Origin of the sequence: Vibrio sp. Vb0598, assembly GCF_033338935.1 — a bacterium.
In the GTDB taxonomy this organism is placed as follows: domain Bacteria; phylum Pseudomonadota; class Gammaproteobacteria; order Enterobacterales; family Vibrionaceae; genus Vibrio; species Vibrio alginolyticus.
The window spans coordinates 1-57,671 of the sequence record NZ_JAWOTP010000022.1; the positions used below are offsets into that span (position 1 = coordinate 1).

A 57,671-nucleotide genomic window follows, 5' to 3' on the forward strand; every position below is an offset into this window, starting at 1 on the left:
AAGACCAACTTGCCGTCAACAATTTCAACTGTACCTTGGTCACTCGGCACAGATGCCGAGTCAATCGACAGCTTATCGCCATCAATATCGGTGTCGTTTGGCAGGACATCAATCGTGACAGCGGTATCTTCTTGTGTTGTGGCCGTGTCATCGTTTGCCACTGGCGCGTCATTCACTGGCGTCACATCGACGTTCACTGTGGTGGACTCCGATACCCCACCCGATGTAACGATGTAGGTAAAACTGTCTGCCCCGTGATAGTTGTCGTTTGGCGTGTAAGTGACACTGCCGTCCGGGTTGACCGAGACCGTGCCGTTGGCTGGGCCGTTATTGCTATCCAGCGACACCAATTTGTCGTCGCCTTCGAACGTGTCGTTACCTAAAACCTTGATGATGGTTGGTGTGTCTTCCACAACCGTCGCGTTGTCTGCCACGATGTCCGCCACAGGCGCTACTGTGAAGTTCACCGTTTGGCTAACGCTTTCGCCGCTTGGATCGGTGGCCGTAAAGGTCAGCGCTTCTGAGCCGTTCCAGTCTGCCGTTGGGCTAATGGTCGCAATGCCATTTTCAATCGAAACCAACACGTTGCTGTTGCCGGACACTGAAAAGTTCAGTGCGGAGTCGCTGTCTTTAAATGCGTCGTTTAAATCAATCGTGTAGATCGTAAAATCTTCTGCTAACACTTGATCTGAAATGACATTATCGACTGTTGGTGCATCGTTAACGCGATTCACAATCAAACTATCACTGTCGCTAACCGTTGGATTAACACCATCCGATACTGATGCGCTGATCGTTAGGTCTTTAAGGTTGAGTTCGTCGTTGTTAACCGCGTCAACACCCGCTTGAGTCAGTTTGACTTCATCGCCAACTAGCGCAAAGTAGCCGTTTGAGTTGTTTTCTAAAGAAACGGTTAATTGCTCTTCTGGCGTATCGGTATCAGCGACTTCCAACGTTGCCACTACCGTATCGGTACTCACTGCGTCTTCAGTGATACTTTCTACAGCATCGACCTTGATGGTTGGCGCATCGTTTACTGGGTTAACGGTAACGGCCACCTTCGCTTGGTCTGTCAGTGCACCATCGGTAACGGTGTAAGTGATTTCAGCATCACCATGGAAGTTCTCAGCCGGTGTGAACACCAGTTTTCCGTCAACGATCTCAACTGTACCTTGTGTTTCAGGTACGGAAGCCGATTGGATAGACAGCGTATCGCCATCAATGTCGGTGTCGTTTGGCAGGACATCAATTGTCACTGGCGTGTCTTCGTCAGTAACAGCGGTATCATCGTTTGCCACTGGCGCATCGTTCACTGGCGTCACATCGACGTTCACTGTGGTGGATTCCGATACCCCACCCGACGTAACGATGTACGTGAAGCTGTCTGCCCCGTGGTAGTTGTCGTTTGGCGTGTAAGTGACGCTGCCGTCCGGGTTGACCGAGACCGTGCCGTTCGCTGGACCGTTATTGGTATCGAGCGACACCACTTTGTCGTCGCCTTCAAACGTGTCGTTACCTAGGACGTTAATGATGGTCGGCGTGTCTTCCACAACCGTCGCGTTGTCTGCCACGATGTCCGCTACAGGCGCTACTGTGAAGTTCACCGTTTGGCTGACGCTTTCACCGCTTGGGTCGGTAGCCGTAAAGGTCAACGCTTCTGAGCCGTTCCAGTCTGCGGTTGGAGTGAACGTAGCAATACCATTGACGATCGCCACTTGAATGTTGCTGTTGCCAGAAACGCTGAAGCTCAGATCGCCATCCACGTTATCCACATCGCTGAAAGCGGTATTTAGATCGATGCTGTATGGCGTAAAGTCTTCCGCCAAGGCTTGGTCTGCAATGTTGCTTTCAACCATAGGCGTGTCGTTCACCGCATTCACGGCGACGTTGACCGTAGCTTGGTCAGTCAGTGCACCATCGGTGACGGTATAAGTGATTTCGGCATTACCATGGAAGTTCTCAGCCGGTGTGAACACCAACTTGCCGTCAACAATCTCGACTGTACCTTGGTCACTCGGCACAGATGCCGAGTCAATCGACAGCTTATCGCCATCAATATCAGTGTCATTTGGCAGGACATCAATCGTCACTGGCGTGTCTTCGTCAGTAACAGCTGTATCATCTTTTGCCACTGGCGCATCATTGACTGGCGTCACATCGACGTTCACCGTGGTGGACTCTGATACCCCACCCGACGTAACGATGTAGGTGAAGCTGTCAGCCCCATGGTAGTTGTCATTCGGCGTGTAAGTGACGCTGCCATCCGGGTTGACCGAGACCGTGCCGTTGGCTGGACCGTTATTGGTATCCAGCGACACCACTTTGTCGTCGCCTTCGAACGTGTCGTTACCTAAAACCTTGATGATGGTTGGTGTGTCTTCCACAACCGTCGCACGGTCAGATTCAATATCTGCCACAGGCGCCACTGTGAAGTTCACCGTTTGGCTAACGCTTTCACCGCTTGGATCGGTGGCGGTAAAGGTTAGGGTTTCTGAGCCGTTCCAGTCCGCGGTTGGAGTGAACGTAGCAATGCCATTGACGATCGCCACTTGAATGTTGCTATTACCAGAAACGCTAAACGTTAACTCACCATCGGCGTTATCCACATCACTGAAGGCCGTATTCAGATCGATGCTGTATGGCGTAAAATCTTCCGCCAAGGTTTGGTCTGCAATGTTGCTTTCAACCACAGGCGTGTCGTTCACCGCATTCACGGTGACGTTGACCGTTGCTTGGTCAGTCAGTGCACCATCAGTAATCGTGTAAGTAATTTCAGCGTCACCATGGAAGTTCTCAGCCGGTGTGAAGACCAGTTTGCCATCAACGATCTCAACTGTGCCTTGTGTTTCAGGTACGGAAGCCGATTCAATCGACAGCTTATCACCATCAATATCGGTGTCGTTTGGCAGGACATCAATCGTCACTGGCGTGTCTTCGTCAGTAACGGCATTGTCATTGGTCGCCACTGGCGCATCGTTCACTGGCGTCACATCGACGTTCACCGTGGTGGACTCTGACACCCCACCGGAGGTGACGATGTAGGTGAAGCTGTCTGTACCGTGGTAGTTGTCATTCGGCGTGTAGGTCACGCTGCCATCCGGGTTGACCGAGACCGTGCCGTTCGCTGGACCGTTATTGGTATCGAGCGACACCACTTTGTCGTCGCCTTCGAACGTGTCGTTATCTAAGACCTTAATGATGGTTGGCGTATCTTCCACAACCGTCGCTTTATCTGCCACGATATCCGCCACTGGCGCTACTGTGAAGTTCACCGTTTGGCTAACGCTCTCGCCGCTTGGATCGGTAGCCGTAAACGTCAGCGCTTCTGAGCCGTTCCAGTCTGCCGTTGGAGTGAACGTAGCAATCCCATTGACGATCGCCACTTGAATGTTGCTGTTGCCAGAGACGCTAAACGTTAACTCGCCATCCACGTTATCCACATCGCTGAAAGCGGTATTCAGATTGATGCTGTATGGGGTGAAATCTTCCGCCAAGGTTTGGTCTGCAATGCTGCTTTCAACCACAGGCGTGTCGTTCACCGCATTCACGGTGACGTTAACCGTCGCTTGGTCAGTCAGTGCACCATCGGTCACGGTGTAAGTGATTTCAGCGTCACCATGGAAGTTCTCAGCCGGTATGAAGACCAGTTTGCCATCAACGATCTCAACTGTACCTTGTGTTTCAGGTACGGAAGCCGATTCAATCGACAGCGTATCACCATCAATATCGGTGTCGTTTGGCAGGACATCAATCGTTACTGAGCTATCTTCCTCTGTAATTGTTGTATCATTAGAGGCAATAGGCGCATCGTTAACTGAGTTTACTGTTACCGAAACTTGGGCTTCATCCTCTAACTCACCATCTGAGATGGTGTAGCTAATCGTTGCATTACCGTTGAAATTTTCAGCCGGAGTGAAAACAAGCTTACCATCGATAATCTCAACGATACCTTGCTCTTCTGGTACAGAAGCAGAGGTAATGATTAAATCATCACCTTCAATATCACTGTCGTTAGCGAGCACATCAATTACAACCTGGGAATCCTCGTCAGTTTGAATCGCATCATTAGTTGCTATTGGCGCGTCATTAACAGGCGTAATATCTAAGTTAGCAGTGCCATTAATAACACCGCCACCGCCATCGTTATCAATAATGTCATAGGAGAATGACACTTCAGTGTCATCATCAGCCTCTGGAATGTAAGTCCAAGATCCATCGCTGTTATCAATTAAGGTGCCATTCCCACTCTCAATAGTGACGTTTGTAATGACAAGAGTATCGGCATCATCAATATTGACATTAGATAGTAATTCTTCAGTAGTTATCGTGATTGGATCGCTATCTTCCTCAACAGCGCTTAATGTCACTGGAGAATTAGTAAGTGGCTTACTTGAGCCATCCCCACTTGTCTCGATACCTGTTGTGAAGAAGTCATTTAAGGTCAACGCTTGAGTTTCAGATAAGCCGAGGGATTCTAAGCCAATAGTTTCAAAGTTTGTTGAGGCTAGCACTTCAGTACCATCTCGTACAATCGTGGCACTATTTTGCAAACTGGAGCCACTATTTTCACCCGCTGCAGGTGCGAGTTCTTCATCAATAGCAGAAGGGTCTTGACCTTGCTCAATAGCACTAATAATCTGTGCTACATCGTCTGAAATATCTTTTAAACCTTGCTCTTGAGCAAGCTGAATTTTCAGGTCTTGAGGCGCAGCATCTGTCATTGCCACTATCACTTCACCTGGTAGAGGCTGCTGTCCTTCTGCAAGGACTCTCAGCTGCCCATCCAAACCTATTACGACGACTTGATTACCGAGTGGCACTAATGCTGTACGATCCATATAAACCTTAACCCTAAATAACTGTCAAGTTTTTGACTAACAATACTAATTTGCTATATATTGCCCGAATATATAGTGCAATAACAGCAATTTGATGCTCAATAAAGTAATTATGTGTCATACATCAATAAGAATCCAGATGCATAAGTGTTTTATTTTATTAAAATCTGGACACTCGTTTCTAGCCATTACCTCCATCTTTAATTTGAGATCTTAATTCAAGTTTTAGGCAGATTTAGTAGGTTGATTTATCAAAATTGAAACAAATGAACAGCGAATCAACAGGTTACTTCATCGCATATTAATGTTATTGTGCGCTAAATTATTGACGCCCTTATAAGTATTCCACTTATAAGCCCTATCACCTCGAGAATTTTTACCATTATCTAGGAGAATCACAGTGAAGTGGACTCGTGCCAACGCCTTTTGTATTGGTATGTTCACCGCTAGTCATGCGTTTGGGCAAACGCTAGAGCAAGCGGTTGAAAACACATTAAAAACCAATCCTGACATCAAAAGTGCGTTCAATGAATTCGTTAGCAAGCAGTATGTGAATGAAGCATCTGGTGGTGCTTACCTCCCATCCGTAGACTTAGATGCCGGTATCGGTTACGAAGGAATCAAACCCGCAGAGTCAGGGCGAGATTCAACCGACCTGACAAGAAAAGAAGCCACCGTGACACTAACCCAGCTAATATGGGATGGCTCAGCGACACTTAATGATATGGATCGAACAGCAGCTGATGCTGAATCGGTCCGTTATCAACTTCTAGCTGATGCCCAAGACACCGCTCTAGAGGTCGCGAAAGTTTATTTAGACTCAGTAAAAGCTTATGAAATTCTTACACTTTCCGAGAATAACTTGAAAGTGCATAAGAAGATCTATGAAGACATTAAAAAGCGAGTTAACTCAGGTATCGGTTCTACAGCAGACCTAACCCAGGTAGAGGCTCGTTTAGCAAAGGCTCACGGTAACTTGGTGGCAGCTCAGAACAACTTATATGACAGCCACACCACCTTTACACGCCTTGTCGGACAGTCACCACAAGGATTGATTTTCCCAAGAGCGGACCAAAACTTTATTCCCTACACCATCGATGAAGCGATTGACTTGGCATTCGAGTCACACCCAGTAATCAAAATCTCGGTAGCTGATGTGGACTCTGCAAAGTTCCAATACAAGCAATCTAAGGGAGCTTACTACCCAACGATATCGGTAGAAGCGGCTCAAACATGGCGTGATGATGCAAGCGGTATTGAAGGAAGCAGCGAAGAGACAACAGCGATGTTGCGCATGCGTTACAACCTCTTTAACGGTGGTAGTGACGTAGCCAACGCTGAAAGTTTTGCCTACCAACTAAATAAAGCAAAAGACTTAAGAGAACGTGCATACCGCCAAGTCGAAGAAGGTCTTCGTCTATCTTGGAGTGCGTTAGATTTAACACTTCAACAAAAAGAGTTCCTAGCGGATCACGTAGATTCGGCCTCTGAAACTGTCATCGCCTACGAAAAGCAGTATCGCATTGGAAAACGCACTCTGCTGGACTTGTTAAATACTGAAAACGAACTTTTCGAAGCGAGAAAGAACTACTTGGATGCTCGATACTCAGAGCAGTACGCCAAGTACCGCGTTATGAACGCGACTGGCCAATTGTTAAATGCCTTGCGTGTCGATGTACCTACAGAATGGAATGAAAAGGTGGAGTACTGATCATGAAACCAGTGAAGATTCTATTTGCATTGGGTATGCTCGCCATCACTCAACACGTTGTTGCTGAAGACGAATATGAGTATCGTCCTGTACCAAATGCAGAACAAATAGCAGATTTGCAAGATGACGATAACGATGGTGTCATCAATGCTCGAGATATGTGCCCAGGTACACCTGAAGGCTCAGAGGTCGACAACGACGGTTGTGGAGAATACATTAAAGCATCAGATAACATGCAAGTGCGGATACTTTTTGCTAACGACTCTGATGAGATCAATCCAGTCTTCAGAAGACAAGTCCGAGAGCTTTCCGACTTTTTAAAAGAGTACCCTACTACTTCGATAGAGCTGCACGGCTATGCTAGTAAAGTTGGTGGTTCAAAGCATAACCAAGATCTTTCTGAAAGACGAGCACGCAATGTCCGTGAAGCCCTACTAAGCTACGACATCGAACCGAGTAGAGTCCGCATTGTTGGTTTTGGTGACACTCACTTAGCACAGCAAGGGACCGATGAAGTCAGCCATGCTTTAAATCGTCGAGTAACCGCATCAGTCGTTGGTTACAAAGGCGAGATAAAAAGAGAGTGGACAATATTCACAACTCTTCCAGAAAGGTAAAGTACCTGTTTTTGTTTGCTCTGCAAGCACAAAGCAAACAAAAACGAGTGAATACTTAACCTCAGAAAAGGAGCTTCGGCTCCTTTATTTTTACTCATTTCGACAACCGTATTATGCTTTAGGAATCGGCACTTTAGTGTTACTCTAGCCACGTCATAACAACGAGAGTTTTGAAATGAGCAAACTTACATCAGATATCCAAGCGAACCTTGACCTTTTTGTTGCAGAAACGAAAGAAAACCAATTGGTTTGGGGTCTACGCAATGAAGAAGGTTGGCTATCTTGCGATTCAACTGAATTCGAAAACAGCGAAGTCATGCCTTTCTGGTCTTCTAAAGAAGATGCAGAAGCACATAATGTTGAAGAATGGGCAGATTTTACTGTACTAGAAATCCCATTAGATATCTTTGTTGAAGATTGGCTTTTGACTCTTGCTGAAGATGGTGTTCTTGTTGGAACTAACTGGAACGATCAGTTAGAAGGCAAAGAAATGGAGCCTCAAGATCTAGCAAAGCTTTACATTGATTAAAGATTTCTGACCTCAACTTTATGTTGAGGTCTTTCTTTTTTATGCCTCTTCTTTCAATATCTCGACCAAGTGCATAGTTTTACTACTCTTTTTCTTAGTACACCCAACTTAATCACAACGCTGATGCGTTAAAAGCGCTATGATAACTCAACTTTAAAGGCACCTTAAATTAAAGGCTCGTTTAAACATGCGCGTGCTCTATCCCTTGCTTGCGTCACTTTTGCTCACTCCAGTATATGCAAGCGACACTCAAGATATTGAACCAAACCAAAATATCACACAGTGGCACTCTGTCTACCAAACCACACTACGAAGCAACCCTGAGTCGGCATTGAGCATGCTTCAAGATCGCTACCATACAGCGAAATCGGACAGCGAAAAGCTCTACGTAAGTGGATTGATTTATGAATATATGTCAAACATAAATCAGCCTTACTATGGCAGCAGTCAAGTCTTAGACAACCCTTTTTCTCAATTAGAATCAGAATATATTCTTGCGTTAAATGAACGTAAGCATGGTAGTTACGAGGCCTCAGTAGATAGCTTTTCTTCTTTGCGACAGACAATGAAGAAAATATCCGATTCCGAAGGCAAGGCTCTGATGAACTATCAACTTTGTTATACGCTGAATCAACAAGGTCGTTATCACAAAGCAAACTTTTATTGCTCATCCTTAGAGAGCCACTTAAATCATAAGCATCAAGAAAACTTCCCTGTTGATCTTGCTTTGCGCGTGGTAGCAAATAACTACAATTACCGCGGTGACTATGAAAAAGCCTTAAGTTTGTATCGACAGTTGATGGCCAACATGTCGACGCAAAGCGATCCTTCAGGGATTTACAATGACGTCGGCAATTTACTTGCAGAGCTGGGGCAATTTGAACAATCAGAGCAATATCTCATTCAAGCCTTACTGGTTCGCCAAGATGAAGGGACACCTCTTGAAGTTGCGCAAGTCGAACATAGTCTAGGAGCGATGTACAGAAAATCCAAAGAACTCGATAAGTCCATCAGCCACTACAAAAATGCATTAACGATTCTCGAACAACTTCATTATCCATACGGGCAAGGGTTGACCTATTTAGGGTTATCTGCTGCTTTGGCCGATTCTGGGCAATTGGATACCGCGGTAGATTACATTGGAAGAGCATTAAACATTGCCCAAACTTATGAGAATACGCACCTTGAAACAGAGGGTCATTTGGCTGCTGGATTGGCATATTTAAAGAACCATACACCCGAAAAATCGATTGAACACGGTACAATTGCGTTAAGATTAGCGGTAAAAAACGCTAGGCCCTTATTGCAAGCGCAAGCCCAATTACTCCTCTCAAAAGCATACCAAGCTCAAAATGATTACAAAAAGGCGCTGGAGCATCACAAGGCCTTCTCGACGATTGAACTAACGAACCGAGACGCGAGTAATATCAAGGCGTTAGAGGCACTAGATCTCACTAAAAAAGAGTATGAATATGATCTACAAGTCGCGCAGTTGAACAACGAAACTCTTCTAAGTCAGTATCAGTTTGAAAAACTCACAGACCAACAACGCACTTATAATTTTGTTGTTTTCTGTTTATTGCTTCTCCTCGCTCTGGCATTGATGATTCAGCGACAAACACGCTTAAAAGCCAAAATAGACAGCTTAACGTGTGCATTAAACAGAGCGGCAATTATAGAGACGATTAAAAGCCAAACCTCCAAAGCGGAAGGAGACTTCCGCTACGTTCTAGCATTAATCGATCTAGATGACTTTAAGGCGATTAATGATCAGTATGGTCATCCAACTGGCGACTTAGTACTACAACAGGTGTGCAAAGCGCTTAAAGCTAAACTTAATAAGGGAGAGTACTTGGGTCGTTTAGGTGGAGAAGAGTTTATCTTGCTATTGAAAAACGTCGATGAGATTGACGTTCCCTTTAGAATACAAAGTCTGCATAAAACAATTTCAGAAAAGAGTGTACATTCGCTTAATAACCATCAATTGAATATATCTGCGAGTCTGGCCTATCTATCAACCTCAATGCCACTCACCAACTTTGATGAGCTCTATTCGATATTAGACCAAGCGTTATACAATGCTAAGAAGCAAGGAAAAAACTCCCTTGTGGACGCATACAACGAGCCGATCAGTTTAAGTGCTGAGTATATTCTCTAATAAAGCCAAACCACCAGCGTAGTGGTTTGTTATAGGTGGAAGCATCAGTAAGCCATTCAGATGCAACACCATCATCAAGGAGTCTTTGTGCCCAGGGCAAGAAAAAACATTCAGTCTCTAGAGCGAGGTTTTCTAATCCTCGAGTTGCTCTCGATGAGTGAGTCTCCCCTATCATTACAGACGATCAGTAATGCGATCCAGTTAAATAAGACGACTGTTCACGGGTTACTTGCGACTCTACACTCTCTTGGATATGTATCCAAACACAACCATAGCTACAGCCTAGGGTTTAGATGCTATGAACTGTCTAAGCCGATTGAACAAAAAAACGAAGCTATCCGACAACATTTTGTTCCATTGCTGAAAAAAATGGCCCAAGTGACTAACAACACAGCTTACCTCGCTGTACAAAGTGGCGCTAAAGAGTACTTGTATATCGATGCTATAGAGCAGGATAACCCTCTTACTATCCGTAGCCCGAGAGGGAAACGAGAAGGACTCACAACATCTGCGATCGGCAAAGTTTTTCTTAGTTTTGATGATGAGCTTCGTCGAACATTACGCCTTGAAAACCAAATATCCCCCACGTTAGAAACTGAACTTAATCAGGTTGTATTATCAGGTTACGCACTCGATTTAGAAGAGGCAGAGCCAAACCTCAATTGCTTAGCGATCCCCCTTTACTTGGATGGTAAAGTCGTTGCTGTTGCAGGTGTTAGCGGTGCTGCCTCCGAACTGACGGTCACTAGGCTAAAACACTTTGCCAGCATCTTTCTCAAATTTTAAGATTTGACAATGTCGAATCCTAGGCCATTTTTATACTGTTTTGATTACATGCTTATACGTCGCCTCTAATATGGTCGTTGTTCAACTCAACAACGTAGGAGAAGCGATGTCTACTGTATTAATCACCGGCGCTAACCGTGGCTTAGGCTTGCAATTTGTCCGCCACTACCTTGGAAAAGGTTGGCAAGTTATCGCAACTTGTCGTTCACCAGAAAATGCTAAGCAGCTCAATGAACTAGTAACCCAATCTAATCAACTTCAACTGATGGCTCTAGACGTCACTAACCAACAAGATATCGATCAGTTAGCCACTCGATTAGCGGATCGTCCGCTCGATCATTTAATTCTGAATGCAGGTGTATTAGGCGAAGAGTGTGCAACGCTTGGCGAAATGACCCAGAAAAAATGGCTAGAAGTACTAAACATAAATACCGTTGCACCTGCCCTGCTAATTCAAGCACTACAAGACAACGTTGCGAAAAGTCAGCACAAAACCATCGTGGGAATCTCAACCCGAGTTGCGAGTTTAAGCGATAACAGTTCAGGTAACATGTACAGTTATCGAGCATCTAAAGCAGCGCTTAATCAGGTTCTAGTATCAGCAGCACGCAATCTCGAATCGCGAGGAGTAAAAACTGTCGCAGTTCATCCCGGCTGGGTAAAAACCGATATGGGCGGTGAGGACGCAACCTTTTCTGCCGAGGAAAGTGTTGCAGGCATTGTTTCGGTCGCAGAACAACTAACACTTGAGCTATCCGGAAGCTTCCGCGTATTTGATGGCTCTACAATCGAATGGTAACTGATCTCTAAATGACGTCTCCCGGCCAAATTGAAGGCCGGGAGAATACAGTAAACTAATAGGCCAAAAAGATAAAAGCTCGCACTATCGTCAGACAAGCGAGCCGTTATCGTCTATGGTGTTGTACTACCGTCAAACGCTGAGGAAGTCAGCGATTGCAGAGGTGTCATTTAGGCAATGATTTCCCGTGAAACTCACTCAATCATCCCACTCAGGCGCTAGCCCTTCAGGGTTTACTTCGCGGCCATTTCTTTCCAACGCATCTATCTTAGCAATCGCCTCTTCACTCAGATTAAGTTCAAGTGCTTTCAGGTTACTTGCCAAATTCTCTCGTTTAGTTGAAGACGGGATCACCGCGTAACCTTTTGACAGCGCCCAAGCAAGCGCGACTTGAGCTGGCGTGGCCTGATAGTCCTCAGCAATACCTGCAATAGTTGGGTCCCCAAGTACTTTCCCATATGCCAAGGTCATGTAAGACGTTACCTGAATATCGTTTTCCTGCATGAAGCTGACCAACTTACGATTTTGCAAATAAGGGCTAAGCTCGATTTGGTTAGTAACAATATTCTCTTTACCGACCACTTCTATCGCTTGTTGCAACAAGTCAATATTAAAGTTGGATACGCCAATATTACGGGTTAACCCTTGCGATTTAGCTTCAAGTAATGAAGCCATGTATTCGTTCAAGTTATTGTTATTGCCAGGCCAGTGGATCAAGGTCAAATCCACATAATCTGTATTTAGCTTTTCTAAGCTCTCTTTTAGACTTGGAATGAGTTGTTCCGTGTTCATGTTATCAACCCAGATCTTGGTCGTAATGAATAGCTCATCACGTGCAATACCGGACTGTGTCAATACTTCACCGATTTCTGCCTCATTACCGTAAATCTGTGCAGTATCAATTACGCGGTAACCCACTTCTAACGCATTACGGACTGAATCCTTAACTACTTCACCCTCTAAACGAAACGTGCCGACGCCAAATGATGGTACTTTCATCTAAATCTCCTGAATTATCGATTTTATAGTTGATTCGAAGCAAAACTTTACGCCGCAAGAAACTTTCCGTAAAGTTAACAATACTCAAATCTAATTTGAAATATATTCAACAATGAAAGCTACTCTAGATGAAATGCGCACCTTTATGGCCGTGGTCGATACGGGTTCAATCAGCTCTGCGGCTGAACTGTTATCGATGACCGTCTCGGCGGTGAGTCGATCGGTATCTCGGCTAGAAGCCAAACTCGAAACGACCTTGTTAAATCGCACAACCCGTAAGTTAGATGTTACTAATGAAGGAACGATATACCTCGATAAAGTCAGACATATTGTAGAAGCAGTAGAGAATGCCGAAGCACAACTGAAAAGCCAGAAATATAAGCCTTCTGGCCTCCTACGAATAAACGCAGCTACCCCCTTCTTACTGCACGTACTAACGCCGCACATTGCTAAATATCAGAGCTTGTATCCAGAAGTCGAAATCGATCTCAATTCCAATGAGGAAAATATTAGCCTTTTGGGAACAAAAACCGATATTGCTTTTCGTATCGGTGAGCTACAAAACTCAACCATGCGCGCGATATTTCTTGGTAAAAGTCGGATTCGAATCGTCGCGAGTCCAGAGTATTTAAGACAACATGGTACTCCAACCTCAATAGATCAGTTACTCAATCACAAGCTACTTGGATTCAACAAGCCGGAGTATCTTAAGGAATGGCCGATCATGGATGATAAGAACAAACTTCTGCGTATTATGAGTAGCCTAAGATCTGATAATGGCGAGACGCTAAGATGTTTAGCCTTACATGGTGCGGGGATAGCTTGCCTGTCTGACTTTATGACCTACTCTGACCGACAAGCTGGTCGCTTAGTGGGCGTGCTTAGTGAACACACGCATAATGTCGAACAGCCCGTTCATGCGGTGTATTACAAAAATGCCAGTACCTCACGCCGGATCAGCTCTTTTATTGACTTCATCAAGCAAGAAATCAAGGTAGAGAACCACCAGTTCCTTTAAAGACCACCGCTGTTTGTGGCAAAACACTTTTGTCTTTTTGCCGCTTTTTCTCACAACAAAAATCTCATAGTGTCCTGAATATCAGGGAGGCACCTTGCCTCCTAGTACTCACAGTAATAGTCAGGCTTCATAATGCATAAAGATTTAAGTAACAGATTCACCATCGGGGTTGAGCTCCCCCTAGATAATGACTGGACCCAAGAAGGCCAAAAAAAACGCCTGCTCCAACGAAAACCGTTCGGCGTACCAGACATGAGTGCACATAAACAGCGTATTATGTTAGCCGATAAGTTAGGCTTTAACGTAGCGTGGGTGAGAGATGTCCCGTTGTACGACCCTAACTTTGGAGACGCGGCACAAATTTATGAACCGTTCAGTTATCTTGGCTATCTCTCTGCGTGCACCGACAACATTCTACTAGGGACAGCAGCGATAGTATTACCGTTAAGACAACCTTGGCTAGTGAAAAAAGCCGCTGCGACCATCAACGAGTTAAGTGGTGACCGCCTGATACTCGGTGTGGCTAGTGGAGACCGCCCTAGTGAATATCCCGTTTTTAATGCCAACTTTGACAGCCGTAGCTCAGCTTTTCGAGAAAGTGTAGAGATTTTGAAAGATACGCAAAATGATAAACTGGGTAACGATCTACAGTTATTACCCGAGTTTGCTGATATTCCTATCTATGTCGCAGGGTTAGCGCAGCAAAGTCCACAATGGATAGGAGAAAACCTAGACGGCTGGCTCGCCTACCCAGGCACACCTGATGATCATGAACACCGCGTTGCACTTTGGCGCTCCGTAGCGGGAAACAAACCCTACGCCAGCTTTATTCATCTTGATTTAGTCGATAACCCAAATGCACCAGTCGTTCGGCATCATTTTGGTATCCAGGCCGGAGTCAATGGCTTGAGCGATGAGCTAGAAAAAATGCAAGAAGCAGGAGTCAACCACATCGGGTTGCATTTCCGTCGTAATAGCCAACCAATTGAGAAATCAATGGAACAGATCGCTCAGTACGTGTTGCCACGCTTTAACTAAGATCAAATAAAAATATGTGCCACCTTACTAAGGGGTGGCACGCTAGGCTTGGCACTTGGGAAAATAAAAGATGCAATAACGACAAAACTCTTTTGTTAAAACAACAACAATAGAGTTATCTTAAAGTAAGTCTTGGTTGAATAAAGTCGATGAACGCGGAAATACGCTTAGAGACTGAAGAAGATTTGTAGAACACAGCATTGACCTGTTCTCGTCCAGTATTTGTGATTTTTTCCGATTCAAACAATGCCACTAACCGTCCAGAATCAAGATCATCTTTCACCATAAAGCCAGATAAACATGCAATGCCATTCCCTGCCAACACTAACTGTCTAACCGTTTCACCACTGCTGGATAGGATATCAGGCTCTATCATCTCAAACCCTCGTAATGGCCACTGATTTAACACTTTAGCGCCAGAAAAACCGATCAAGTTATGACTGCGCAAATCGCTCACCGCTTCAGGGAAACCTCGTTTAGATAAATAACCAGGCGTGGCAACGATAAATAGTGGGCTTGTTCCTAAAGGTTTAGCATGCAGTGTTGAATCCGATAATCGTCCAATACGTATCGCCACATCGGTTCTTTTTTCCAATAGATCCACAAAACCCTCATTAGAGGTAAGATCGAGTTGAATATCAGGATAAGCCTCTTTAAATGGCTGAATTAACGGCACGAGTTGATGTAAAACAAATGGGCTAGCGGCATCAACTCTTAAGCGCCCCTTGGGTAATTCACCTCGTGTGATGATCTCTTCTTCAGCTTGCTGTATTTGTAGTAAACCTAAGCGAACCGCTTCAACAAACTGATGCCCTTCCTCAGTAACTTCCACTCTGCGTGTCGTGCGATTCAGCAAGGTTACCCCCAACTGTGATTCAACTTTACTAACCGCACGAGATACCCTAGCGACTTGAATACCTAGTGCATCAGCAGCGGAAGAAAATCCACCACTATCCACAACTGCCATAAGAATCTCTAATTCATCTGATCGGGTTAACATTTCATCCCCTTTCTTAACTGCGCACTTTCATCATTTATAACAAAAGTATTTTGTAATAAACACCATTTTTCGCAACGAATAACTCTTTAATAATACACGACATGGAAACGGGCTATTCGTTTATCCATTCATATTCAATGATTATAAGAGAGAGTTGTTATGCCTTTAGCTTTACTTGCATTGACGCTTAGCGCCTTTGCTATTGGAACCACGGAGTTTGTAATTGTCGGTCTGATACCGACTATGGCCTCCGACCTCAACGTATCATTACCTTCAGCGGGTCTTTTAGTTAGCCTGTACGCACTTGGTGTTGCGGTTGGTGCTCCCGTTTTAACAGCGCTGACTGGTAACTGGAAAAGAAAGTACGTTCTGCTTTCTGTTATGGCACTGTTTGTTCTTGGCAATCTGTTAGCCTGGCAAGCACCTGGATACAACACACTAGTTACAGCAAGGATACTGACCGGGCTTGCACACGGTGTGTTCTTTTCGATCGGCTCGACTATCGCCACTGGCCTAGTGTCAAAAGAAAAAGCCGCTAGCGCAATTGCTATTATGTTTACCGGTCTGACCGTAGCTCTAGTGACGGGCGTGCCACTTGGCACCTGGATTGGCCAGACATTTGGTTGGCAGGCAACCTTCCTAATCGTCGCGATCCTTGGAATCATCGCACTGATAGGAAGCGCTCTGCTAGTGCCGAGTAATCTGAAACAACCACCAGCAACCAAGCTGTCATCGCAAGTAAAAGTCTTGACTCAGCCTCGTCTACTTTTGGTGTACGCAATCACCGCGCTCGGTTACGGTGGTACGTTCACAGCCTTCACTTACTTGGCTCCTATTTTGGAAGAAGTTTCGGGGTTTGGCTCTAGCGCTATCAGCCTAATTATGTTGGTTTATGGTGTATCAGTCGCATTCGGCAACATCTGGGGCGGAAAGATGGCCGACTCTATGGGGCCAATCAAAGCTCTGACAGCGATTTTCTCGGGCCTAATTGTGGTATTGCTCGTGTTTAGTGTCACAGCATTTAATCCAATTTCTGCAGTAGTGACCATTCTTGTCTGGGGTGCCTTTGCCTTTGGTAACGTTCCAGGGCTTCAAGTTTATGTTGTCAAACTAGCAGAGAAATATTCACCTGATGCAGTCGACGTCGCGTCTGGTCTCAACATTGCTGCATTTAACGTAGGTATTGCACTGGGCTCTTGGGGCGGTGGCCTTATCGTGGCCAACGCTGGGCTGATGCACACACCTTGGATTGGCGCGATCGTAGTATTAGGTGCTCTACTACTAACCCGTTTCAGCGGAATGCTAGACAAGCGTGGAGAGCAGCACGCAACGGCACACTGATTCACGTTCCAAATCGATAAAAATCACTTAAATTAGCCCGGCATTACGTCGGGCTTTCAATACAGAGTTTAAATACACCATTGACTGAGGTAGAAAGTTTATTCTACCCTTAGGTAAAACAAACGTTCTACCTGGTGTATCAAATAGTGAAAGAAAAAATCGCAGCAAGCCTAGAAAAAGCATTCAGTCAGTATGGCTTCGCCGAGCCTAGCGTACCCCAACTCAAAAACGCCTGCGAAGTCAGCCTGAGAACCCTGTACAAATACTACCCCTCCAAGGAAGCGATGATTGTTGCAGCTCTCGAGCATCGCCATCAAAGGTATTTGAGTTTTTTGCTCGAAGACGCCCCTGCCAATGGAACACCGGCTGTATTACACCTATTCACTCGCCTCGAGGATTGGATGAAGGAGTTTGCACCGAATGGCTGCATGTCCATCAATGCATTAGCAGCCTATCCAGAAAATCTATCTATTAATCAAGCAGTAAAACAACACAAATTGGCGGTTCGTCAGCTTATGGTCCAACTAAGTCAGCGAGAAGACCTCGCAACCACACTCTTCTTGTTACATGAAGGTCTATCCAACGCATGGCCGGTTCTCGGTCACGCTGCCTTTGCATCCGCTGAACACACTCTGCTAGAACTAATGAAGGAGAACAATCAATGACCACAATCCCGAAAGTCATGAAAGGCGTCCAACTTATCGGTCATGGTGGGCCAGATATGCTTCGTTACCGCGATGATATACCTGTGCCAGTCCCCTCGCCTGATGATGTATTGATCCAAGTTGCCGCCGCCGGAGTCAATAACACCGACATCAATACCCGAACAGCATGGTATTCTAAAAACGACGCCAATAGCATGGATGCAAGTTGGTCAGGAGACGCGCTATCTCTCCCTCGAATCCAAGGTGCCGATGTATGCGGTACCATCGTCGCTGTTGGTGAGAATATCTGCCCATCACGAATCGGTCAGCGTGTGCTCATCGAACCATGTATTACGCGCTTCAACAGTCAAGCACTTAGCTCGCCTTGGTACTTCGGTTCAGAATGTGATGGTGGCTTTGCTCAGTTCACTGTTGTTGACAGTAAACATGCATTTGCTGTGAATAGTAGTTTATCGGATATCGACTTGGCCTCCTTCCCTTGTTCTTATTCAACTGCAGAGAACATGCTTGTCCGGTCTAATGTCACAGCGAGCGATACCGTACTGATTTCAGGGGCATCCGGTGGTGTTGGCTCTGCCGCAATCCAACTGGCGAAGGCGCGTGGAGCATACGTCATTGCTATCGCCAGCCCAGAAAAGAAAGAACAGGTCACGGCATTAGGGGCAAACCAAGTTATCCCTCGCGATGCAAATTTAACGGCGACTCTCGGAGAAAACAGCGTTGACGTAGTGATTGATTTGGTCGCAGGAGAGCAGTGGCCACAATTTCTTCAGGTACTAAAGCCAGGATCAAGATACGCTGTTTCCGGCGCCATAGGCGGCCCAATTGTCGAGCTGGATGTAAGAACTCTTTACCTTAGAGACCTAGCGTTATTTGGCTGTACCGTTTTGGCACCAGAAGTATTCGGTAACTTGGTTCGCTATATCGAACAGAACGCAATTCGTCCCTTAGTCGCGGAGTCATTTCCCTTAAACCAGATAGGTCAAGCGCAAGAAGTATTTTCACGCAAACAACATACTGGGAAACTGGTTTTGGAAATCACATAGCTTTTCGATTAACAGCGGCCTATATAAGTCGTTGTAATTTTAGAATACTTTAAGCGCTCTACAAAATGTTCAGTAATTAGGAGAACGCTACGGTTGGCTTAGCTTGTTATCCCTTTTCATCACGCTAAGCCAGCTTGTAAAAATATGTGTGTTTGCTTCTGAGTTATAAATGTTTAATACCAACATTATCTTACTTCTGGCGTTCATGAACAGAACCGAGATCTGAACGACTTCGGTGTTAAACCTACGATCCTATTAAATATTTTCCTGAACGCGCTCACATCTTGGTAACCCACTCTAAATGATATTGCGTCAAATGTTAGGGTTGTCGACTCAAGTAAATCACAAGCTTTTTGTACTCTTAAGCTTTGTATGTATTGGTTAACATTGAAACCTGTCGCCTTTTTAAAGCGTCGCTGCAATGTCCTTTCTGTTAAACAACTCAACTCTGCAAGCTCTTTATTGCTCAGTTTTCCTTGATAATGATCGTTTATATAGTGCTGTATTTGAACAATTACCTCATCACCATGTTGGAAGTTTGGAGTAAACTGTTGATAAAAGCGTTGCTCTCTCGGACCAGTATCAATAACCAACATTTTTCCTAACAGGCGCATTACTGCCGGTGACGCAAATAAGGAAACCAACTCCAAACCTAAATCCACCCATGACATCATACCCCCAGCCGTAATGATCGTTCCTTCGTTAATAAGGATGGCTTCTTGTCTTACGTGGATATCGGGAAACTGACTCGCTAATGAAGGAGCCAAGCCCCAGTGTGTCGTACAAGACTTATTGGTCAACAACTGGGTTTGAGCAAGAATAAAAGTACCAGCGCAGGCGGAGGCTAAAATCGCACCTTTACTATATTGGACTTTTAACCAGTCGAGTAGCTCTGGCTCTGGTTCTAAGTAATATTGACCAGTGCCGCTAGGCGGAATCATTACCGCTGTTTTCACATCGAAGTGCGTGTTTGACCAGTGATCCAATATCTCTACTTCAAAGTGTACATCAACGCCCAATTTAGCCGCCGCACGGTTTGCCATCTCGAAGAGTTCGCTTAAACCATATACGGAGGCTTGCGAGCTATCTGGGTAATTAACGAGTGCTATTTTCATTTATCTTCAAGTGTCGCTTTTTGACTCTTTTGTGTCATTTTAGACTCTAAAGAAGGTAGCTAAAAGTCTTTATATTATTCGTACCGCAATGATCCTCAATAAAAGGAAAAGAAAATGACTCAAAAAGCCCTACTTGTAATTGATTTGCAAAACGACTATTTCCCAGAAGGAAAGTTTCCTTTATGGAATACAGAATCGACTTTAGACAATGTTAAGAGAGCAATAACTAAAGCCAATGAGCAAAACATTCCTGTGATTCATATTCAGCATATTGCCGACCCTGCCATGGGTATTGCCCCATTCTTCAATGAAGGCAGCGACGGTGCCAATATTCACCCAGAAGTTCTTGCTTTAGCGCCGAATTCCGAAATCGTGGTAAAGCACTTCGCAGATAGCTTTGAAGGAACACGTTTAGAAGAAGTATTGGCAAGCAAAAATGTAACGGAGTTACTTGTATGCGGAATGATGACACAAAACTGCGTGACACATACTGCTATCTCAAAATCTGCGGACAAGTATGATGTTTCGATCTTAATGGATAGCTGTACCACGGTCGATGAAATGATTCACAACATTGCACTTCACGCTGTCTCAACGAGAGTTCCCCTCGTAACTATTGAAGATAAGCTGTAATACACGTAAAACCTTTCGCTCACACAATGCGGGCGAAAAGTCACACATATATGCACTTTCATTGATATTTACTTACTTTGTGTTAAACATTGGTTTCCAAACAGTTACAAGGAAACGTTTATGAAATGGATAGTCGTATTGTTTATTAGCTTATTTTCAGTTTTCAGCCATGCGAAAGAGTGGAAACAAATTCGCTTCACTGTTGAAGGGGCTTACCCTCCATTTAGCTGGACGACAAAAGAGGGAAAGCTAGAAGGGTTTGAAGTCGACCTCGCTAACGCGTTATGCAAAGAGTTAGAAGTAAAGTGCGTTATCTCAAAAATGGATTGGGATGGCATCATCCCTTCTCTTCTTAGTCGCAAGAACGATGCGATTATTGCTGCAATGACAATCACAGAAGAACGAGAAAAGAAAGTCGATTTCACCGTCCCTTACGCAAAAGTACCGACTCGTTTTGTAATGAAAAATGATAGAGAAATCAACATGGAGGACGGCAGCCTAAATCGTTTATCTATTGGAGTTCAAAGAGCCACAATTGGTGATAAGTACCTTTCTGCCTTGTATCCAGATATTGATATTCGTCGTTATGGTACGTTCGATGAGGCATTTACCGATCTACTCAATGGACGGTTAGATGCTGTATTTGGCGGCTCAATCGGTTTAAGTGCTGGTTTTCTTGAAACTGCACAAGGTGAAGGCTATCACTTTACTGGACCAGCGTTTACAGAGGAAAAGTGGTTCGGCCGTGGCATTGGCGTAGCAGTGAGAAAACAAGACAAAGAATTAAAAGCATTACTCGATAGCGGAATACAAAAATTGATCCAGAGCGGTAAGCATAAAACCATCGCCAGCAAATATTTCTCCTATAGTATTTACGAGTAACCTCGCTATTTTTTATAGCCTGCGCGGTATAGGAAACTTCCCTTTCCCTATATGGCGACAAAAACAGAGCCCTCGAGCAGTCGCCCGAGGGTTATTTTTATAGAAAAGCCCAGGTATATAAGTAACCCGCTCCCATGGCCATCGTTAAGATAACGATTAGGAAGGCGGAGATCATTTGGTTCTTAAAAATTGATTTCAACAAAATCACTTCTGTAAGACTTGCGCCAGCACTACCAATAATAAGCGCCATAACAGACCCAAGAGCCATACCTTTTTGTACTAGTGCCGCGCTAAGTGGAATGACCGCCTCTGCACGGATGTACAATGGAATACCAATGATTGCTGCGACCGGAATCGCGTACCACTTCGCTTCACCAGCGAACTCCGCAATGAACTCCGTCGGGATGAAGCCATAGATAAATGAACCAATCGCAATGCCCATCATGAGATAAGGGAACACTTGCTTAAAGTCTTTCCAAGTTGATTGCCAAATACGTACCCAGCGGCTAGGCTCTTTCTCTTCCACGACTGTCGCTGTTGCACTACCGTCTGATGGACAGCAAGATACTTCCACTTTAGGTTCAGGTTTTGGTACATCACCACAACAAGATGTTTTCGCCGCAACTGGCGTAGGTTCATTGCAGGCGCTGGTATCACAGCTTGATGCTGGTCTCGCTTCTTCTTTTTTCTTGCTTGAATCGCCACAAGAAGTACCGCACGAAGAAGAACCTACCGCTTGATATGCTTCTGGTTTGACGTAACGTTCAAACCCTAGTTTTTCAAGTACATAGCCTGCTACCACTGATACTGACATCGCAATAGCAAAGTAAAATACCGCAACTTTCCAACCAAAAGTCACCACAAACAAGCCAATAATCACTGGGTTAAGCAACGGACTTGCAAATAGGAACACCATCATAGGTCCAAAACCTGCTCTTGCACGCAACAAGCCTTTTAAGAAAGGAATGGTCGAACACGAACAGAAAGGCGTAATCGAACCTAGCAACGCAGCAATGAAGTAACCTTTCCCCTTTTTCGAGCTGAGAATAGATTGAATTTTTTCTGGCGTTAGAAAATCTTGCAACACACCGACAATGTAGCTAATTGCCAGAAATAAGATGATAAGTTCGGTTGCTAGAAACGCAAACATATCCAGCGCTTCTTTAGCCATAGTTATAATTTCTGTATTCACATTTACTCTCCTCGTCATTTTTTCGCTAACAAGCTTACCTGATAGACAAGCCTTTATTTCGATATTTCTGGAATTATAGAATCACAAAACAAAAGATCAACAAAATATTTCCATAAAAATGGAATAATAAAACTAGTCAATACTTATCATAAAGTTACATGTCGTTAGCTATGCAGACTGGTTGTCGATGATAATTTCAGAGCATCTCGAATCCTTTTTATCAAACATAACCTAAAATTATCAAAATAAGAAAAAACCATAATTATTTCAGCATCACCCTCTGAGTTAGTATGACTTTCGACCATTCTTAATAATAAGGAAAACCTATGAGAGCGATAACTTACCAACGAGATAACGATACTTTCTCTTTATCCGAATTACCTACACCAAAACTAGAAACCCAATTTGATGTATTGGTTAAAGTTAACGCTGTTGGTTTGAACCCTGTCGATGCAAAAATTCATTATTGGTCAGACATGGTCACTAACATGGATAACAATTTTGTTGGCGGGTTAGACGTATCAGGAGAAATAGTCTCTGTAGGCGATGCGGTCGTTGATTGGAAGGTTGGCGATAAAGTGTTGTATCACGGAAACATGAGACGCCATCACGGAGGATTCGCTGAATTTGCTATCCATGATTCAAGAACGCTTATAAAGCACCCTCAGGTTCCGGTTGAAGTAGCAGCATCTACACCTTGCGCAGCCTGGACCGCATATCGCGCTTTGGTAGACAAGCTCGATATTTCAAATCGAAGCAGCATTTTTATCGCCGGAGGTGCTGGCGGCGTTGGAAGCTTTGCTATTCAGTTAGCAAAGACATTTGGTGTTGAACAGATCATTGCTACTAGTTCAGAAGCTAATCACGCATATTTGTCCTCGTTAGGAGCAACCCATACGATTGATTATCATCATGAAGATGTAGTTCAACGAGTAATGGACATTACCGGAAATCATGGCGTTGAGGTTGCACTCGATTGTGTAGGCGGTGATAACGACCGAATTGCAGCCTCGGTGTTAACCTTTGAGGGAGAAATGGTGGAGCTCGTCAAGACTGTCGACCCTTCTCAATATCCAGATGCCTTCTTAAAAGGCTTGAGCTTCCACCAAATAAGTTTGGGCTCTGGTCATGTCTTTGGCGAGAGAGGGTTTGCAAGTATCGTTAATGCCGGAAAGGAAGTGTCTGAGCTATTAGAAAATGGAGAATTGGAAGTACCGAAACTGAAGATCATCGGCTTAGAGGATGTAGGTAACGCACTCTTGGACATGCGAAATCAGAGAACAGTTGGAAAGATTGTCGTTAATCTGAACCAAAAATAATTAATAAAAATCTCGAGGCACACTGGCAAAGTAATGAGCAAGTTAAAGCATCTTGTTACTTTGCCAGATATGAAAGACCTTTATTTTGTCTATAACGATGAATGAAAAACAAAATCTCTTGCCATACTTCCCTGCGCTTCACCAAAATTAGGCGTTTTCGAGAGTGTCTCTCCAAGTCGCTAGCAATTTAATATGACGTGGTTCAATCCCACAGCAACCACCAATAATGCTTGCTCCCTGCGCATGCCACTTTTTAGCATACTCAAGATATTCAGTCGGAGAGAAATGACGACCTTCCTGAATGGTCTCGTTGGCTTGGTGCGCTTGCTTTATCGGAGCAAAGCTATTTGCGAAAACACCTATCGTCAATTCTCTACCTGACTCACTCAATACTGCTTGTGTATCTATGATCGCTTGCTCGACAACTTCAGGAATAGAGCAATTGAAAAAGATACCTAAAACATTTGTTTTCAACAGCGTATTAACCGCGACTTTAAGAGATTCCCCTGAGCGAAGGCGAGGCAAAGAGTTAGGCTCATCCATTAAGGTGAAAGCAAGATAATTGGGCTTATCTGTTTTGGCTAAAATTATTGATAGAACTTCAACTTCAGCAAGGCTAGACACGGTCTCAGCTAACCAAATATCAACATATTGATCTTGAGCTTCAAATAACTCAGAAGCCACTTCCAGTGCCCTTTTCGGCTCGAATAATTCAGGCCTGTAAGACCCCATGACAGGAGGAAGAGACCCCGCAACGAGCACTCTATCGTTAGAGCTGGTGACTACATCTCTGGCAATTTTGGCTGCAGATTTTGCTAACTCAATCCCTCGCTTCGCATAGAGTTCCTCTCCTAAGTGAAATGGAACACATGCATAACTGTTAACAGTGATAATCTCAGCGCCAGCGTCTATGAAATTCTCATGGGCCATTTTTACATGTTGTGGTGATTCAATTAGCGCTTGTGCACTCCAAAGCGGCTGAGAAAAAGGGGCGCCAATACGTTTCAACTCTCGCCCCATGCCACCATCTAAAATTGTTACTTTCTTCATTTAGACATCCATACCGCCAAACATCCATAAGCTCTATTCAAACACAATTTTTATCAATTCAAAATGAAATTGTTATGTTTAAAGTGAACAAAGACTTAATGGCTGATTAAACACTCTAGTATTTACCAGACCTTTCATTCGGACCAAGATAATGTTATCGCCATTAACTTCGAGTAAAAAGCCCATTATCTATGTCTCTCGGCGAGGCGGGCGTTACGAGCCACAATAGTGCATGAAGTGATTGAGGGACTCACCCTCAATCAAATTTTCTTTTTATTATAAGACCTTAGATAAAAACTTCTGCAATCTAGAATTGGAGGGGTTATCAAAAAATCGCTCAGGAGAGTCAGAAACCAAAAGCTCACCATCTTCCATAAACAACACCCTATCAGCGACCTCTTTTGCGAAACCCATTTCATGAGTAACCACGACCATCGTCATTCCGTCCTTGGCCAAATCTTTCATCACATCAAGAACTTCTCCAACCATTTCAGGGTCTAGTGCTGATGTGGGTTCATCAAACAACATAATGTTGGGCTTCATTGCTAACGCACGAGCGATTGCGACGCGCTGCTGCTGTCCGCCTGATAAATGATTAGGATAATTATCCATTCTCTCCGACAGACCGACTTTATAAAGCAAATCTTTTGCTTCTTTCTTCACCGATTCAGGGTCACGTTTAGAAACCTTTAAAGGTGCTAACATGACGTTCTCTATCGCCGTTTTATGTGGAAAAAGGTTGAAGCCTTGAAATACCATGCCCACATCAGCGCGTAGTTTATTGATATCCGTAGATTTGTGGTACATATCGATACCATCTACGATTATAGACCCACTATTTATTGTCTCTAATTGATTGATCGTCCGTAAGAATGTTGACTTACCAGAACCTGACGGTCCTACGATGACAATCACTTCCCCTTTTTCTACATTTACCGATACGTCCTTGAGCGCATGGCAGCCATTAGGGTAAATTTTATTAATTGTTTTTGCTGAAATAATGTATTCCATTAATGACTCCACCATTAATCACTTGCTGCCAATTTCTTTTCTAACGTTTGTATTGCCCAAGATAAGGTACTAGTTAGAAGCAAATAAAGGGCCGCAACGGTAAACCAAACTTCAAATGGGGCAAAACTACCACTTACGACTTCCCTGCCCGCTTTTGTCAGATCAGTAATCGAAATCACGGAGACAAGTGAGGAATCTTTTATCAGGTTGATAAACTGCCCGGCTAAGGGAGGTAATGTCTGCTTAAACGCTTGAGGTAAAATGACATAAATCATCGCTTTGGGATAATTCATTCCTAGTGAACGCGCCGCTTCCATTTGTCCTCTTGGGATTGACTGGATTCCTGACCGCACAATTTCTGCGACGTAAGCGGCGGTAAACACGGAGAGCGCTATCACTCCCGCAGTAAAACGCTCAAGGTCAAGCACAGTACCAATAAAGAAGTAAACGATAAAAATCTGTACTAAAAGAGGCGTTCCACGAATGACCTCGACATACACAAGCGCCAGCTTTTTTAATGCCGGATTGCTGGATATACGCATTAGTCCGACAACTAAGCCCAACGCTAGAGCAATGATAAGTGACCAGAGTGAGATTTTAATGGTCGTCACAACACCATCTAAAATTGGGCCAGAGCGCCACTCTTTTATAGTTGCTAAGGTATCTCCTTCAAAAATAAGATCACCTTCATAGACGTCCACAGACTTATATTGGCTTAGTTCAAGAACAATATCACCATGAATACTCTCCAGAGCCAGTTGGTTATTCTCGTCGAGAATGATGTTCCCATCGACAGGCGCGGTAATGGATGAAGCAGCGTTAGTGGCAATATAAGGAAGGACACGCTCCCAATTCCAGCTGTAATCGATTCGCTTACCTGACAGATAGACAAGACCGCAAATTGATAGCAAAACAAGAACAAAAACAGCGTTCCACAATAGGGATTTAAAGTTATTTTGCATGTGATTCCGAGAATGACTTTGATTAAAGTTGGTTGGGTATTTGAATAAAGAAAAGCGTTAGCTTCACAGCGCGAACCGTTTGGTTGGCGATGAGCCGAGCCAGAAGCTAGCCGCTCCTCTACAATAACAAAATGATTACTTAACTTGCTTTAACCATTTATCGTCGTTAAACCACTTATCGTAAATGCGATCGTAAGTTCCATCGCCCTTAATTTGACGTAAATAGTTGTTTAAGAAGTTAAGCGTATCTGGATTTCCTTGCGGCACAGCCCAACCCAAAGGCTCGTAAGTAAACGGTTTAGCCAAGTGCATTAACTGCCCTTTGTTTTCCGCCACATAAATAGAGTTGTAAGGAAAGTCATAAACAAACGCATCTACCTTTCCGTTGGCAACCTCAAGTACCGCTTCAGACTGAGTTTCGTATAGATTTATCTTAGCTTTCGGAAGGTATCGTTTTACCGCTTGCTCACCCGTTGTCCCAAGCTTAGTTGCAACAACATATTCTGGACTATTGAGATCGCGGTAACTAGACACTTTACCTTCATGTTTGAGATCTACGAGAATGGATTGACCAATAACCACATAGGGATCAGCGAAATTCACCTGAGTATTTCGCATAGGTGTGATAGTCATCCCGCCCATAATCATGTGACACTTACCAGTCAACAGTGTTGGGATAATACCATCCCATGAAGTGTTTACCGGCACAAACTTAACATCCATGGCACGCGCCATTTGCTTACCCAAATCGATATCAAACCCGATGTACTGCCCATTTTTTGCTGTCATTTCAAAAGGCATATACCCAGAATCAAAACAGACTTTTAGCTCCCCTGTACTTTTGATGTCGTCTAAAATTGGGTCTGCATTAACCGTCGTCGAAACAGCTAACCCCAGTGCAGCAAAACACAATAACTTTTTCATGGATATTCCTTTATCATTTGTTGTAAAGTTTTTTTATACACGACAATAGAATAAAAAACCACAAATAATGACTTTTTAATCACTAGAATTTGTAGAATCGTCACTAAGACGGAAGATCTGAATGAAAATCTATACCAAGCCATTGCAATTGAATTGCATGCATTAAGTGATTGAGCTGTAGGCAGGTCACTATAACGACAAGAAACATACGCTTTGACTGAATAGTCAGCGTTTCCGAGAGTGGTTTAATTATTAACGAAACCATACAGATATTCGCTTTTCCACATTGACCGTAATGTCAAAAGTGCTTGAGTTTTATTGTTGACAATTCTTCCATAGTCAATGGTCACAAATGTGATGTACAGCACATTTCTATAGTGGCACTATCACCTTTGTCGAGAGATATTAACAAGGATTCGTTGGACATCTTGACTTTGTAATACAAATAAAAAGGTGACTATATGAAAAAACTAATGACGCTCTCATCACTATTATTATTCAGTTTATCTGCTACTGCTGGTATTCATGTCGAACACTCTACAAACAAAGTTGTTCTCAATGACTTTACGACAAAAGATGCCGCTTATAGCTCTGCGTTTGATCTTGTCGATGAATACCAAACGCTATCAAAACATGAACTTAGAAATCGTCTAAACATCATTGGAAGCGGTTTCCCTCGTGATATTGCAATCGATGATAGTAAGGTGAGAGTTGAAGAATACGCACTTAACCGTGATGAAGTTAAATATCGTGCAATCATAAACTTCAATTATCACTTCAGAACAAGTGACGGCGGTAAAAACTAAAAATCATCTGCACCTTTACTTTCTTAGAGCCCTTCCTATTTTAAGAAAGTAAAGGTGTCTAATCACATTGAAACGACTGCTTTTCATAAATCGCTCTCTCCTTACGTAAACAGTATCAATCCCTACCTCTATCGTTTTACATAAAAATCATTTTTCCAATCTTCATTGAGATACATTTCGTCGTTTGGCGCTTTATCATTCGCTTGGTTCGCCATATGGATTCCACATCACTTAAATGAAAAAGACACTTGAAATTGAGTTTAATTTTCTATGAAGATTAACTAAATCTAAGATCGACAATTGTCGTTACATTTTTCTCGTTTATAGCAATATATAAAACTACTCTTTTCGTTTTAATTAACCATAAAGCGTGAAAATAAAAAAAGGCAACAAGACACTTCTTGTTGCCAAAGAAAAAATACATCATTCAAAAAATATGAAAATGAAAACTAGCAGTGGACTAGCTAACAAAACCATTATATTCAAAACACTTAAACAAGTAACGATCAATATAATCCATTATATATGGATGAAAATCAGCACTTATGAAATTACACCGATAAATAAAAAAGCCTGAAAATAGTTTCAGGCTTTTTAGCTTTATTAATTTTTTAGAATGAATATCTCGCAGCTATTGCAAGAATATCGTCTTCATTGTCTACATCTGTAATTCTGTATTCTGCTAGTGCTTTAAAATTAGAAGTCAAATCGTACTCTGCACCTAGTGAGTAGTAATCGACGACATCTTCATCATCACGCTCTAGATTGTTATAGCCAACTAGTGCCCAAAGCTTATCTGTTACTTCATAAGTGGCAACTGCTTCAATACCGGTGTAATCAATATTACTTTCAGAACCATCTTTAGCCCAGTTTTCACCATCACTGTATAAAACAGAGGCATAAAACTTGTCGTATTCAAATGCAATAGCACCCGTTAGCAGCTCTGCATCTTCTGCACCCGATTGCCCTTCACCTTCGTTGTAACCAAGCGCAACTTTGAAGCCATATGGCAACTTGTAGTCCGCCGCCGCACCATAAGAGGCTGCATCTGTTGACACTTCATCGTTTTCAGCCTGATAGCTAACATGAATATTCAAACCTTCATAGCTTGTCGTTAGCTTAAATACTGAATCGGAGCGACCGGTACCATATAGATCCGCACTTACGCCAGCAGCTTCATTACCAAACTCCGGGAAAATATCCGTGTAATCAGATACTAAAGTGACCGCACCGTATTGACGTCCATAACTTACTGTTCCGTAATCTGCACCAATTCCTACATAGCCTTTTCGGATATCAAATTCATCATCTTCAATCCCATCAGCATCTCTGCGATTAGACTTAAATTCCAACTCATATAAGCCGAAGGCATAAAGATCTTCATTTATTTTAGACTCACCTGAAAGTCCTACACGAATGTAGCTATTATCTCCGTCAGCATTTTTATCATCAGAGAAATAATACATCCCTTGCGCTCGGCCATGAATATTTAATACTGATTCTTGATCTTCATAAACTATGGCTGAATTTGCAGCACTTGCAGAAAAAAGTGCAGCGATTGCGATCGACGTTCTTGTCATTTTCATTTAATTACCACTACTTGTGTTGTTTGAATCGAGTGAAATTATGAACAGTGGCAATTATTTTTAAAGTGCAAATTCAACCATATTCTATGGATAAATATAAACAAGCCCTCAATCTAAAACATTATTTCCTAGTACTCATACTAGTTGAGATAATCCATCCAAACAGGAGGCGTTCCTATTATTTTTTGAACAGTATCAATGAACAGTTTGGCTAATGGTTGTTGATTTCGGTGAGTATACATTGCATATATTTCCCCTATTGCGGGAAGATTATAATCAGGAAGCAACTGTACAAGATCTTGTTTACTCAAACTCTCCTGAAGAAAGAACTGCCCTATTAAAGCATACCCTAGATCAGATTTTACGGCATCGAGCATTAACTCAGTTTCATTCACGAAGTACTGCCCGTTGATATTATACGTTCTAACGTCGCTTGATGACTGGCTTGGCGCTATACGTAGCTTATCCGCCTTAAAGTTAGCATTAGAGTATATTACTGCTGGCATTTTTATAAGCTCTTCTGGAGAGCTCGGAGTTCCATACTTGTCAATAAAACTCTTTGATGCAACCAGTGCCATATTATTGCTTGCCAACTTACGTACTATCATGTTGGACTCTCGGATTGGTCCGATACGAAACACAACGTCAAAACCTTCGTGGATAACATCGACTCGATTATCATCGAGCAGCAGCTCTACAGTAATGTTTGGGTACTGTTTTATAAACTCTTTAACTGCCTGATTTAAGTATGCTCTGCCAAAGAAAGTGGAGCTTGATATTTTCAAGTTACCCTTCGGTTCATCCTGAAATGTAGCAGCAATACTACGAGTTTCGGTTAGAACCTCTCTTACTTTCTTGGCTTGCGCCACCATCTCAACACCTGCATTGGTCAGGGATAGCGAACGCGTGGAACGGTTTAACAGCCGTAAGCCCAATTCATCCTCTAGCTTTTTGATCTGTTTTGACAAAGCTGAACGATCTATATGATTTCTGTCAGCAGCCTTAGCAAAAGTTCCGTATTCAGAGACATCCAGTAGTAATTCAAGTTGGCTTGCGAGATCCACTGCACAATTCCTTATTTAGTTTTTATTCTTTATGTGATGGGAAATGGATTTTACAAAATTAATTTCAATTTTTTATGGTTCAAATTGCATCAGTGAATTGCAAATAATGCACGAATTAAAAACGCTTTAATTTTCGTCGCTATCTTTAGCTTCTGTTTAGTTATTCCTATCTATTATGGCTTATTACATTTAACAATACTCCACGTCTTTAAAACCCTAAACTGACCTTTTTCAAACCAAAAAATGAGCATTTTGACCAATATTTAATCGTGCATTTTTATCACTACTCTATGTTCGCTGAGGGCCTATTTACCCATAGGTACAATGAATACAATGCCGTTCCTTTTAGTATGAACAGAATCATTTAGGGCGCGACAAATGTTAAAGAAAGTTTTCGGCATTGGCCTTTTATCCGTTTTAGCTGCTTGTGCAGACGAAGAGATAACCAAACAACCTAATACTCCCTTACCTACGATAGACGTCTCCAAAGTCATCTATGAGCCCGTTCAATCGTGGTTCACCTTTACAACAAGGCTTCAAGCCCCAGAGAAAGTTTCTTTAATGCCACGCGTTTCCGGAGTTATTGAAACGGTAGAGTTCAAAGACGGACAGAGTGTCAACAAAGGCGACTTACTCGTCACTCTTGATGATCGAACCTTCAAAGCTCAGGTCTCACGACTTGAAGCGCAAGTTAAGAGTGCTCGAGCTGCGCTAGAGCAAGCAGCAAACGAACAAAAGAGAGCCGCTCAACTTGTTAAGCGAAAGGCCATCTCAGCGGAACAAGCAGAGGCCCGAGATACCGCAGTAAAACAACGCTCTGCAGAACTAATGGCCTTGCGTGCTCAGTTAGAATCCGCAAAGTTAGATCTTGAGTTTACGAAGATATATGCCCCTATTAGCGGCACTATTTCAAGAGCATTCATTACTAAAGGAAACAATGTAAACGCAAATCAAAGCGTTATATCAAACATTGTCTCTAACGATCAGGTATATGCATACTTTGATGTCGATGAGCGAACTTGGAACCGTTACTTCTCGACAATCAATGCCGACTCTAACTTACCTACTCGTCTTGAACTATCTGGACAAAATGGGCAGGTGTTTTTTGGACGCGTTGACTTTGTCGACAACTCCATCAACGAAAACACCGGTACTTTGCAGGTTCGAGCGGTATTCGATGCAACAAAATCAAACTTAAAAGTGGGATCGTTTGGCCGAGTTCAGATATCAACAACCAAACCAGTTGAACGAGTTCTCGTTCCAGAGCGTTCTATTGGCACAGATCTAGAAAACCGCTTTGTATTAACACTCAATGAAGAGAATACGTTGCAATACAGCATCGTAACCTTAGGCGAACGTTACGGAACATTTCGTGCTATCGAGAATGGCTTGAACGCCGACTCAATTATTGCGGTAAATGGCCCAGCAAAAGTTGGCCCAAATAGCAAAGTCAAACCAAAAAATGTCACGCTAGATATTAGCAATACTTCATTGATTATGGCTTCAAACTCAACATCGTTGCCAAACAAACGTTTAGCTCAAGACTAAGAAGACAACCGAATGAAATTTGCACACTTTTTTATTCAAAGACCCATATTTGCCTCTATGTTATCGCTATTGATATTAATAGTAGGCGCAATTTCACTTTTACAGTTGCCTGTGAGTGAATATCCAGAGGTTGTCCCTCCTACAGTAGTAGTTACAGCAAACTATCCTGGTGCGAACCCAAAAGTAATCGCAGAAACAGTTGCTACGCCTCTGGAGCAAGAAATTAATGGTACAGAAAACATGTTATATATGTTTTCGCAAGCAACCAGTGACGGTAGAATGACATTGACCGTAACCTTTGCTTTGGGTACGGACTTGGACAAAGCTCAGGTTCAAATTCAAAACCGCGTCACTACAGCTTTGCCCCGATTACCAGAAGCCGTCCAACGGTTAGGAGTTGTTGCCGAAAAAGCCTCTCCTGATCTCACCATGGTTGTGCATATATATTCTCCAGATTCTAGCCGTGAAGTCAGTTATTTAGCTAACTACGCTAATTTAAACTTGAAAGATGAGATAGCTCGGCTCGGAGGCGTTGGTGATGTGCGCCTTTTCGGTGGTGACGAGTACTCAATGCGCTTGTGGTTAAATCCAGATGAGCTCGCTTCTAGAAATCTAACCGTAATGGACGTTGTCTCAGCCGTCCGATCTCAAAACCAACAGGTGGCAGCAGGCTCATTAGGTGCGCAACCAGCCGCTAATGAAAACCAATTCCAAGTTTTGTTGAACGTAAAGGGCCGTTTGGAGAATATTGATGAATTCAACGACATTGTAGTAAAAGTTGACGAAACAGGGGCTTTGACACGTCTTAAAGACGTTGCACGCGTAGAGCTAGGTCAAAACTCTTATGCACTGCGCGCCTTGTTAAATGGTAAACCAGCGGTGGCGATGCCCGTATTCCAGCGCCCTGGTGCTAATGCTATTGAGCTATCTAATCAGGTTCGTTCAACCATGGACCGTTTACAAGCAGCCTTTCCAGCTGGAGTTTCATATGAAATAGCCTACGACCCGACCGTCTTTGTTCGTGGATCGATAGACGCAGTGGTTCATACTCTGCTAGAGGCAATTGTACTAGTTGTTGTTGTAGTCATTTTGTTTTTGCAAACATGGCGCGCGTCTATCATCCCTATCATTGCGGTGCCTGTTTCATTAATCGGTACGTTCGCCGTAATGCAAATGCTCGGAGTATCGATTAACACGCTTTCGTTGTTTGGACTTGTTCTCGCCATAGGCATCGTTGTCGATGACGCCATTGTCGTCGTCGAAAACGTGGAACGGAACATCCATAATGGTCTTGCACCACTAGAAGCAACGAAACAAGCAATGACCGAAGTTACCGGGCCAATTATTGCAATTGCTTTAGTGTTATGTGCGGTGTTCATCCCGACGACCTTTATTACGGGATTATCCGGTCAGTTTTATAAGCAGTTCGCACTAACAATTACGATCTCGACGATTATTTCAGCAATTAACTCGTTGACGTTATCGCCTGCTTTATCAGCACTGCTATTACAAGATAAGAACGCAAAACCCGATCGGCTAACCAAACTCTTGGATGCGGTTTTTGGTAAGTATGTTTTTGCGCCATTCAATAGAATTTTTGAGTATAGCTCGAACCAATATCAAGCTCTGGTCAAGAAGCTGATTCGTTTTAGCCTTGTTGTTGTGGTGGTATACATTGCGTTACTCGGGGGAACGGTTTCTCTATTCAAAGCGGTTCCTGGAGGATTCATTCCTCAACAAGATAAGCAGTATTTAGTTGCGATCGCCCAACTTCCAGATGCAGCAAGTTTAGATAGAACAGAGTCCGTTATTAAAGAAATGGAAAACCTCGCGCTGGCAACACCTGGCGTAGCACAAACCATTTCTTTCCCAGGCTTATCGGTCAATGGTTTTACTAACAGTCCGAATAGTGGCATCGTTTTTGTTACGCTTGAGGACTTCGATAAACGAAATGATCCAACTCTCGGAGCAAATGCGATTGTTGCATCTTTGAATAAGAGCTTTTCAATCATTGATGAAGCCTTCGTTGCGATTTTTCCACCACCACCAATCCAAGGACTTGGCTCAACTGGCGGCTTTAAGCTTCAAATCGAAGACCGTGCGAACAAGGGGTTTGATGAGCTATTCAAGCAATTGAACTTGGTAATAAGTGAGGCATCAACAAGACCCGAGCTGATGGGATTATATTCTACATTTCGCATACAAGTGCCGCAGATGGACATCCAAATAGATCGTGAACAAGCGATGCTGCAAGGTGTTCCTCTAGAGCAGGTTTTTGATGCGCTTCAAGTTTATTTAGGATCATTATACGTCAATGACTTCAATATGTTTGGTAGAACATACAAAGTGAATGCCCAGGCAGACATGAACTATCGTCTCGAACCTGACCAAATACTTAACTACAAAGTAAGAAATGCTGCCGGACAAATGGTTCCTCTCGGCGCTGTACTGGAGATCATACCCACGATTGGGCCTGACCGCGTGATGCACTATAACGGCTACCCTAGTGCAGAACTAAACGGCAGTCCTGCTTTTGGTTACAGTTCAGATCAAGCCCAAACGGCTATTGAGGAAGTACTGGATCAAAACCTAGCAGAGGGAATGGTTTATGAATGGACTGATGTAACCTACCAGCAGATTTTGGCTGGTAACACGATGGTGTATATATTCCCACTTGTTGTCTTGTTAGTTTTCATGGTGCTAGCTTCGCAGTACGAGAGTTTAAAACTGCCATTCGCTATCATTTTGATCGTTCCTATGACCATTTTTTCTGCACTAGCAGGTGTTTGGTTCATTGGTGGTGACAACAATATATTCACACAAATTGCTTTGATTGTCCTTGTGGCTCTAGCGTGTAAAAATGCCATCTTGATGGTGGAGTTCGCTAAAGAACTTAAAGACAATGGCCAAGATACCTTATCAGCGATTTTGGAAGCATGTCGTTTACGTCTTCGACCGATTCTAATGACATCAATTGCATTTACCGCTGGTGTTATTCCATTAATGATTGGTACAGGGGCCGGAGCGGAAATGCGACAAGCAATGGGTATTGCCGTATTCTCGGGTATGGTAGGCGTAACGGTATTTGGATTACTACTCACACCTGTTTTTTACATGTTAGTGAGTCGAAACAAAAAACGTCAAACACTATAACCATAATATAAATACTCATTTAAATTCATACTAAAGGGAGCTATTGCTCCCTTTTCTTTTGGTTATTAAGTATATTAATAATTTCTAGACAGAGCAGTAGTTATACATGAAACTAATACGCTAATATCTAACTTGGATAAACATTGTGGATTTAGCAAATAAACTACACCTGCTTTTAGAAGTCTCTAAAGCTGGATCTTTTGCAAAAGCAGCAGATGGGATGAATATCGACCGCTCTGTTTTATCTAAACACATCAAGCAGTTAGAAGAGCACTTAGGCGTTAGGCTATTAAACAGAACAACTCGCTCTCTTTCATTAACGCAAGTCGGCAAGCAAATAGTTGAAAAAGCAGACCAAATATCTCAACTCCTTGATGATACTCAACAAATAGCGGAGAACTTTCAGACTGAGCCTTCAGGGAAAGTACGAATTTCAAGCTCAACATTATTTGGAAAACTCTATCTACAACCTTCGATAGAGAAGTTTTTACATAAGTACCCAAAAGCAAGTGTTGAACTAATGCTAGATGATCTTCATGTAGACGTGATTAGAAGTAATTTTGATATTGCTTTTCGAATCGGACCTATGAGGGATTCATCAATGGTAGCAAGAAAATTAGCAAAAAATACGACTGCAATCATTGCTTCTCGAAAATTAATTGAAAAACATGGTAACCCAGAAACGCCTGATGAGTTAGTTAAGCTACCTTTTATTATTTATTCAAATGGTAATTTTATTGTCGATAAACTTAAATTCTACGACAAAGCAAAATCAGATGGTTTAGATACATACCCAATATCAGGGTCATACATGGTAAATGAAGCTGAGCTAATAATTGAAAGCGTAAAGTCAGGTCTGGGCGCAGCACTTATAGGTCAATTTATGCTTCCTAACAACCTAGAGTCTTCTAATTTAGTTCAACTTTTACCAGAATATGAAACTCAAGATTTTGGTGATATTTATGCTATGTACTCACACCGTCAGCAATCACCATTGGTTAGGGCATTCATTGATATCGTTCAAGAAGAAATTGGCATACCACCAATATGGGAAAAGTATTTCAATAAAAGCTAGGTGATTCTATTTAACCAAAATTAACATAAAATAAAAAATCAAATAAAATCAATAAATTAAACCAGTAACGTTTAATATTAATCGAAGTTTAATGTTAGGTGAATTAAGTTCCATTCTAAATGGCGCTTAATTCACTAAATATAAAAAATTCTTGATTTATAATACTAACAAATCCATCACCTATACAAGTTACGATGTATATTGAAGAAAAACACACCTCGGTCACTAGTTTGTTAGTATATAAAATATCTTATCTTATTTTTTTGGTTATTTATACGTTAGCAACGATTTACTTTAGCGTAAAAATGGACAAAAGCACATCGGAGAACTCTCTTATAGAAATGACTCAAATAGCATTTGTGCTTTTTTCATCGTTAATGTGTTTGTATAAATCTAAGGAATATCTTGAACTCAAACACATATTAGTAATAATGTCTTCATTTTTTATGGTTATATTCGTTAGAGAAATGGACTACCACATAGAGCAGTATTTCCCTCACGGTTCATGGAAGTATCCTGCTTGGATTATAATAGTCTCGGTCTGTTATTTTTGTTTTAATAATATAGTTAACATAAAAAATGAGGTAAAACTTTTCATTTCTCATTCTAGCTTCACGACATTAACGATTGGATTTTTTATTGTTTTCTTATTCTCACGATTTGCAGGGTATGGTGATTTTTGGGTCGAGTTCATGGGGAACTCATATAATAGAGACGTGAAAAACTTGGTCGAAGAAAGCTTAGAGTTACTAGGTTACGCGATACTTTTAAACGGTGTTTTACTTATTAAAGTAGAAAACCACTAAGTATAAACAAAAGTTCAGAGCTTGTAGTTCAAGCTTTGAACTTTTTTTGGTTAAAAAAAAGCAGCAAATATAATTTGCTGCAAATGATGAAAAAACAATATGCGTAAGTTAACTTCCTAGCAATGGATGCGTTAACGAGTTAATAATAACGAACCGCAACAATTAAGTCTCGTTGAAAATAATCCATAAAGAATGGCATTTATTACACTGTTAATTATGTAACCTTATCTAATCTAGTTACCACACGCCGTCGTTTTGATATCTTATCTCTTTCCGTCAATAAATAGCTCTTCACATCAGATCCCATTTATCATCCCACAACAGTCGGATTCACAACAAAGCAAAAAAAATCAATAAATTAGAAGTGGTCACTTAAAAAATAAAAAGGAGTAAAAACGAAACTATGTCAGATAGAACATATTAAAGATCACCGACTCTGAGTAGAAAACCGTTCATACTCGTTACGCATACAATCAATAAAGACTTCCATCGCCGGCGTCACACACTTCCCAGCATGATAAGCGCAGAGTGGCTTGATCATCTGTGAAAATTCGCTGAACTCAAGCTCTTGTAAACTGCCCTCTTGCAACTCTTTTTCAACCGTAAAACGAGGTAAGTAAGAGATACCAATATTACTCTCAACGCAATTTTTGATCGTATTAATACTGCTAAGTTCGATCATGTTGTCGATGCTAATATCACGCTCTTGAATAATGCTCTCAAACATCTGTCGAAAAAGGCACTTAGGGCCATTGCTTATAAACCCTAAATCAATATGTTGCTCTCTCTTCTTTAAATCTAGCCCTTTTAAAAGCGGTGAAGCAACCAATACCAGTGGCTCCTGCTCAAACTCGTGGACCTTGAGCGTATCGTCATTACCTACTCGATAAAACACACCTAAATCAGCTTTATCCGCTATCAACTCATCTCGAATCTGATAGCAATTTTGTGATTGCAGAGAGAGTCGGACATTGGGCGCTCTGATCCTGAACTCTTTTAAAACATTAGCCATCTTATAAGCAAGTTGAGTCTCAGCAATCAGCACTTTCAATTCACCGGTCGGCTCCGAGTTTTCTTGCTGTGCTGTTCCCTCAATATTTTCCATCACTCGCGCCAGTTCATAGACGTAAGGCAGTATCTTTTCTCCTGCTTGAGTCAAAACCATCTTACGCCCTATTTTTTCGAACAGCTGCAGAGACAGATCTTGTTCCAACTGCTTGATTTGAAAGGTGACGGTTGATTGCGTGCAATAAAGCTTCTGTGACGCTTTTAGAAACGATCCTTCTTCAACAATAGCTTTAAAAGTAAGAAAGCGTTTTAGATTCATGACTAGACTCCACAACCAACAGTTCAATAAATTAAAAGTCTAAGTTTTAATTTATTCAATTTTTTAATCAATTGTAGCGAAGTATAGTGCAGTAAAAACAGGAGAGATAGAGATGACCGCCATCTACACCGCATTTTTTACTTACGTAATCATTACTTCAATTACACCAGGGCCAAACAACATTTTATCGCTCAGCATCGCGACGCAATATGGACTAAAACGCTCAACAAAAGTGATTTCGGGGATGTTTTGTGGCTATGTTGTTTTGATGCTACTTTGTGGCGCTTTCACGTATAACATGATCAGCCTCTTGCCCGTGATTACACCTTGGCTAACATGGATTGGAGCAGCTTATATTGTTTGGTTGGCTTGGGGGCTTGCTACGAGTGAGATCAAAACTTCATCGGATAATTCTAAAGGTATCAGTTTCTTAACAGGTTTCGGTTTGCAGTTCGTTAATGTGAAAATCATTCTTTATGGAATTACCTCTATTTCTACGTTCGTACTGCCCCACACTCAGAATATCTACTGGATCTTAGCGACTAGCCTCATTCTTGCTTTGATCGCACTTCTTAGCAACGTAGTTTGGGCCGTTGCAGGAAAGCTACTTCAATCGCAATTCCAGAGATATGGCAAAGTCATCAATATGAGCTTAGCAGCAGCTCTGATCTATTGTGCGACACAGTTATTTACTTAAGTATATAGTTGATCATCAAGAACAATATTGCTCTTCAACTTAGACGACTACGTTTATGTGAAGAGCAAATTCTGCTCTACAAATCGCTGCGGTTTCTCGTGCCCTTACTCGCTCCTCCCACTCCTTCATACGGCAGTTTTTGAAGAAGTAGATTCAACGTCACTTAATCAACCTAAAGATACGAAATCTTGTTTAGCTATACATACACGGCCTTGGCGACCTCGGTAATAACTAAGTATTACTTAGTATACACAAATCAGAAAAACTAAGATAATCTTAGTCATCCAAGTCCTTCGTATGAACTTTAAGTGTTGTTTAATAACCCACTCCCAGCCCGCCTTAAGCATGCGCGTAAACAAGCGAATCTGTCCCAAAAAGCACTGGGCATCCGTATCGGCATGGATGATAGTTCTGCAAGTGCAAGGATGAATCAATACGAAAGGGAGCGCCATACTCCCGACGTAAAAACGCTCAAACTTATCGCAGATGAGCTAAACGTGCCTCTAAACTATTTTTTTTGTGAAGATGAAATCACCGCTGAACTTGCTGTGAATCTCCACAAGCTGTCAAATGATGACAAGCAAAGAGTGCTTGAGAGCACAGCCCAGCTGATTGCGGACGCAATCGCCACGAAGTCGAGTACGTAATTGGGATTAAACGCCTAAGAATACGTATCAATACCAAAGAATCAAAGAGCATAACTAAGGGTTCAACATGGCTACAACAAAAGCACTTGTGGTTTTTTCCGGTGGGCAGGACTCTACGACCTGCTTAATCGATGCATTAAATACATATGATGAGGTTCATGCTATAACGTTTGATTATGGCCAGCGTCATTCAGATGAAATAGATATCGCTATCGAATTAGGTAAGCAACTTAACATCAAAAGCCACAAAGTCCTGGATGTAAAATCAATTAATGAGTTAGCGATAAGCTCGCTGACAAGAGACAACATTCCGGTATCTAATGACTTAAGCGACGCTAACGTACCCAATACATTCGTTCCAGGGAGAAACATCCTCTTTCTTACTTACGCATGTATCCATGCTTACCAGCTTGGTATTCAAGACATCATTACGGGAGTTTGCGAAACAGACTTTAGTGGTTACCCTGACTGCCGAGACAACTTTATTCGCTCTCTAAATCTCTCTTGCAATTTAGGTATGGATAAAGCCTTCAATATTAAGACTCCTTTAATGTGGCTTACTAAAGCAGAGACCTGGGCTCTAGCTGATAAGCACAATATGTTGGAGTTTGTCCAAAACAATACGTTAACATGTTACAACGGAATCGTTGGTAAAGGCTGTGGTGAATGCCCAGCGTGCCTACTGCGACAAAGCGGCTTAGAAGAATACTTAGCGAGCAAATAGTCTTTGTTAGCGGTAATAGCGCTGGGATAAAACCTTTTGCGTTAGCTTCTAAACGTTTTATCTCAGCGTGAAACTCCAGCCAACAAAGCTTTATTTTGATGCCGCCAGATTGGTGGCATCAATTAAATGCGAAACGATTGTCGAACCAAAGATAGCACTACACCACAACAGCCAACACTGCTTAGCTTTTACAACGCTATAAATTGCTTAGATATATCGACAATGTTTCGATAGCAAAGCTACCAACGGCATTACTCGCGAAACCGGGATTAGATAGAAAAGCTACCTCGAATGATGACGAGTCTCTCGTCTAAGCAATACTCAAATATTTATGAGTTTGAACAGACAAACGCCAATTGCGGGCAATACACGTATCAATACACAATTGCGTAGCACGAGGCTTCTGGCTAATTGGTTGTAGTGCAATGATAGTCTCAGCCGCTACGTTCGCATTTGCTAAAAGATCATCAAGGTGGTCGATGTCTTTCTGGGTACCGACTGGATGCTTAATCTCATTTGCCCGCTCTAACGCGCTATTAAGCACTGGTAATTTACCTTTCATTGCTACTTTTGGTGACACTGTCACCCACGTATTTTCTGAAGTAATCACTTCTGATGTGCCACTGGTTTCAATTTGGCATTGGCACCCCATATCTTCAAACGCCTTTGTTAAAGGGCGCAGATCATAAATACAAGGCTCTCCACCAGTAATCACGATATGCTTAGCATTAAAGCCTTGCTGTTGATATTGCTCTACGATGTTCTCGGCAGATGCAACACACCACGTCGGAGAGTCTTCCGTTTTCACCAGAATATCGCCTATTTGACGTTGATCATTCTCATCTGCATACCACGTTTGTTTGGTATCGCACCATGAGCAACCAACCGGACACTCTTGAAGCCGAACAAAAACAGCAGGGACTCCAGTAAAAACCCCTTCCCCTTGGATGGTTTCAAACATCTCATTTAGCTTATACAACGCAGAACTCACTCAACTCATAACATTTCGAGGCGAAGACCATAATGGACACGCGTGTCTAGGTCAATTTAAACCAAAAATTAATTGTTAAAATAGACCATTTTGTAGTTTCATAGCGTAATGAATATAGGTTTCTGGTTAACGTTAAACCAAGCCTTTTTCACTGACAGATCCCAAAAAACTTTAAGGTAAGAAATGATGTATAAACTGATCGCACTAGATATGGATGGCACGCTACTCAATAGTGATAAAGCCATTTCTGAAGAAAACAAACAAGCGATCGCAAAAGCTCGAGAAGCAGGCGTTACTGTCGTTCTCGCTTCTGGTCGCCCATTAGAAGGAATGCAAGACAAGCTCGACGAACTGAATATCCATTCCGATCGAGATTTTGTTCTTTACTACAACGGTTCGATGGTCAAGAACGTAGGCACAAACGACATCATCCACCAGCAAATCATAGATGGTAAAGCTGCAAAATTGGTGGCGCGAAAAGCCGAAGAGCTAGGTGCGTACGTCCATGCTTTTAGTCAAGTTCATGGTTTAATCACCAACGAACACAACCCTTACACCGATATTGAAGCAAAGATAAATGGTTTAAATGTCACCGAGATGAACTTCGAATCACTAGAAGACGATCATCCAATCATCAAAGCTATGATGGTTGCAGAGCCAAGCAAACTAACAGAAGTTATAGCAGCACTGCCAGCTGAAATGCGCGAAGCGTTTACGGTTGTTCAAAGCGCTCCGTTTTTCCTTGAGTTTCTTAACCCTGCGAGCAACAAAGGTATTGGTGTTGCCGCAATTGCCGAGTATCTGGGAATTAAACCGGAAGAAGTTATCTGTATGGGTGACGCAGAAAATGACCACCACATGCTGAAATACGCTGGCCTTGGTATCGCGATGGCAAATGCAATGGAAGAAACCAAGCAAATCGCTGACTACATTACGGCAAGTAATGATGAGCACGGTGTCGCTAAAGCTATAGAAAAGTTCGTGCTCAATGCATAGCCCTTTCCGCCATGTCTGTTGCGTTAAGCTTCTTACGTTTAACACCCCTAGCCGTCCAAGATAGGCAAGCGGCGTTGTTCGTGGACTAAACGTGTAAAAGCCTTGCTGTAATGCAAGGCTTTGTTTTTACTTAAATACTAATAGATAACAAATACAGCCATCAATCTAGCAACGTTTTGCTCGGTTGGTTTTCACAAGTCAGCTTCCTTGCAAGCAGCATAAATAACAACATTAATAATGGATAATGTAACGTCGACAAGACTAATGACCACAAACCGCTAAACGATACGATATTAGCCGAGTACAAATAGAGTTGATCAACAAGCAACAATGCCAGCGTCACAAAGATCATCTGCCGAGTATCTAAATGTGCTTTCGACTCTCTAAATGTCATGACCAACGCTGATGCTGTGATTAAAATTGCTAGCCAGCGACCAAACACAGGTAATGGCCAGATGACGGAGATGACCGCTGTTGCCGCAGTCATAATGAACCAGACGCCTTTTGAGCTTAGAACTTGATCAACGTTCACATCTTGATTTGTTTCCAATCGAAGAACATGCCAAGCCACCAAGCTGCCTAACAGCGCGCCAAATAACATATCTAGAATAAAGGCACTGCCGAGGAAAAACTTACCTAACACCACTGTAAGAGTGATGAACACGAAGACTGCCGTTGTTCCATTCAAACCGAAATACTGGGTTCTATGAAACAAGGACGTCAGAACACAAAACCACACAGCGATAGGCAAGCTAGGAAAACTAAAGCCAAAGCTGTGCGTTAACCCCATCATTGGTATATAGACATGTGGGCGCGGTAACGAAAAGCCTTGTTGAGCGACAAGCACCATAAGCGACGTTGCACTAATTGCAAAAAAGAGTCGGTACACAAACCGGCTACCAAAGCGCATCATGGCAAAAGGAAATAGAAAGAGTAGTACCGTCGGTTCTGTCAGATCTATAACGAGTTTCGAGATCTGACTAGCTACCTCGTAACTCGTTTCTGACAACGCCCCTACCCAACTCTGTAAATCTATCAGCCACGCCAATTCAACCTGACGAAATGAAGGCGCGGATTCGATCAACTGAGTCACATAAGATACTGATTGCTTGGTAGCTTGATCAAAAAACTGAGTGGCTTGTGGCCATTGCTCAGGATAACGATATAAAGATGATGGTAATTCAGATGGGCTAAGCAACATCGCTGACGCAACTTCTACTCCATAATGAGGGGCAAACCAAATAGGCAGTTCATTTCCACCTAAAGAATTATTCATAGAAAAAGCGATAATGTCAGAGTCTGATATACAGTCGTAAAAAACCGCAGTGTCCGTTCTGCCAAGCTCCTCTCCAACCGTAACCACTATACCGGTTTCTTCCCACGTTTCTCGTTGAGCAGCAACTTGTGGAGACTCACCATCAATAATGGTTCCGCCAGGTAGAGAAATCTTATCCGTTAATACTTCATGAACTAGCACTAACTTGTCATCAGCGCGAACAATACAGAGCGCTCCTTTAACTTCGCTCGCAGTGGCTTTAGCCGTAGAAATCGGTGAAACAGGTAACAAAATAAAACAAAGGATGAGTAATAACAGCTGTCTCAACACAAAATATGACCTTAAATAAACATAATGATAACCAATGAATCATGGCAGTTAATCTTATCTTTTTCGACAAAAATTAAGTAACGAGTTATGCCAAACTGAGTTGATCGCGTAAAACCTGATCTCAACGCTCACTGGAGAATAATTTAATGCAAACCTGACAAAAATCAGACAAAACATAAAATGTTGATCGCAATTCTGCCAGTTATATAAAGATAACGTCAGGACAAAGTCATACACATTTTGTGGGTTCTCATAGTTGACACAATAAAAAAGGGCTTATTATTCGCAAACAATAAACCCCAGTTATGGTAACTATGTACTGATCGTTGAAACCAAGAATGAATCTTATCTCATGGTCAACGAATCAAATTCACTGGCCCGATCGTTAGTTAGACGTGCAATTCGCATCGCCGACTTTTTGCCAAACACCCCAAGGCCCTGAGTCTGCTGGATTATCACCTTGAGTCCACCACTGCGCTTGCCAAACTTTACCATTCCAAGTAACCGTATCTCCTTTGAGATACACTAAGCTGGCTTGCCATACAGTTTTACAGCTATCTGTGGGAGGCGTTGTCACCGTTTTCGCTTGAGCGGATACTAACGCTTGGTATTGTGTGCTGGTCTTATCAACGTTGAAGTTCAAAGCCACTCTTGCTTCTCCGCTCTGAGTAGCACCAAATTCAACATCAACACGACAACTTGCATTCATTGCTAACGTCGCCTGAGAGCACTGATCATTGGCAATAACCGCTGCATCAGTAACACCCGAAGCAAACGCGCGAACATTTTCCACAGTGAACGTGGTGTTCCCTGAATTCTGGATAACAAAGCTATGTTGCTGTAACTCCCCAACATTAAATGATGCCAGTGTCTGTTCGGTGGTGTATCCAACAGAAACATTTTCTTTTGGTGGTGTTGCTGTTCCGATAACACCATCGACAAAATTGCGCATAGCAGCGATATCGCTATAAACCCCATACATACCAGGACGAGCACAACCTATTCCCCAACTGACCACACCAAGTTGAGTAATTACACCACTGCGATTAATAACGATTGGACCACCACTATCTCCCTGACAAGAATCTATCCCACCTTGAGGAATACCCGCACAGAATGACACTTCTCCAACCGTTGTGTAGTTGCCACCGGCTTGACGGCAAGTCATATCCGACACAAGTGGGACGTCAACCTCCTGCAATCGAGACGGAGAGCTTCCTCCTTCAGAAGTTCGCCCTAAGCCAGCAACACTAAGCCAATCTCCGATGCTCGCGTATTGCGTTAGACTACCATTCGCAATCTCAACTGAAGAAACACCTTGAGGCACAGAGTCGAGCTTCAATACCGCGAGGTCATGAGAAAGCGTCGCGCGGCGATATGCCGGGTGCATATGGATCTCACTGACGTTTGCACGAACACCGTCACTACCGTTATAAACAACGCCACCGATTTTAACCGCAATCTGACTCGGAGAATCACCCTCAACACAATGTGCAGCAGTCAGGACGTAACCATTCCCGATATAACTGGCCCCACAATACGATCGGTTACCATAACGACTAACAATTTGGGTGTAGAATTTCCAGTCACGTGGGTCGGCAGTTACTCCGCCTACGATCTGGGGTTGGATAGTGTGATTTTGCGTCTGAGACAAATCATCAGCACTTGCGAACATTGGCAAAACGGCTAAAGCAAGTAACGATTTTGTTAGTTTCAAAATATTGTCCTCTTGTTTTTGTAAGCACGATCCTCGTGCTACTAATAAACAAGCAGACAAAAACGCCGATACCAATGTGGGTGCATATCAATTTGTTAACATTGCGAGCAACTTATAGAGAAAAGTCTATTGACGAACTGAATGATTTCAATTCGATAGAACCTAAATCACAATATTAAAGTTAAATACGATTATTCGTTCAGCGGTTTTCTTAAATAGTGGATATGATGTGCAAATCCTTGTTTTTCATACAAAGATATTGCGCCCTGGTTAAAATGCCATACTTCAACAAACATCTGTTTTGCACCGTAATCAGAGAACGTTGACTCAATTTTATTAATCAATGCCTGCGCCGTACCTTGTTTTCGATATTCAGGCAGCACATAGAGCTCATCCACACTTCCCATCATAACTGGCTGGCTGACGGTAGAAATAAGTTCACAGAAGTGACCAGAGATAAAGCCAATAATTTCATCTCCTTGTTTTGCTACGTAAACAAGGCACTCAGGGTCGTCAATATATCGAGCAATGCTTTTTTCTTGTTCTATCTCCTCTGCCGTTTTGAAAAGCTCAGGAGATTGAAGATGATGCTCATCATGAAGCTCGAACATAAGATCGTTGAGCAACTCTAGGTCGCTAAAACACGCAGGTTTAATCGCAAACGTGGTCATACAAAGGGTCACTAAAAACGGAATGGCTGTAGTTTGTGAGGAAAACGTCGTATTGGCAAGTCACAAATGCTTTCACGATACGTTTGTACTGTTTGAACAACAAAAAGGCCCCTGCACTTAATAAACGTACAGAGGCAGAACCAACCAACAGAGTTCGAGGATCAGGGGTTAGTTAGAATTGAGTTTTTCTCAGCGTCGTAGCACTCGCTCAATTTCGTTCAAGCTACTTGGGTCATCAATCGTTGACGGAACGGTGTATTTTTCACCATCAGCTATTTGACGTATAGTTCGACGCAAAATTTTACCTGAACGTGTTTTCGGTAAACGGTCTACAACCAACGCATGCTTGAAGCAAGCAACTGCACCTATCTCACTACGCACTTTGCCAACAAGCTCACCTTCAAGGTCTAGCTCATCCACTTTGACGCCGTCTTTCAGTACAACAAAACCAAGTGGAAGCTGACCTTTTAGATCATCGTGGATACCAACCACCGCACATTCTGCAATCGCTGGGTGGCCTCCTACTATTTCTTCCATTTCACCTGTCGACAATCGATGTCCCGCGACATTAATCACGTCATCAATACGTCCCATAATAAACAGGTAACCGTCTTCATCCAGATAGCCACCATCACCTGACACGTAGTAGCCTGGGAACTGGCTAAGATAACCAGTTTCAAAACGGTCATGATTACGCCAAACCGTTGGCAGACAACTTGGTGGTAGCGGACGTTTTAATGCGACAAAGCCTTGTTGGTTAGGCCCGACAGCCTCTCCAAGTTCATTCAGAATTTCGACCTGATAACCCGGAATGGGCTTCGTCGAAGAACCAGCTTTAACTGGCATCATTTCGACACCTGTCGGGTTGCCAGCGATGGCCCAGCCCGTCTCGGTTTGCCACCAGTGGTCAATAACGGGCTTGTCCGCTTTGCTCTGAACCCACTCCAGTGTCGGAGGGTCAAGGCGTTCTCCCGCCATAAAGATGGTTTTCAGATTCGACAAGTCGTACTGTTTTAAGTGCTCGCCTTCCGGGTCCTCTTTCTTAATCGCACGAAACGCCGTTGGTGCAGAGAACAACGCATCTACTTTATATTCATCACACACTCGCCAAAATGCGCCAGGATCCGGTGTTCGAACAGGCTTGCCTTCGAATAGGATAGTAGTGCAACCGTGAATCAGTGGAGCGTAAACAATGTAAGAGTGCCCTACTACCCAGCCCACATCAGATGCCGCCCAAAAGACGCCATCTTGAGGAATGTTATAGATTGCGCTCATGGAGTACTTCATCGCGACAGCATGGCCACCGTTATCACGCACAACGCCTTTCGGCTTACCTGTCGTACCCGATGTATAAAGTATGTAGAGCGGATCGGTTGCTAACACCGGAACACAACCATGTGGCAGCGCTTGGTTGTACTCTCGCTGCCAATCTAAGTCTCTATCTTGGTTTAGCTCAGCGTCGCACTCTGGACGTTGGAAAACAAACACTTTCTCAGGCTTCCAACGGCTGTCCATAATGGCTTTGTCTACCATTGGTTTGTATGGAATGACTTTGTTGATCTCAATCCCGCACGACGCCGTCATGATCACTTTCGGCTCTGCATCTTCAATTCGTACAGCAAGCTCATTAGGAGCAAAACCGCCGAATACTACGGAATGAATCGCCCCCAAACGCGCGCAGGCAAGCATCGCCATTGCGGCTTCTGGGATCATCGGCATGTAAATAACGACTCGGTCTCCTTTTTCAACACCTTGAGCAGACAGCATGCCAGCAATTTTTGCTACTTGGTCACGTAGGTCGCTATAGGTGTACGTGGCTTTACGACCTGTCACTGGCGAGTCATAAATGAGTGCAGTATTATCACCGCGTCCTTGCTCGCAATGGTAATCTAATGCTAACCAGCACGTATTCATTACACCATCTGGAAACCAACGTTCTATGCCGTTTTCATCAGATTTCAAGATAGTTTTAGGAGATTCGAACCAATCGATATTCTCCGCTTGAGCGCGCCAAAAACTCTCCGGTTCATTCTTCGCCCATAAGTATTCTTTTTCGTATGAAGACATATTGCTTCCTCCAGTATGTCCTGACATTGCTCTCGTTCTACTCAAAGATCGCTCTTTTAATCCAAAGATCGTCTCTTTTAATCGAAGACATAGAAGGGTACACGCACAAATCCCTCCATCAGTATTCTCGCACTTCGGCTCATAATGGCTTTTTGCACCACCCAGCCCTGCTCAGTTTGCTTCGCTTGTGCCCCAACTTTTAACGTTCCTGACGGGTGGCCAAAAGTCACGGACTCTTTTTCACCGCCACCAGCGGCTAAATTCACTAACGTTCCGGGCACACACGCAGCAGAAGCAATAGCAACGGCTGCTGTTCCCATCATTGCATGATGTAGCTTGCCCATCGACAGCGCGCGAACGAGCACATCAATATCCGACTCATTAACTGCTTTACCACTTGAAGACAGGTAACTTTTCGGTTTAGAAACAAACGCTATTTTCGGCGTATGTTGGCGTGTTTGAGCTTCTTCTAAATCAGAAATCAGGCCCATTTTTAACGCGCCATATGCACGGATGGATTCGAACATTGCTAATGCTGTGTCATCGTTGTTGATATCGTCTTGCAGCTCGGTGCCCTGATATCCAATCGATTCAGCATCAATAAAAATGGTTGGTATGCCCGCGTTAATAAAGGTCGCGTTGAACGTACCCACATCCGGCACCACTAAATCATCAACTAAGTTACCCGTAGGGAACATACTTCCTTCGCCATCAGAAGGGTCAACGAAATCGACTTGAATCTCGGCGGCCGGAAACGTCACGCCATCGAGCTCAAATTCGCCGGTTTCTTGAACGAAACCATTGACGATTGGCACGTGAATCAAGATGGTTTTGCTGATGTTCACCTGCCAAACACGCACCGTCACAATGCCATTTTCTGGAATGCGATCTTGTGGGATCAGACCAGCATGAATGGCGAAAGGACCGACAGCGGCAGACAAGTTGCCGCAGTTACCGCTCCAATCGACGAATGGTTTGTCGATCGACACTTGACCAAATAAGTAGTCAACATCGTGATCGGCTCTGCTGCTGCGCGAAACAATCACTGTTTTACTGGTGCTTGACGTCGCGCCCCCCATGCCATCAATTTGCTTCGCGTAAGGATCAGGGCTGCCAATAACGCGTAGCAACAGTTTGTCACGTGCGGCTCCAGCCACTTGCGCTTCTTGAGGCAAATCCTCTAGGTTGAAAAAGACACCTTTACTCGTGCCGCCACGCATGTACGTCGCGGGCACTTTTATTTGGCTTGTTTGATTCGGAGTATTATTTGACATACGCACTCCTTATTGTGCCAAGAAATCTTGCGCGAAACGCTGCAGAACACCGCCTGCGTTGTACACGTGAACTTCGTCAGCGGTATCTAAGCGACAAGTAACCGGAACATCGACTTTATCGCCGTTGCTGCGTGTGATAACCAGCGCTAAATCAGCGCCCGGCTTGATTTCTCCAACCACGTCGTAAAGTTCCGTACCATCCAGCTCTAGCGTATTGCGGTTAACGCCCGACTTAAATTGCAGTGGTAGTACGCCCATGCCAACCAAGTTAGTACGGTGAATACGCTCAAAGCCTTCAGCAACAATGGCTTCTACGCCTGCCAGTCGAACGCCTTTTGCTGCCCAGTCACGGGATGACCCCTGACCGTAATCCGCGCCAGCCACCACGATCAATGGTTGTTTACGATTCATGTAGGTTTCAATCGCTTCCCACATACGAACCACCTGCCCTTCTGGCTCTACACGCGCCAGAGATCCCTGCACGACTTCGCCGTTTTCCTTCACCATTTCATTGAACAACTTTGGGTTAGCGAAGGTCGCGCGTTGCGCCGTTAAGTGGTCACCACGGTGAGTCGCGTAAGAGTTGAAATCTTCTTCTGGCACACCCATTTTCGCTAAGTATTCACCTGCTGCGCTGCTTGCGAGAATCGCGTTGGATGGTGATAAGTGATCAGTGGTGATGTTGTCGCCCAGAATCGCCAATGGACGCATGCCAGACAATGTTCTTTCTCCCGCTAGCGCACCTTCCCAGTACGGTGGTCGGCGGATATAGGTACTCATCGGACGCCAGTCGTACAGCGGGTTGGGATTTTGCTCTTGATCATTCAGCTTAAACATCTGAATGTAAACTTGCTTAAACTGCTCAGGTTTAACATGAGTACCGACAACTGCATCGATCTCTTCATCGCTTGGCCACAAATCATTTAAGTAAATTGGTTTGCCATGTTGGTCAGTGCCCAGTGCATCGCGCTCGATATCAAAACGAATCGTACCGGCCAGCGCATAAGCGACAACCAATGGTGGTGAAGCCAAAAAAGCTTGTTTGGCGTACGGATGGATTCGACCATCAAAGTTACGGTTACCAGAAAGCACCGCTGTCGCATATAAATCACGGTCGATGATCTCTTGTTGGATTTTTGGATCCAGCGCACCACTCATACCGTTACAAGTTGTACATGCGTAACCAACAATGCCAAAGCCAAGCTTCTCTAGCTCTGGTAATAAGCCCGCTTCTTCCAGATACAAGCGTGCAACTTTAGAACCCGGAGCAAAAGACGATTTCACCCAAGGTTTACGTACAAGACCAAGTTCGTTGGCTTTCTTCGCCACAAGACCAGCAGCAACCACGTTTCTTGGGTTACTAGTATTCGTACATGAGGTAATAGCAGCGATGATCACTGCACCATCTGGCAACTCGCCTTCTTTCTCTTCCCACGCTCCAGAAATGCCGCGCTGTGCCAACTCAGAAGTTGGTAAACGACGATGAGGGTTTGACGGACCAGCCAAGTTACGGCTAACTGATGATAAATCGAACTCAAGTACGCGCTCGTAAACGGCGCTATCAAGATCGTCTGCCCAAAGACCGGTTTGTTTTGCGTAATTTTCTACTAAAGCAACTTGTTCTTCATCTCGACCAGTTAGTTTCAAGTAATTGATGGTCTGCTCATCAATATAAAACATGCCAGCTGTTGCGCCGTATTCTGGTGTCATGTTTGAAATCGTTGCGCGGTCTCCGATCGTTAGATCACGTGCGCCTTCTCCGAAGAATTCAAGATATGAAGATACCACACGCTCATTACGCAGAAACTCAGTAATCGCAAGGACAATATCCGTTGCGGTAATGCCCGGTTGACGTTTACCCGTCAGTTTGACACCGACAATATCTGGTAGACGCATCATTGATGGTCGGCCAAGCATGACGGTTTCTGCTTCCAGACCACCGACACCTATCGCAATAACACCAAGAGCGTCTACGTGAGGCGTGTGACTGTCCGTACCCACACAGGTGTCTGGGTAGGCAATGCCCTGCTTTGCTTGTACCACAGGAGACATTTTTTCCAAGTTGATTTGGTGCATGATGCCATTCCCAGCTGGAATCACGCTGACGTTTTCAAACGCTGTTTTACACCACTCAATAAAGTGGAATCGGTCTTCATTACGGCGCTCTTCAATCGCGCGGTTTTTGTCGAAGGCATCAGGGTCAAAGCCCGCATGTTCAACCGCTAAAGAGTGGTCAACGATCAATTGTGTCTCAACCACTGGGTTCACTTTTGCAGGATCACCGCCCTGATCTGAAATGGCATCGCGCAGACCCGCTAAATCGACTAGAGCGGTCTGACCAAGAATGTCATGACAAACAACGCGTGCTGGATACCAAGGAAAATCAAGATCGCGTTTGCGTTCAATTAACTGTTTCAGGCTATCTGTCAATGTGTTCGGGTCACAGCGGCGGACCAGTTGCTCAGCTAGCACGCGAGAGGTATAAGGGAGTGTTTCATAGGCTCCAGGAGAAATGGCATTGACGGCTTCGCGTGCATCAAAATAATCCAGTTGAGTTCCCGGAAGCGGCTTACGATATTGAGTATTAATATTTGTGTTCATGGTTTGCTTCCATTCAGTCTTTACATCTTGCCTTCATCAAGGTTTTCCATTGCTCCAGAAACACAGTGATGAGAGGATCTCCTTCCTCTGTTAGAGAGAATGACAAAGGAAGGAGATGGTCAACCAAAGCATATAATGCCCTCGTTGACCTTCGCGCTAGCGATTCTCGATAGGCACCCATTCTTGATGATCTGGGCCCGTATAATCGGCACTTGGGCGAATAATACGGTTATTGGCACGCTGTTCATAAACGTGTGCAGCCCAGCCCGTTAAACGACTCATCACAAAGATTGGGGTAAATAGTTTGGTTGGAATGTCCATGAAGTGGTAAGCCGATGCATGGAAGAAGTCCGCATTACAGAACAGACCTTTCTCTCGCTTCATCACTGATTCAACACGCTCAGAAACCGCATATAGATGAGTATCACCAACTTGTTTCGATAGCTCTTTGGACCATCGTTTTATTAAGGCGTTGCGAGGGTCACTTTCACGATAAATCGCGTGACCGAAGCCCATGATCTTGTCTTTATTGGCTAGCATTTTCATGATGTTCGCTTCCGCCTCGTCGGGCGTTTGCCAATCTTCAATCATTTCCATCGCCGCTTCGTTCGCACCACCGTGAAGTGGCCCACGAAGCGTACCGATTGCTGCCGTGATACAAGAATGGATGTCTGACAACGTTGATGCACAAACGCGTGCTGCGAATGTAGAAGCATTAAACTCATGTTCAGCATAAAGAATGAGCGAGCAATGCATCACTTGTTTGTGCAGCGCAGATGGCGCTTTGTCTGTAAGTAATCGTAAGAAGTAACCACCGATGCAATCTTCAGTCTGATCCTCGGTGTTGATACGCACGCCATCATGACTAAAGCGGTACCAGTAACAGATGATGGCAGGGAACAAGGCTAGCATACGTTCGGTTGCTTTCAGTTGCTCCTCGAAGCTCATTTCTTGCTCTAGGTTACCCAATACAGAACAACCCGTGCGCATTACGTCCATTGGGTGTGCGCTTGCAGGAATTAACTCTAAAGCTTGTTTTAGCTCGGCTGGCAAACCTCTAAGGCTGAGTAGGTGTGTCTTGTATGCATCGAGTTCTTGTTGATTCGGCAAGTGACCGCGTAACAGAAGGTGAGCCACTTCTTCAAACTGTGCGTTGTTCGCAAGATCAGTAATATCGTATCCACGATAAGTTAAACCAGTTCCCGTTTTTCCGACAGTACATAAAGCTGTGCTTCCTGCGCTTTGACCACGAAGGCCTGCGCCACCTAATTCTGCTTTCTTTTCTGCAGTTTGAGACATTGTTTGAACTCCTTTTCTGTCTGACTTTTCCCTCTCTGGGGTGTTTTTAGCCAAACGAATTTCACGTTATTAGATGAGATAAATTCCGATTATCTTTTTCTTGGGCTTCCGTTTATTTTTGCTTTTCCCCCGCTATTTCCCTTCAGAGAATAACTGGTCAAGTTTGTCTTCGTAGTCGTGGTAATTCAGGTGCTGATACAACTCTTTACGTGTTTGCATCGAATCAACCAGTGCTTCCTGATTACCCACTTCTAGCAAATGTTTGTAGACCGTTTCAGCAGCTTTGTTCATGGCACGGAACGCACTTAATGGATAAAGCACCATGTCCACTTTTGCTTTCGCTAGCTCATCGCAGCCATACAGCGGTGTCGCGCCAAATTCTGTAATATTCGCCAGAATAGGAACGTGCTTTCCGGTCGCTTGCTCAAGCGCATTTGAAAACTGAAGGTACTGGTCCAGCTTGTTCATCGCTTCGGGGAAGATCATGTCTGCGCCAGCTTCCACACACGCAATCGCGCGCTCGATTGCGCTGTCCATGCCTTCAACAGCTAACGCGTCAGTACGAGCCATAATCACGAAACTTTCATCATTGCGTGCATCAACCGCGGCTTTTACACGATCAACCATCTCTTGCTGGCTGACTATTGCTTTGTTCGGACGATGACCACAACGTTTCTGTGCGACTTGGTCTTCCATGTGCACCGCTGCCGCGCCCGCTTTTTCCATCGCTTTGATCGTGCGAGCAATGTTAAATGCACCGCCAAAACCCGTGTCGATATCAACCAAAAGAGGCAAATCACATGCGTTAGTGATGCGGTCAACGTCAACCAAAACGTCGTTTAATGTTGTGATACCGAGATCCGGCAATCCGTATGACGCATTTGCGATACCGCCACCAGACAAGTAGATCGCTTGGTGACCCAAGTTTTTTGCCATCATGGCGCAATACGGGTTTATAGTGCCGACAATTTGTAGTGGATTATTTTGTTCAATGGCGAGTCTGAATTTCGCTCCCGGTGTTAAGCTCATGACGAATTCCTTCTAGTCTTTGTCTAAACTTTCTGTATGTATAATTTGAGATTGGATGAGCTTTCGACTTCCTGATATGTGTCTTCTCATCAACATTTCTGCAAGCTCTTCATCGCGATTGCGAATGGCTTCCAAAATGAATTTGTGTTCGGTGAGCGCCTCATTCGGGCGAGATTGCGCACGTGGCGACTGGTAACGATACATCCGTAATAAGTGATAGAGTTCATCACACAGCAGAGATATTAACTTACTGTTTCTGCTCGCTTGGATGATGCGATAGTGAAAATCAAAGTCACCATGTTGATGGAAGTAAGACGCGCCTTCCATTTGGTCTATATGCTTGGAATGTGTCGACAATAGCATTTCCAAGCTTAAGAGCTCTTCTTGCGTAATGTGTCGCGCAGCTAACCTTGCCGCCATGCCTTCCAATGCTTCTCGAACGGCATAAAGTTCTATCAGCTTTTCCGGAGAAAAAGTGGTCACTCTAGCCCCAACATGAGGAATTCGCTCGATGAGCCCTAGCCCCTCTAAGCGCATCAATGCTTCACGCAAAGGCCCACGACTGACTTGATATTTCTTTGCTAGCTCAGGCTCTGATATCTTATGGCCAGGCTTCACGTCGCCATTAACAATGACTTCAATGAGTGTTTCGGTCAGCGTTTCGGATTTGGTGTGTTCTTTCTCAGAACCCAGCACTTTATAACGAGCTTTCAACTCAGAGTTCATATTCAGATACTCTTGTTACCGACATCGAAATGTCTACAATTTCTTAACCTGAATATAAAGTAGTCGATCAAAGTGTCGACAATCAAGTAAATTGTCGACAATTTAGACTAAGGTCGTAATTTAAATGGGCCTAAAATGCCTATTAAGTGCCGTTTTTAGCAGAAATAAAGAATGGGGAACTCATATTGTCGACAACTTATAAACCTTTAAGCTTATGATCTAAAAACTAAAAGCTCAGCTGTCGAACAATAATCGGATAAAAAACTATTCTTTAGGTACAAATTGATCAAAGACTTGTTGCGAAGTCATCTTTTGTGAAGCGGAATTGAGGTCATAATAAGCTGGCTTTTCATCGGTAAAAATCTCTAAAGTGAGTTTGAAATCTGGGTTATCGAACAAACCAGCGGAAAGAATGTACTCACCTGTCGGCAACAAATGGTAGAAAAGGTTTGTGCCACACTCACCGCAAAACCCCCTCACTCCCCAGTCTGACGACTGATAACGTTTAGGTTCGCCACCTTTAAACGTCACGTTAGGCCCACAATGCACCGCATGAAGTGCGCCACTCGACCATTTTCGACACATCGAGCAATGGCACAGGCTAACCTCATTTTTAACCTCAGCGATGACTTCAATTGCCCCGCACAAACACGTCCCTTTCATTCTCTTTTCCTCGTTCATTTCCGTCATTTTATTATGGCCTACCAAAGCGTAAAGCCGCGTGACCTAACACCAACTTCTCGCCGTGAACTTTATGAACAAAATAACCGAAATGCTCAATATTCTCTTTATATCTCTTTTACAGACAGATATTTAACACTTAATTAACCTTTACACCAAGTTCAGCTTTAACGCTTACAAGGCATGACAACTGAGCAAAAACAATAAGGCTCAACTAAATAGAGTCGCTAACATAAGGAACGTGAACATGTTAAAGGTACTCAAACCAACGCTCGCAGCTTCAATCATCGCAGCTTCATTTTCATTCAACGCTCTTGCTGCAGATATTGAAAAAATGCACTTTCTTATCCCTGGAGGTGCCGGTGGCGGTTGGGACATGACCGCCCGAGGTACTGGTGATGTATTAATAAAATCAGACATCGTCGAAACCGTATCATTTCAAAACCTATCTGGTGGTGGCGGTGGCAAAGCAATCGCACATTTGATTGAAACGGCTGATCGTCAAGAAGATACACTCATGGTGAACTCAACACCGATCGTCGTTCGCTCGCTCAGTGGGATCTTCCCACAATCTTTCCGCGACTTGACTCCTGTTGCCGCAACGGTTGCCGATTATGGCGCCATTGTTACATCAGCCGATTCTCCTTATAGCTCTTGGGAAGATGTCGTTAAAGCTTTTAAAGAAAACCCACGTAAGGTGAAGGTTGCTGGTGGCTCTGCTCGTGGTTCTATGGATCATTTGGTTATAGCAGCAGCTTTCAAAGGTGAAGGTTTTGATGCGCGAAAAGTTCGTTACATTGCCTATGATGCAGGTGGAAAAGCCATGGCAGCCCTACTTTCAGGCGAAACACAACTGCTCTCTACAGGGCTAGGTGAAGTACTCGAAATGTCTAAGTCTGGGCAAGTGAAAGTGTTAGCGATTACAGCACCAAAACGTTTAGAAGCTG

General features: G+C 43.5%; 46 protein-coding genes (1 of these 46 running past the window's edge). 23 read left to right on the top strand and 23 right to left on the bottom strand.

The genetic code is table 11. The features are described 5' to 3' along the window. The coding region (locus tag R7Q38_RS18790; RefSeq protein ID WP_318114313.1) for a tandem-95 repeat protein at positions 1 to 4,838 on the bottom strand (4,838 nt) is incomplete at its 3' end. A 400-nt stretch (positions 4,839 to 5,238) separates the two neighbouring features. Between R7Q38_RS18790 and R7Q38_RS18795 the strand changes: the two genes are divergently transcribed. The 6 genes from R7Q38_RS18795 to R7Q38_RS18820 all read left to right on the top strand — a co-directional run bounded on the left by R7Q38_RS18795 (position 5,239) and on the right by R7Q38_RS18820 (position 11,438). Then, positions 5,239 to 6,549: a TolC family outer membrane protein gene (locus R7Q38_RS18795; RefSeq protein WP_017821962.1), complete on the top strand. Its 1,311-nt coding sequence runs from the start codon at positions 5,239 to 5,241 to the stop codon at positions 6,547 to 6,549. A gap of 2 nt (positions 6,550 to 6,551) precedes the next feature. Next, positions 6,552 to 7,166, top strand: coding sequence for an OmpA family protein (locus R7Q38_RS18800; protein ID WP_005377354.1), 615 nt, complete (start codon positions 6,552 to 6,554; stop codon positions 7,164 to 7,166). 175 nt (positions 7,167 to 7,341) lie between these two features. Next, entirely contained in the window at positions 7,342 to 7,695 is a 354-nt protein-coding gene (locus R7Q38_RS18805) for a DUF2750 domain-containing protein (protein WP_005377352.1), read from the top strand. A gap of 187 nt (positions 7,696 to 7,882) precedes the next feature. Next, positions 7,883 to 9,853 (top strand): tetratricopeptide repeat-containing diguanylate cyclase, encoded by a 1,971-nt coding sequence (locus R7Q38_RS18810; RefSeq protein ID WP_318114315.1) that lies wholly within the window; start codon positions 7,883 to 7,885, stop codon positions 9,851 to 9,853. A gap of 87 nt (positions 9,854 to 9,940) precedes the next feature. Continuing rightward, positions 9,941 to 10,639, top strand: a complete 699-nt coding sequence (locus R7Q38_RS18815; RefSeq protein WP_270007537.1) for an IclR family transcriptional regulator — start codon at positions 9,941 to 9,943, stop codon at positions 10,637 to 10,639. Positions 10,640 to 10,745: 106 nt separating this feature from the next. Next, positions 10,746 to 11,438: an SDR family oxidoreductase gene (locus R7Q38_RS18820; protein ID WP_239939130.1), complete on the top strand. Its 693-nt coding sequence runs from the start codon at positions 10,746 to 10,748 to the stop codon at positions 11,436 to 11,438. 198 nt (positions 11,439 to 11,636) lie between these two features. On the opposite strand, the gene dkgB is transcribed toward R7Q38_RS18820, so the two are convergent. After that, positions 11,637 to 12,437: a 2,5-didehydrogluconate reductase DkgB gene (gene dkgB / locus R7Q38_RS18825; protein ID WP_053304418.1), complete on the bottom strand. Its 801-nt coding sequence runs from the start codon at positions 12,435 to 12,437 to the stop codon at positions 11,637 to 11,639. Between the two features lie 112 nt (positions 12,438 to 12,549). Between dkgB and R7Q38_RS18830 the strand changes: the two genes are divergently transcribed. Beyond that, on the top strand, positions 12,550 to 13,455 hold the full coding sequence (locus R7Q38_RS18830) for a LysR family transcriptional regulator (protein WP_005377343.1): 906 nt from the start codon (positions 12,550 to 12,552) through the stop codon (positions 13,453 to 13,455). Positions 13,456 to 13,587: 132 nt separating this feature from the next. Continuing rightward, a complete protein-coding gene (locus R7Q38_RS18835; protein ID WP_239939131.1) occupies positions 13,588 to 14,493 on the top strand; it encodes a TIGR03571 family LLM class oxidoreductase in 906 nt (301 codons plus the stop codon). Positions 14,494 to 14,608: 115 nt separating this feature from the next. Here the strand turns inward: R7Q38_RS18835 and R7Q38_RS18840 are convergent, their stop codons facing one another. Next, a complete protein-coding gene (locus R7Q38_RS18840) occupies positions 14,609 to 15,493 on the bottom strand; it encodes a LysR family transcriptional regulator (RefSeq protein ID WP_025768150.1) in 885 nt (294 codons plus the stop codon). A gap of 159 nt (positions 15,494 to 15,652) precedes the next feature. Here R7Q38_RS18840 and R7Q38_RS18845 point away from each other — a divergent pair, with 159 nt between their 5' ends. The 3 genes from R7Q38_RS18845 (at position 15,653) to R7Q38_RS18855 (ending at position 18,545) form a co-directional block, all read left to right on the top strand. Then, a complete protein-coding gene (locus R7Q38_RS18845; RefSeq protein ID WP_017635963.1) occupies positions 15,653 to 16,834 on the top strand; it encodes an MFS transporter in 1,182 nt (393 codons plus the stop codon). Between the two features lie 143 nt (positions 16,835 to 16,977). After that, positions 16,978 to 17,499 carry a TetR/AcrR family transcriptional regulator gene (locus R7Q38_RS18850; RefSeq protein WP_031777252.1) on the top strand — a complete coding sequence of 174 codons (522 nt, stop codon included), beginning with the start codon at positions 16,978 to 16,980 and terminating at the stop codon, positions 17,497 to 17,499. Beyond that, entirely contained in the window at positions 17,496 to 18,545 is a 1,050-nt protein-coding gene (locus tag R7Q38_RS18855) for an alcohol dehydrogenase family protein (protein WP_239939132.1), read from the top strand. The genes R7Q38_RS18850 and R7Q38_RS18855 overlap by 4 nt, the downstream gene beginning before the upstream one ends. A 203-nt stretch (positions 18,546 to 18,748) precedes the next feature. Here the strand turns inward: R7Q38_RS18855 and R7Q38_RS18860 are convergent, their stop codons facing one another. Then, the gene (locus R7Q38_RS18860; protein ID WP_225455481.1) at positions 18,749 to 19,660 is read right to left on the bottom strand and encodes a GlxA family transcriptional regulator; all 912 of its coding nucleotides are present in this window, start codon (positions 19,658 to 19,660) and stop codon (positions 18,749 to 18,751) included. Between the two features lie 114 nt (positions 19,661 to 19,774). Between R7Q38_RS18860 and R7Q38_RS18865 the strand changes: the two genes are divergently transcribed. Next, positions 19,775 to 20,293, top strand: coding sequence for a cysteine hydrolase family protein (locus tag R7Q38_RS18865; RefSeq protein ID WP_005377333.1), 519 nt, complete (start codon positions 19,775 to 19,777; stop codon positions 20,291 to 20,293). Positions 20,294 to 20,413: 120 nt separating this feature from the next. Continuing rightward, positions 20,414 to 21,175 carry a transporter substrate-binding domain-containing protein gene (locus R7Q38_RS18870; RefSeq protein ID WP_017635959.1) on the top strand — a complete coding sequence of 254 codons (762 nt, stop codon included), beginning with the start codon at positions 20,414 to 20,416 and terminating at the stop codon, positions 21,173 to 21,175. 97 nt (positions 21,176 to 21,272) lie between these two features. On the opposite strand, the gene R7Q38_RS18875 is transcribed toward R7Q38_RS18870, so the two are convergent. After that, a complete protein-coding gene (locus tag R7Q38_RS18875; RefSeq protein ID WP_275667463.1) occupies positions 21,273 to 22,346 on the bottom strand; it encodes a permease in 1,074 nt (357 codons plus the stop codon). 347 nt (positions 22,347 to 22,693) lie between these two features. On the opposite strand from R7Q38_RS18875, the gene R7Q38_RS18880 reads away from it, so the two are divergent. Further along, positions 22,694 to 23,686 (top strand): zinc-binding dehydrogenase, encoded by a 993-nt coding sequence (locus R7Q38_RS18880; RefSeq protein ID WP_239939292.1) that lies wholly within the window; start codon positions 22,694 to 22,696, stop codon positions 23,684 to 23,686. A gap of 147 nt (positions 23,687 to 23,833) precedes the next feature. On the opposite strand, the gene R7Q38_RS18885 is transcribed toward R7Q38_RS18880, so the two are convergent. From R7Q38_RS18885 to R7Q38_RS18900, 4 genes are all read right to left on the bottom strand, one after another. Further along, positions 23,834 to 24,736 (bottom strand): homocysteine S-methyltransferase family protein, encoded by a 903-nt coding sequence (locus R7Q38_RS18885; RefSeq protein WP_239939291.1) that lies wholly within the window; start codon positions 24,734 to 24,736, stop codon positions 23,834 to 23,836. Positions 24,737 to 25,012: 276 nt separating this feature from the next. Then, entirely contained in the window at positions 25,013 to 25,747 is a 735-nt protein-coding gene (locus R7Q38_RS18890) for an amino acid ABC transporter ATP-binding protein (RefSeq protein ID WP_239939290.1), read from the bottom strand. A gap of 14 nt (positions 25,748 to 25,761) precedes the next feature. Beyond that, entirely contained in the window at positions 25,762 to 26,709 is a 948-nt protein-coding gene (locus R7Q38_RS18895) for an amino acid ABC transporter permease (protein WP_005377325.1), read from the bottom strand. 135 nt (positions 26,710 to 26,844) lie between these two features. Further along, positions 26,845 to 27,633, bottom strand: a complete 789-nt coding sequence (locus tag R7Q38_RS18900) for a transporter substrate-binding domain-containing protein (RefSeq protein WP_005377324.1) — start codon at positions 27,631 to 27,633, stop codon at positions 26,845 to 26,847. Positions 27,634 to 28,094: 461 nt separating this feature from the next. On the opposite strand from R7Q38_RS18900, the gene R7Q38_RS18905 reads away from it, so the two are divergent. Beyond that, the gene (locus R7Q38_RS18905) at positions 28,095 to 28,439 is read left to right on the top strand and encodes a DUF3316 domain-containing protein (protein WP_104979228.1); all 345 of its coding nucleotides are present in this window, start codon (positions 28,095 to 28,097) and stop codon (positions 28,437 to 28,439) included. Positions 28,440 to 29,050: 611 nt separating this feature from the next. Here the strand turns inward: R7Q38_RS18905 and R7Q38_RS18910 are convergent. Beyond that, on the bottom strand, positions 29,051 to 30,025 hold the full coding sequence (locus tag R7Q38_RS18910) for a porin (RefSeq protein WP_213987446.1): 975 nt from the start codon (positions 30,023 to 30,025) through the stop codon (positions 29,051 to 29,053). Between the two features lie 140 nt (positions 30,026 to 30,165). After that, entirely contained in the window at positions 30,166 to 31,089 is a 924-nt protein-coding gene (locus tag R7Q38_RS18915; RefSeq protein ID WP_005377321.1) for a LysR family transcriptional regulator, read from the bottom strand. A gap of 378 nt (positions 31,090 to 31,467) precedes the next feature. On the opposite strand from R7Q38_RS18915, the gene R7Q38_RS18920 reads away from it, so the two are divergent. From R7Q38_RS18920 to R7Q38_RS18930, 3 genes are all read left to right on the top strand, one after another. Further along, positions 31,468 to 32,637 carry an efflux RND transporter periplasmic adaptor subunit gene (locus tag R7Q38_RS18920; protein WP_005377315.1) on the top strand — a complete coding sequence of 390 codons (1,170 nt, stop codon included), beginning with the start codon at positions 31,468 to 31,470 and terminating at the stop codon, positions 32,635 to 32,637. 12 nt (positions 32,638 to 32,649) lie between these two features. Then, on the top strand, positions 32,650 to 35,790 hold the full coding sequence (locus R7Q38_RS18925) for an efflux RND transporter permease subunit (protein ID WP_005377311.1): 3,141 nt from the start codon (positions 32,650 to 32,652) through the stop codon (positions 35,788 to 35,790). A 145-nt stretch (positions 35,791 to 35,935) separates the two neighbouring features. Next, positions 35,936 to 36,865 carry a LysR family transcriptional regulator gene (locus R7Q38_RS18930; RefSeq protein ID WP_239939355.1) on the top strand — a complete coding sequence of 310 codons (930 nt, stop codon included), beginning with the start codon at positions 35,936 to 35,938 and terminating at the stop codon, positions 36,863 to 36,865. 1,233 nt (positions 36,866 to 38,098) lie between these two features. Here R7Q38_RS18930 and R7Q38_RS18935 read toward each other — a convergent pair. Further along, the gene (locus tag R7Q38_RS18935; protein ID WP_318114322.1) at positions 38,099 to 38,998 is read right to left on the bottom strand and encodes a LysR family transcriptional regulator; all 900 of its coding nucleotides are present in this window, start codon (positions 38,996 to 38,998) and stop codon (positions 38,099 to 38,101) included. A 112-nt stretch (positions 38,999 to 39,110) separates the two neighbouring features. Between R7Q38_RS18935 and eamB the strand changes: the two genes are divergently transcribed. From eamB to queC, 3 genes are all read left to right on the top strand, one after another. Beyond that, positions 39,111 to 39,695 (top strand): cysteine/O-acetylserine transporter, encoded by a 585-nt coding sequence (gene eamB / locus R7Q38_RS18940; protein ID WP_005388201.1) that lies wholly within the window; start codon positions 39,111 to 39,113, stop codon positions 39,693 to 39,695. Positions 39,696 to 40,003: 308 nt separating this feature from the next. Further along, positions 40,004 to 40,342: a helix-turn-helix domain-containing protein gene (locus R7Q38_RS18945; RefSeq protein ID WP_005388200.1), complete on the top strand. Its 339-nt coding sequence runs from the start codon at positions 40,004 to 40,006 to the stop codon at positions 40,340 to 40,342. Positions 40,343 to 40,409: 67 nt separating this feature from the next. Beyond that, positions 40,410 to 41,066: a 7-cyano-7-deazaguanine synthase QueC gene (queC, locus tag R7Q38_RS18950; protein ID WP_005377298.1), complete on the top strand. Its 657-nt coding sequence runs from the start codon at positions 40,410 to 40,412 to the stop codon at positions 41,064 to 41,066. A gap of 310 nt (positions 41,067 to 41,376) precedes the next feature. On the opposite strand, the gene queE is transcribed toward queC, so the two are convergent. After that, positions 41,377 to 42,027 carry a 7-carboxy-7-deazaguanine synthase QueE gene (gene queE / locus R7Q38_RS18955; protein WP_005377296.1) on the bottom strand — a complete coding sequence of 217 codons (651 nt, stop codon included), beginning with the start codon at positions 42,025 to 42,027 and terminating at the stop codon, positions 41,377 to 41,379. A 216-nt stretch (positions 42,028 to 42,243) separates the two neighbouring features. Between queE and R7Q38_RS18960 the strand changes: the two genes are divergently transcribed. Then, complete coding sequence (locus tag R7Q38_RS18960; protein WP_017821691.1) at positions 42,244 to 43,053, top strand: Cof-type HAD-IIB family hydrolase; 810 nt, start codon at positions 42,244 to 42,246, stop codon at positions 43,051 to 43,053. A gap of 160 nt (positions 43,054 to 43,213) precedes the next feature. On the opposite strand, the gene R7Q38_RS18965 is transcribed toward R7Q38_RS18960, so the two are convergent. The 10 genes from R7Q38_RS18965 to R7Q38_RS19010 all read right to left on the bottom strand — a co-directional run bounded on the left by R7Q38_RS18965 (position 43,214) and on the right by R7Q38_RS19010 (position 56,706). Next, the gene (locus tag R7Q38_RS18965) at positions 43,214 to 44,659 is read right to left on the bottom strand and encodes a bifunctional NUDIX hydrolase/phosphatase PAP2 family protein (RefSeq protein WP_213896130.1); all 1,446 of its coding nucleotides are present in this window, start codon (positions 44,657 to 44,659) and stop codon (positions 43,214 to 43,216) included. A 385-nt stretch (positions 44,660 to 45,044) separates the two neighbouring features. Beyond that, the gene (locus R7Q38_RS18970; protein WP_042523747.1) at positions 45,045 to 46,376 is read right to left on the bottom strand and encodes a trypsin-like serine protease; all 1,332 of its coding nucleotides are present in this window, start codon (positions 46,374 to 46,376) and stop codon (positions 45,045 to 45,047) included. A 191-nt stretch (positions 46,377 to 46,567) separates the two neighbouring features. Continuing rightward, the gene (locus tag R7Q38_RS18975) at positions 46,568 to 47,047 is read right to left on the bottom strand and encodes a GNAT family N-acetyltransferase (RefSeq protein WP_005377290.1); all 480 of its coding nucleotides are present in this window, start codon (positions 47,045 to 47,047) and stop codon (positions 46,568 to 46,570) included. A 189-nt stretch (positions 47,048 to 47,236) separates the two neighbouring features. Next, positions 47,237 to 49,114 (bottom strand): propionyl-CoA synthetase, encoded by a 1,878-nt coding sequence (locus tag R7Q38_RS18980; RefSeq protein ID WP_085569999.1) that lies wholly within the window; start codon positions 49,112 to 49,114, stop codon positions 47,237 to 47,239. Between the two features lie 77 nt (positions 49,115 to 49,191). Further along, on the bottom strand, positions 49,192 to 50,388 hold the full coding sequence (gene prpF / locus R7Q38_RS18985) for a 2-methylaconitate cis-trans isomerase PrpF (protein WP_005377286.1): 1,197 nt from the start codon (positions 50,386 to 50,388) through the stop codon (positions 49,192 to 49,194). A 9-nt stretch (positions 50,389 to 50,397) separates the two neighbouring features. After that, the gene (gene acnD / locus R7Q38_RS18990) at positions 50,398 to 52,989 is read right to left on the bottom strand and encodes a Fe/S-dependent 2-methylisocitrate dehydratase AcnD (protein WP_054579505.1); all 2,592 of its coding nucleotides are present in this window, start codon (positions 52,987 to 52,989) and stop codon (positions 50,398 to 50,400) included. Positions 52,990 to 53,145: 156 nt separating this feature from the next. Further along, a complete protein-coding gene (gene prpC / locus R7Q38_RS18995; RefSeq protein ID WP_005377283.1) occupies positions 53,146 to 54,288 on the bottom strand; it encodes a 2-methylcitrate synthase in 1,143 nt (380 codons plus the stop codon). A gap of 132 nt (positions 54,289 to 54,420) precedes the next feature. Beyond that, on the bottom strand, positions 54,421 to 55,317 hold the full coding sequence (gene prpB / locus R7Q38_RS19000; protein WP_005388185.1) for a methylisocitrate lyase: 897 nt from the start codon (positions 55,315 to 55,317) through the stop codon (positions 54,421 to 54,423). A 12-nt stretch (positions 55,318 to 55,329) separates the two neighbouring features. Then, positions 55,330 to 56,043: a GntR family transcriptional regulator gene (locus tag R7Q38_RS19005; RefSeq protein ID WP_005377279.1), complete on the bottom strand. Its 714-nt coding sequence runs from the start codon at positions 56,041 to 56,043 to the stop codon at positions 55,330 to 55,332. Positions 56,044 to 56,307: 264 nt separating this feature from the next. After that, positions 56,308 to 56,706: a GFA family protein gene (locus R7Q38_RS19010; protein WP_017633774.1), complete on the bottom strand. Its 399-nt coding sequence runs from the start codon at positions 56,704 to 56,706 to the stop codon at positions 56,308 to 56,310. 265 nt (positions 56,707 to 56,971) lie between these two features. Between R7Q38_RS19010 and R7Q38_RS19015 the strand changes: the two genes are divergently transcribed. Then, positions 56,972 to 57,671: the 5' portion of a tripartite tricarboxylate transporter substrate binding protein gene (locus R7Q38_RS19015; RefSeq protein WP_005388181.1), read on the top strand. The gene runs 272 nt beyond the window's last position; the window shows 700 of its 972 coding nt (coding positions 1–700); the start codon lies at positions 56,972 to 56,974; its stop codon lies beyond the right edge, outside the window.

Excerpts from the sequence above, each read along its gene's own strand:
- R7Q38_RS18870 (WP_017635959.1), top strand. The coding sequence starts at position 20,414 with ATGAAATGGATAGTCGTATTGTTTATTAGCTTATTTTCAGTTTTCAGC.
- R7Q38_RS18805 (WP_005377352.1), top strand. The coding sequence starts at position 7,342 with ATGAGCAAACTTACATCAGATATCCAAGCGAACCTTGACCTTTTTGTT.
- queE (WP_005377296.1), bottom strand. The coding sequence starts at position 42,027 with ATGTTTGAAACCATCCAAGGGGAAGGGGTTTTTACTGGAGTCCCTGCT.
- R7Q38_RS18960 (WP_017821691.1), top strand. The coding sequence starts at position 42,244 with ATGTATAAACTGATCGCACTAGATATGGATGGCACGCTACTCAATAGT.
- R7Q38_RS18820 (WP_239939130.1), top strand. The coding sequence starts at position 10,746 with ATGTCTACTGTATTAATCACCGGCGCTAACCGTGGCTTAGGCTTGCAA.
- R7Q38_RS18895 (WP_005377325.1), bottom strand. The coding sequence starts at position 26,709 with ATGCAAAATAACTTTAAATCCCTATTGTGGAACGCTGTTTTTGTTCTT.
- eamB (WP_005388201.1), top strand. The coding sequence starts at position 39,111 with ATGACCGCCATCTACACCGCATTTTTTACTTACGTAATCATTACTTCA.
- R7Q38_RS18880 (WP_239939292.1), top strand. The coding sequence starts at position 22,694 with ATGAGAGCGATAACTTACCAACGAGATAACGATACTTTCTCTTTATCC.
- R7Q38_RS18890 (WP_239939290.1), bottom strand. The coding sequence starts at position 25,747 with ATGGAATACATTATTTCAGCAAAAACAATTAATAAAATTTACCCTAAT.
- R7Q38_RS18900 (WP_005377324.1), bottom strand. The coding sequence starts at position 27,633 with ATGAAAAAGTTATTGTGTTTTGCTGCACTGGGGTTAGCTGTTTCGACG.
- prpB (WP_005388185.1), bottom strand. The coding sequence starts at position 55,317 with ATGAGCTTAACACCGGGAGCGAAATTCAGACTCGCCATTGAACAAAAT.
- queC (WP_005377298.1), top strand. The coding sequence starts at position 40,410 with ATGGCTACAACAAAAGCACTTGTGGTTTTTTCCGGTGGGCAGGACTCT.
- R7Q38_RS18855 (WP_239939132.1), top strand. The coding sequence starts at position 17,496 with ATGACCACAATCCCGAAAGTCATGAAAGGCGTCCAACTTATCGGTCAT.
- R7Q38_RS18845 (WP_017635963.1), top strand. The coding sequence starts at position 15,653 with ATGCCTTTAGCTTTACTTGCATTGACGCTTAGCGCCTTTGCTATTGGA.
- R7Q38_RS18860 (WP_225455481.1), bottom strand. The coding sequence starts at position 19,660 with ATGAAAATAGCACTCGTTAATTACCCAGATAGCTCGCAAGCCTCCGTA.
- prpF (WP_005377286.1), bottom strand. The coding sequence starts at position 50,388 with ATGTCAAATAATACTCCGAATCAAACAAGCCAAATAAAAGTGCCCGCG.
- R7Q38_RS18840 (WP_025768150.1), bottom strand. The coding sequence starts at position 15,493 with ATGTTAACCCGATCAGATGAATTAGAGATTCTTATGGCAGTTGTGGAT.
- R7Q38_RS18810 (WP_318114315.1), top strand. The coding sequence starts at position 7,883 with ATGCGCGTGCTCTATCCCTTGCTTGCGTCACTTTTGCTCACTCCAGTA.
- R7Q38_RS18935 (WP_318114322.1), bottom strand. The coding sequence starts at position 38,998 with ATGAATCTAAAACGCTTTCTTACTTTTAAAGCTATTGTTGAAGAAGGA.
- R7Q38_RS19010 (WP_017633774.1), bottom strand. The coding sequence starts at position 56,706 with ATGAAAGGGACGTGTTTGTGCGGGGCAATTGAAGTCATCGCTGAGGTT.
- R7Q38_RS18925 (WP_005377311.1), top strand. The coding sequence starts at position 32,650 with ATGAAATTTGCACACTTTTTTATTCAAAGACCCATATTTGCCTCTATG.
- R7Q38_RS18800 (WP_005377354.1), top strand. The coding sequence starts at position 6,552 with ATGAAACCAGTGAAGATTCTATTTGCATTGGGTATGCTCGCCATCACT.
- R7Q38_RS18830 (WP_005377343.1), top strand. The coding sequence starts at position 12,550 with ATGAAAGCTACTCTAGATGAAATGCGCACCTTTATGGCCGTGGTCGAT.
- R7Q38_RS18910 (WP_213987446.1), bottom strand. The coding sequence starts at position 30,025 with ATGAAAATGACAAGAACGTCGATCGCAATCGCTGCACTTTTTTCTGCA.
- R7Q38_RS18980 (WP_085569999.1), bottom strand. The coding sequence starts at position 49,114 with ATGTCTTCATACGAAAAAGAATACTTATGGGCGAAGAATGAACCGGAG.
- R7Q38_RS18920 (WP_005377315.1), top strand. The coding sequence starts at position 31,468 with ATGTTAAAGAAAGTTTTCGGCATTGGCCTTTTATCCGTTTTAGCTGCT.
- R7Q38_RS18975 (WP_005377290.1), bottom strand. The coding sequence starts at position 47,047 with ATGACCACGTTTGCGATTAAACCTGCGTGTTTTAGCGACCTAGAGTTG.
- dkgB (WP_053304418.1), bottom strand. The coding sequence starts at position 12,437 with ATGAAAGTACCATCATTTGGCGTCGGCACGTTTCGTTTAGAGGGTGAA.
- R7Q38_RS18905 (WP_104979228.1), top strand. The coding sequence starts at position 28,095 with ATGAAAAAACTAATGACGCTCTCATCACTATTATTATTCAGTTTATCT.
- R7Q38_RS18865 (WP_005377333.1), top strand. The coding sequence starts at position 19,775 with ATGACTCAAAAAGCCCTACTTGTAATTGATTTGCAAAACGACTATTTC.
- R7Q38_RS19005 (WP_005377279.1), bottom strand. The coding sequence starts at position 56,043 with ATGAACTCTGAGTTGAAAGCTCGTTATAAAGTGCTGGGTTCTGAGAAA.
- prpC (WP_005377283.1), bottom strand. The coding sequence starts at position 54,288 with ATGTCTCAAACTGCAGAAAAGAAAGCAGAATTAGGTGGCGCAGGCCTT.
- acnD (WP_054579505.1), bottom strand. The coding sequence starts at position 52,989 with ATGAACACAAATATTAATACTCAATATCGTAAGCCGCTTCCGGGAACT.
- R7Q38_RS18835 (WP_239939131.1), top strand. The coding sequence starts at position 13,588 with ATGCATAAAGATTTAAGTAACAGATTCACCATCGGGGTTGAGCTCCCC.
- R7Q38_RS18875 (WP_275667463.1), bottom strand. The coding sequence starts at position 22,346 with ATGGCTAAAGAAGCGCTGGATATGTTTGCGTTTCTAGCAACCGAACTT.
- R7Q38_RS18885 (WP_239939291.1), bottom strand. The coding sequence starts at position 24,736 with ATGAAGAAAGTAACAATTTTAGATGGTGGCATGGGGCGAGAGTTGAAA.